Below are 52898 nucleotides of genomic sequence, written 5' to 3'. Positions count from 1 at the left end.
AAAAAGCTGAAGAACAAGCAGCAAAAGAAAAGGCAGAACAAAAAGCTCAGGAGCAAGCGGCAAAAGAAGAGGCAGAACGAAAAGCTCAAGAGCAAGCGGCGAAAGAAGAAGCGGAACGAAAAGCTGAGGAGCAAGCTGCAAAACAAGAAGCAGAGCGTAAAGCTCAACAACAAGCAGCTAGTCAACAGTCTACACCTAGCAGTTCTACTAGCAACAGTGGAAATTATAAGCCATTTGAAAATGATCCGAGTGATGATCAACAGTCTAATATGTCTTGTTCGGGACAAATCAAAGGTAACAAAAATTCGAAAATTTACCATGTACCTGGCGGAGCTTATTATGATAGAACTCAAGATAATATTGTTTGGTTCTGTTCAGAAGCGGATGCACAGGCAGCTGGGTATAGAAAATCCCAACGATAAAGATATTTATGCAACCTTTAAAAGCTCTCCTATATGTTTCTTGGAGAGCTTTTTTCTTTGTGAGAGATTATTTAATGTAGGTATTAAAGGCGCAGAACGAGTAAGTTTTAAAAGCAGAGAAGATATGAAAAAAGAATTCTTTAAATAAAACAACTTGGATAAGAAAGCTTAAAGTAGCGTTTTGTAAACGCGTCTGCAAATAAAGTTCCCTTGCTCATCTGATGCTGTCATATAATAGAATTAGCTATTATACTTACATTTATTAATACTTTTTCAAAAACGGTCTTAGCTCTAAGGTTTTAAATAGTTTTATAGATGGGAGTTAAAGCAAGCTTATGAACAGAGAAGAAGTACTTCAAAAAATAAAGAACTTAAACATCTGGAAAAAAAGGGATCAAAGAGCTCCGCACAAACCATTGTTGATACTGTATGCCCTAGGTCAGCTACAGACCAAGCAACGAATGCACCTGCCGTATAGCGAGGTGAAAATCCCTTTAAAAGAGCTGCTTATGGAGTTTGGACCTTCTCGGAATTCCTACCATCCAGAGCATCCTTTTGTTCGTTTGACAGGAGATGGAATATGGGAGCTAAGCGAAGAAGTTGATAAGCGTAGCTTTACAGATAAATATTTACTGAGTACAAATATAGTAGGCGGTTTTAGACAAGATGTTTATAACCTTTTTGCAAATGATCCTACGCTGCTTCAAGACGTCGCGCAATTTTTATTAAATGAGCATTTTCCGGATACGATCCATGAAGATATATTAAGAGCCGTAGGCTTGGATTTTGAAACACAGTTAAAGAGAAGAAGAGATCCAAAGTTTCGAGAGAAAATTCTTCAAGCTTACGGATATAGCTGCGCTGTTTGTGGGTTTAACGTTCGTCTTGGACATAATTTAGTTGGTGTAGAGGCCGCTCATATTAAGTGGCATCAAGCGGGAGGACCAGATATTGAAAGTAACGGAATCGCGTTATGTTCAATGCATCATAAATTATTTGATCGAGGAGTTTTTACTTTTTCAGATCATAATGAGCTCTTAGTGGCAACTCAAGCACACGGCACAAATGGATTTGAAGAGTGGCTTATGAAATTTCACGGACAAAAGCTTAGAGATCCGATTCATCCGGCGTATCAGCCGAATGAAGATTTTCTTGGGTGGCATGTTAGAGAAGTGTTTAGAGGACCCGCTAGATATCAAGCAAGTGATATAAATTGATTTTTGCACATGATAGATTGCTATGTTTATACTTAGGAAGTAATTTACATATAGTGGCGTCATTTAAAATACGTTAAAAATAAATTAGCACACTTATCCAGAACCCCTCCGGTAAGTTTTCTACTCTCTTTTTCCTCCCTTTAAACTGTGTGTCTTTTCTGAAGAAAATTCATAGGATATAGCATCTTATCTGTATTAAGAAAGGGGTTATATCGTGGAGGAAACAAAGCTTACTGGACGAATCGTTACACCTGATGATGTGGAATATGATCAGGCTAGAACAAATAATAATTTAGGTGTGCCTAAATTTCCGAGAATAATTGTATTTTGTCAGAATACAAACGATGTAGTAAATGCATTGAAATGGGTAAAGGAAAATCATGTCCCATTTCGAATAAGAAGCGGTAGGCATAGCTATGAAAATTTTTCATTAGTAAACGGTGGATTAGTGATTGATGTTAGTGAAATGGATAGAATCACGTTCAACTCTAAAGACATGACAGCGAAAATAGAAGCAGGAGCTAATCTAGGGAAAGTATATAATGAATTATGGAAAAAAGGAACGACTATCCCTGCAGGAACGGAAAGCAGTGTTGGTCTTGTAGGCCTTGTGCTTGGCGGAGGAATTGGGATGTTATCAAGGCTGTTTGGGCTTACCTGTGATAATTTGGTTGAAGTTGAAATGGCGATCGTAAATGAACAGAGAGAAGTTGAACTCATTAAGGCAAATAAAAATCACAACAGTGATCTCTTTTGGGCGTGTTGTGGCGGCGGGGGCGGAAACTTTGGTATTGTTACGTCTTTTACCTTTAAGGTGCAGCCTATTTCAAAGGTGTCAATCTTTTCAATTACATGGGAATGGGAAGATTTCGAAGCTGCTTTTGATGCATGGCAGCACTGGGCCACAAATACCGATAAGCGCTTAACTTCGGAGATTGAGTTAAAATCGAAAGAAGCGAATCAGATTATTGCTCAAGGTGAATTCGTTGGTTCATCATTCAAGTTAAAGGAACTTCTGCAGCCTTTAATAGATGTTGGGTGTCCTAAAAAAGTAGTAATAAAGGAAGTTTCATATATTGAAGCTGTACAATTTTTTGACGATCCGAGCGGAAACCAACCCGCCCCTCGAAAAAGGTCAGGTTCTTTTCTTAATAAACCTTTTCCAAAAGACGCTATTTTAACAATGAAGCATTTTTTAGAAAATGCTCCGAATGAAAAATCTAGTATTTGGCACCAATCTCTCGGGGGAGCAGTAGAGGAAGTTGCCTCTAATGAAACGGCCTTTTATTATAGAGATGCTGTTATCGCACAGGAGTACCTTGCTACATGGAGCCATCCTTCAGAAGAGCGAGTAAACATTCGATGGATTGAAGACTTAAGGAATGCTTTATCGAGATATACAACTGGAGATTATGTGAACTGGCCGGACCGGCTCATCAGAGATTGGCCAACGGCGTATTATGGAGAGAATTTTAAAAAGCTTCGAGAAGTGAAACGAGCATATGATCCGTGCAATCTATTTCATTTCCCTCAGAGCATTCCGCCGTTTATTAACTGGTTTTAAAAAGCGTCTTTCAAGTCGGAGAGCCAAATAATACCCACCTTAAATGAGGTGGTTTTTTGTGTATATTTCCTTTTCCTGAGAGCGTGAAAAAGGCAGCAAACAGTGGTAAGCAGTTATTTTATCAATAGATGGCTACGTTATACGGAGAAACATACATAAATATCATAAACATTGACATTCCCTTCCAAACCGCATACAATAGCTACTAATAAAAGCACACAAATTCGTTGAAGAGAATCAGTACGCTGCAAGTTTGTTCCACAGAGAGCTGGTGATAGCTGAAAGCCGGTGTTCAAGCTGCAGGGGAATATCCTCTCTGAGAAGTCAAACTGAACTATAAGTAAGTTTGAACGGTAGTCTACCGTTAAAAAGAACGCGTATGATTGTACGTTGCTGAGTGCTATTGATGAACGGATCAATAGAAGCCAGGGTGGTACCGCGGTTTAAAACCCGTCCCTAGTCATAGGGACGGGTTTCTTTGTGTGCTTTTAACTTTAAAAGGAGTGGTATCACATGAAAGAAGTGAATGTAAGGGAGTCTTCGCAAGAGCGCGAACAGCGTATCCAGCAGCAGTGGCAAAAAGGAAATGTGTTTCAGCAGTCGGTTGAAAACCGAGAGGGGCATCCTTCGTTTGTATTTTATGAAGGACCTCCAACAGCAAACGGTTTGCCTCACGTTGGGCACGCGCTAGGCCGGACGATTAAAGACGTGGTGGCTCGTTATAAAACGATGACGGGGCATCAAGTGATCCGAAAAGCAGGCTGGGATACGCACGGACTACCGGTAGAGCTCGGTGTCGAAAAGCAGCTCGGAATTTCAGGGAAGCATGACATTGAAAAATACGGCGTAGAAGCTTTTATCAACAAGTGTAAGGAAAGTGTGTTTGTGTATGAAAAGCAGTGGCGCACGTTCACGGAGCAGCTTGGCTATTGGGTTGATATGGAAGACCCTTACATCACCTTGGAGAATTCATACATTGAAAGCGTATGGAACGTGCTTGGCACGATTCATGACAAAGGACTTCTTTATAAAGGCCACCGCGTATCACCTTACTGCCCGAGCTGTCAAACGTCGCTGAGTTCGCATGAAGTAGCGCAAGGGTATAAAGATGTAAAAGATTTAACGGTAACGGTGAAATTTAAAGTGAAAAACCACGATAATGAGTATTTTTTAGGGTGGACGACAACGCCTTGGACGCTTCCGTCAAACGTGGCGCTTGCGGTGCATGAAGAGATGAACTACGTTCGCGCTGAGCAAGGCGACAGCGTGTATATAGTGGCAGAAGCGCTCGCAGACAAAGTGTTAAAAGGAGAATATAGCGTTTTATCTCATCATAAAGGAAATGAGTTAAAAGGAATGTCGTATGAGCCGCCGTTTAATTTTGTGAACGTTGAAAAAGGTCATGAAGTCGTAACGGCTGATTACGTAACGGATCAAAGCGGAACAGGAGTTGTTCATTTAGCACCTGCTTACGGCGAAGATGATTACAGAGTTGTAAAAGAAAACGGCTTTTCATTTGTGAACGTAGTGGATGAAAAAGGACAGTACACGTCTGAAGTGCCGCCTTTTCAAGGACGTTTCGTGAAAGACTGCGACGTTGATATCGTTCGTTATTTAGCAAACGAAGGCGTGCTGTATCATAAAGAAAAGCATGAGCACAGCTATCCGTTTTGCTGGCGATGCGACTCGCCGCTTCTTTATTACGCAAATGAAAGCTGGTTTATCCAAACGACGGCGTTAAAAGAACAATTTTTGAAAAATAATGAAAGCGTGAAGTGGTACCCGGATCATATCAAGCACGGTCGCTTTGGCAACTTTTTGGAAAATATGGTGGACTGGAACATCAGCAGAAAGCGCTACTGGGGAACGCCGCTGAACGTATGGGAATGCGGGGAATGTGCGCATCAAATAGCTCCGAAAAGTATCAAAGAGCTTCAAAATCATGCGTCTCATTCCGTGGATGACAGCATTGAACTTCATAAGCCATATGTAGATGACGTGCAGCTAACGTGTCCGGTCTGCAGCGGAGAAATGAAGCGAACGCCAGAAGTGATTGACGTTTGGTTTGACAGCGGCTCGATGCCGTTTGCGCAGTATCACTATCCGTTTGAAAACAGCGAGCTGTTTCAAAAGCAGTTCCCGGCGGACGTTATCGCAGAAGGAATTGATCAAACGCGCGGCTGGTTTTACAGCTTGATGGCAGTTTCAACGCTGTTTACAGGAAAAGCACCGTATAAGCGCGTTTTGTCTCTTGGTCACGTCTTAGATGAAAACGGTCAAAAGATGTCTAAAAGTAAAGGAAATGCGCTAGACCCTGTTGATCTTATTCATACATTTGGTGCTGATGCGCTTAGATGGGCGCTTTTAGCAGACAGTGCACCTTGGAATCCGAAGAAATTTTCAGAGCGTGTCGTGCAAGAAGCGAAGTCAAAAGTCATTGATACACTTGTGAACGTGTACGGCTTTTACGTGCTGTACGCTAAGCTTGACGGCTATGATCCGGAGCAAACGTATGAATTAAAAAAAACAAAATTGGATGAGTGGATTCTTTCGCGTTTGCACAGCACGGTCAAGCGCGCAACAGTACATCTTGAAGATTACGGATTTACAAGCGCGGCTCGTGAAATCGCTGTATTCATTGAAGAGCTAAGCAACTGGTATGTGCGACGTTCCCGCGATCGCTTTTGGTCAGAAGGAATGGACGGAGAAAAAGCAGCAGCTTACGATACGCTTCATGAAGTACTAGTGACATTAAGTCAACTATTAGCCCCGTTTACGCCGTTTGTTGCGGATGATGTTCATGAAAATCTAACAGGGAAAAGCGTTCATTTAGCAGACTATCCTGCATGTGATCAAACGAAAGTGAACGAAAAGCTGGAAAAAGAAATGGCAGCGGTGCTTCAAGTAGTGGAACTAGGCCGAAGCATCCGAAATACGCATTCGTTAAAAGTAAAGCAGCCTCTGCAAAGTCTTTCGCTTGTGGTAACGGAAGAAGATGTAGAGTGGGAAGCATACCATGATGTCATCAAAGATGAGCTTAATGTAAAGAACTTTAACGTGGAGCAAGACGACGACAAGCTTGTATCATACGTATTAAAACTTGATTTTAAACAGGCTGGGCCAAAGTTCGGGAAACAAGTTAATGAGGTCAACCAAGCGCTGAAAAACCTTTCAGAAGAGAAAGGGAAAGAGTTTGTTGAACAAGGCAAGCTGAGTGTTACGCTTGCTTCAGGAGAAAACCTAACGCTTGAAACGGCGGACGTACTCGTTGAAAAAGTGCCAAAAGAAGGTTTTGCAGTTGCATCCAACGGCACGTACACTGCCGTGTTGGATACGGCGTTAACCGAAGAACTCGTGCAGGAAGGAGTCGCTCGTGAAGTAATTCGAGCGGTTCAAGATTATCGCAAAAAGCTGGGTTTACCCGTGAACTTACGTATTGATTTGGAACTTAGCGGAGACGAAGAAGTGAAGGAAGCCGTTGCGAATTTTGAAACGCTGCTTCAAGAAAATCTTCTGCTGCACAGTCTCAGTGTGAAAGAAGCCATCAAAAACGGAGAGACGGTAAAAGTCGGAACAAAGCAAGTTACGCTTCGCATTTTAAATCAGAACTGATAAAGAGAGGCAGGGATAAGTTGAATTAATGTACGAACGGTTTATCGATTAACCGTTCGTTTTTTCTGTTTTTATAGTGAAGGTAGCTGCTTCTAGCTGTGGATTGGAGGGCAAGATGAAGACTCCTGCGGGAGAAGCGGAATAGGTGAGACCCCGCAGGAGCGAAAGCGACGAGGAGGCTCACCGGCCGCCCGCGGAAAGCGAAGTCTTGCACGGAAATCAACAGCGGGGTAACAAGCAATTCATACTAATCATTCACCCGATTTGTTCGTCTTTAGGTGAGATAAATTTCGGTATTTCTAAATCTCTCTTTTACCTTTAATCAAACTGTCCGAGAACATTTTTAAGACTCGGCCAAACGATTTCAAAAGGAGCCGCTAGTACATACTCTTTTCCGTTTTCATCTTTAAAGTGTTGAACAAAACGATATTTTCCTACTTTGTAGTTAGGAGTTGCGATATCTAGTTTGAGTGATTTCCCTGGCTTCAGCGTGACGGTTTTATCAGGGAACTCTAATCCGTTTAGCACAACTTTGTACCACTTGCCGTCTTTTAAGTGATCCGCCGTATTTTCATAAGGAATTGTTAAGGTATGCGTCGAATTGTTTTGAATAACAAAAAAGCCAAACTGCGTTTTATCGTACTTTTCGCTTACAGCAGATAGCTTAATAGTTCCCCCATCAGTGTTAATGGAAGAAGGAATGTTTTTTTCTTGTTTGGCTCCAAGTTCCATTTTTTGACCGTTATAATCGATATAGCCAAAGATACAAAACAAGATAATAAAAATGCCTAGTATTAGTAAAAGTGTTCGTACTATTTTCAAGAGCTTTGCACCACCTTTTTATCACTCTTCCATTATACGGAAAACTTCTTGTTTGAAATAGTATGAATTTACATTTCCTATATCACTTTTTTGAAAGGAAGAATTGAAATGAGACAAATTATAGCCATGGGCGGCGGAGGTTTTTCGATGGAGCCGGATAACTTGCTTCTGGATCAATACATACTTTCACAAGCTCATATAGATGTGCCGAAAATCTGTTTTATCCCTACAGCCAGCGGAGATGCCGATAATTATATAGAAAGGTTTTATGAAGCGTTTGAGAAGTTGGTATGTACACCGTCTCATTTATCGCTGTTTGCACGAAACTTTATAGATTTAAAAGCATATGTGATGCAGCACGATATTTTGTATGTAGGCGGCGGTAATACAAGGAATATGCTTTCTTTATGGAAAGAGTGGGGACTTGATACAATTCTAAAAGAAGCTTATAAAAAAGGAATAATCTTAGCAGGAATAAGCGCAGGTTCGATTTGCTGGTTTGAAGAAGGCGTCACCGATTCAATGAACAATAAACTGTCTAAAATCGACTGTTTAGGATTTTTAACGGGCAGCAACTGTCCTCACTACGACGGAGAAAGCAATCGAAGACCTTCGTATCATGAGTTAATGGCAAGCAGGGAAATGAAAGAAGGCTACGCTGTAGATGACGGAGTCGCGCTGCATTTTAAAGATGAGAAGCTATCCGCGTCAGTTAGCTCAAGGGCAACAGCAAAAGCGTATGCTGTTGATCGAAAAGAGGAAGAAGTAATTGAACGTGAGCTTCCGGTGACCTATTCGGGTGATCACAAGCAATAAATGGCCGCTTTCCATGTTTCTCTGTATAAAATGGAGCTTATTCGTACATACATAAGCAGAGACTCTATATAGGAGGTTACTTCAGTGAGTTATGAACGATACTGGGGAAACATACATGAACAAAGCGATAAGCTGCAGGAGTTATTATCGTCGTATTGGCATCAGTATTCAGATTTTGGAAACTGGCAGTTTTGGGTGGTGCTTGCTTCGCTCGTTCTTCCTCTTGTGTTGTTGTATTTTACCGTAGATCGGACGAGGATCTTTGAGGTGTTTTTCTTCGGTTACACAGTGCACATGCTCTGGGCATATATTGATATTGCACTTGGGCGAAGCGGTCATTTAACGCACACGTTTTTTTTAACGCCGCTGCTTCCGAACGCAACGAATATTACCGCTTCTATTTTGCCGGTAGGCTTTCTGCTGCTTTATCAATATTGTACGAATCACCAAAAGAATTTTTATCTGTATACAATTCTGCTGAGCGCTGTTTTTTCATTTGGGCTAGCCCCTCTTGAACACCATTTTAAATTTATTGATTCAGGAAAAGGAATGAGCTTGTTTTATATTTTTCTGATTGATATAGGAATAACGTTAGTAGCGTATTGGGTTACAAGGCTGCTTGTAAAAGCAAAAGCCGCAGCCTATCGTAAAGTAGAAAAAGAACGCTGAAAAAATGTTTTAAAATGAGTAGTTAAGGGTATACACACATTTAAGATAAATTGAGGTGAAGAAATTGTATTACTACCGCATTTCAGAAGGGCAAGGCGAAACGTACTCTGAAACAATTGTTATTCATGAAGAACAATTTGATCAAGGTACATTTGAAAAAATGGTGAAAGAAGCGATGGTCGATAAGCCTGGCAAAATCGATCAAGTGGATATTGTGAAATATTTAATTGGACATTATCATTTCCAAGTTGCATATATTGAAGCCGCTTTTCACAGTACATATACAGATTAATAGCGTTATGTATTCGTTAAAAAACCCCGCTGCCAGTGCAACGGGTTTTTTGCCTCTACCAGTATCGATAGTGATAAGGATTTTGAGGAGAGTAATAAGAATTTTGAGGCGGAGGATACGTATAAGTAGGCTGCTGGTGGTGTACAGGGCCTACTTGTTTTTTCTTTTTATAGTGTTCTTTTTCTCCGCATTCGTCCGTTGGTCCAATCACGATGGTTTGATTTTTTAGCGGAGCCAGCGTTTTCTTTAGCTGCTCCGGATCTAAGCAGTACGTGTGAGCAAGGACTTCAATAGGCGTTTTATTTAAAATGTCCGATCCAAAAATATATTCCGGGTAAGGGGCGTCAAAAATGGCAAGTAAATGCGTATTGTCTTCAGACGCAATTTCCCAGTGCCACCAGCCTTGAGGGATATTGGCTACTTGACCGGGAGTAATCGGAATATTTGTGACTTCGTTGTTAAACGGATTGATTAATGAAACGACGGCTGAGCCTGAAATGCAGTAGACAAGCTCAGCGGCATTTTGGTGATAGTGCGGTTCTACTACGCGGCTTTTGCTTAAGTAAATATCAAGTAATGATACATTTCCTAATGTGTTGAGCACATCCCGGCCCAATCGGTTAATGTAATTTTGATCGTTTCGCGTATTAAGTCTGTTTTTGTTCACATCAGAAAAGTATTGTACGTTTGGATTATTGTAATCCATATAGGGCGTTGACAAGGGTCTCCAGCTCCTATCCTTGAATTTTTTATGATGCTGTATCGTATGTAGAGAGTTTTATTTCGTGACAGAGGCCTAGGAGGATATGTAGGTAAGGCCTATTTTTGATAACGTGTACAAACATTTGTCCACTGATTTTCATACACTGTAACAGGTTCTTTTTTTACAGAGCCATGATCAATGTCAGACGCATAAGACGGATCATTTTAAGGAAAGTGAGTTGCAGAGCTGTTGCTTGATCAATATGAAAAGATAACTAGTACGTATGAAAAGCTGGATGAACTTCAGCTGCCGTTTGATAAGCCCGTTTTAGTAGGAATCGAGTGGAACGGAGTGCTGTTTGAGTTTTTAGTAAGGCTGAAAAAAGAGTCTTCTCATTTGCTTGTGTTTGGCTCAGGAGGAGGGGCAAGTCAGGAAATGCCTGCAGGCCCTCCATATTTTCAGCGCCATTCGTGGATGAATGAATTCCAAGATTCAATTATTTACTATAACGATCCTACGCTTTATTTAGGAAAGGTGTCGCTTGCGTGGGGACAAGGGACAAGCGATCGTTTTTATTTAAAAGACATTGCGGTTTTAATTGAAAAGTTCATGAAAAAAGTACAGGTGAGTTCGTCTAATGTGCTATTTTACGGATCTTCGGGCGGCGGCTTTATGTCAATGTTTTTAGCGGGGTACGTAAAAGGAGCAAAAGCGCTTGTCAATAATCCGCAGACTTGCTTGACCAAGTGGCTGAAAACGCCGGTTCGGCAAGTGTTTAATTTATCTTATCCGAACTTGACAGAAGATGAAGTGATCGCCTCATACGGTGAGCGAATTAACGTAGTGAAGTTTTTTCGCCATATTAACTATGTGCCAAAGGTGTATTACTTGCAAAACGGGGCGTTTGAATACGATATGAACAATCACTTGCTGCCGTTTTTAACGGATTTGCAGGACATGCCAGACGACTGTGAAATCAATAATATAAAAGTGGAGCTCTATTATGACCCAAAGCTGAAGCACGCAGCTGTTAGTAAGCAAGAAACGATTGATTATGTGAATATGGCGAAGAAGATATAAGAAAAAAGGCAAGAGTTTATCCTTTAAGGAGCTCTTGCTTTTTTATGTCGAATTTTCTACCTCAATAGATACAAGTAGGAAGTTATGTTGCTTTTTCTTTTGAATATGATAGTGAAGATGAGGTGTAAGGAGGGGAAGTATGGCCGATCAAGATGAGAGAAAAAGATACTTGATGGAAGTTCAGACCTGGCTTGAACAAGTATGTGATCCTGTATTTGAAGAAGCCATTACAGAAGTAGATATAACGTCATATATCACGCGCACGCAAGAAGACGTTCTTGAATATTTAAGCGAAGAAGATGTCAACGAATATACGTTAGAAGAAATCAATAATGCAGTGCGGCATATTGATAAAGTTTTAAAAGAGCGGCTTGGAGACGATGGCAGGGAGCGAGAATCGATAGCGCCGGGGCAGCACGAGCTGCCGCCGCTTGGCTATAGCTATTCAGCTCTTGAACCGTATATTAACCGGGAAATTATGCGTCTTCATCACAGCAAGCATCACCAAAGCTATGTCGATGGATTAAATAAAGCAGAGCTCATGCTGCAGCAAGCCCGTAACACAAACAATTTTGACCTCATAAAACATTGGGAACGGGAAGCTTCTTTTCATGGCTCCGGTCATTACTTACACACAATCTTTTGGGAGATTATGAGTCCAGAAGGAGGAGGACGACCGAGACGACAGCTGCTGCAGCAGCTTCAAAAAGACTTTGGCAGCTATGAGAAGTTTATGATGCACTTTTCTCAAGCCGCAAAAAAAGTAGAAGGTGTGGGCTGGGCTATCTTAGTATGGTCGCCGCGTTCGCGAAAGCTTGAAGTCTTGCAAGCGGAGCGTCATCAGCTTCTTACGCAGTGGGATACCATTCCGCTGCTCGTATTAGACGTATGGGAACACGCTTATTATCTGCAGTACAAAAATGAACGTGATCCCTACGTTGATAATTGGTGGAAAATCGTTTACTGGCCAAATGTAGAAAAAAGATTTGAGGCAGCCAGAATGCTTCAGTGGCAGCCGTATTAACAAGTATTGCAGGTATTTTAATTTCAAATAAAAAGGCTATGATAAAAGCATTTTAGTTGAAGGGAAATCCGAACGGTGAATTGAGATTCTTGATGGAGAATCCAACGCGTTCGGATTTTTTATTGTTATGGCGGTGATATATGTATACGCTTCTAGCAGTTGGTAGGAGAGCAAGACGAAGACTCCTGCGGAAATAGTGGAATAGATGAGACCCCGCAGGAGCGCAAGCGACGAGGAGGCTCATCGGCCACCCGCGGAAAGCGAAGTCTTGCACGGAAATCAACTGCGGTGTAAAAAGTGATTTATATTAAGATCCTTTAACGTATTTATTAATTTTAAATAAACTATGTTCTAAATAACCAATGTAAAATAAAGTCTAAGCCTCTAGAACCAGTGAAATGTTACAAATGAAATAATCCAATATAAATGTGTGTAAAAGCACCGTTATATGCCTGAATATGTATGTTTTTGAAATGTTAAGGTGATTAATTTACTAGTTTAAAAGGAAGAATTTTTATTTTTACTGTAACTAAACTATCAAACTATTGACATGCTACTGAAATATAACTGTAATATTCATGTGTTATTTTTTATGTATTGGTAGATAAAGGGGAAATCAATTACATGAAAAAGACAATGATTACGTTCAGTTTAGTTCTAATGTCACTGTTCGGAGTGGCAAGTGGTGCATCAGCTGCAACAAATACATATACAGTAAAAAGCGGAGATTCGCTATACAAAATTGCAAAGACATATAAAGTATCGGTTAGTCAGCTGAAACAGTGGAATAACTTAAAGTCAGACAGCATTCATCCGAAACAAGTATTAAAAGTATCTCAAGTAAAATCAAGCACGCCTGCTAAAGCAGCGCCTGCGAAGTCTTCAAACGTGGTGAAAGAATTTAAAGTAACAGCAACAGCGTACACAGCGAACTGCAAAGGCTGCAGCGGAAAAACGGCGATTGGAATCGATTTAAAAAAGAATCCAAATCAAAAAGTTATTTCTGTCGATCCAAAAGTGATTAAGCTTGGTTCAAAAGTATACGTAGAAGGTTATGGCACGGCAATCGCAGCTGATACAGGCGGTGCGATTAAAGGAAATAAAATTGATGTTCTTCTTCCTTCTCAAAAAGAAGCGTTAAAATGGGGAAGAAAAACAGTAAAAGTTCAAATCTTAAAATAAGTATTCCTTGAAGAAATGAGAGCCTTCGTTGAAAGGCTCTCATTTTTTTCTTCATTAAAGGGCATGCTACTTTATATATACTGATGGAAAAGTTTTACGAAAATGATCATATTTGTTGACAAATATTTCGGAAACAGATATATTTATCCGGTATATAATTAAGTTCATTAAATATTCGTGACATAAATTAATAGAATGAACACATAAACTATATTCTTAACCTGTTTGTCATCTGAAGATTTACATACAGATAATTTTAAAAGGGAAAGGTCTTGTTAAAATGAATACACAAACACAACAGTCCGATCAAGCCCGAACTCGGTCTATTTTTGGCGTAATGATAATGGGAGCGCTCGTCGCTTTTTTAAATCAAACGCTGATTAACATTGCGCTTCCGCAAATGATGGATCATTTCCATGTAACGGCGGCTACGGGCAACTGGTTAACAACCATCTTTATGTTAGTAAACGGAATTGTTATTCCAATTACAGCATTTTTAATGAATCGATTTACGACGAGGCAGCTGTATATTACAGCAATGGGGCTGTTTACAGTAGGAACACTGCTTTGCGGTATTGCACCGACATTTTCCGTTATTTTAGTGGGACGCGTCGTGCAAGCTGCAGGAGCAGGAATTTTATTTCCGTTAATTACAAACGTTATTTTCACGTTATTCCCGCCTGACCGACGCGGTTTTGCGATGGGGATTTTTGGAGTAGCGATGAACTTTGCACCGGCAGTAGGTCCGACGCTTTCTGGTTTAATCGTTGAGCACTACTCATGGCGTGTTTTATTCTTTATGATGTTTCCAATTGCACTTATCAACGTAATTGCGGCTATTATTTTAGTGAAAAACGTAACGGAAACAAGCCGACCTAAGCTAGACGTGCTTGGCGTTATTTTATCAACAATTGGATTTGGCGGCTTACTGTATGCGTTCGCTACGGGCGGTACAAAGGGGTGGACCAGCACCGAAGTGTTAGCCATGTTTATTGTAGGCGGTATTTCGATTCTGTTCTTTATTTTCCGTCAGTTAAAAATTGATCAGCCGCTTCTTGAATTCCGTATTTTCCGTTACCGCATGTTCACGCTGACAACAATTATTAACGTAATTGTGACGATGGCAATGTTTTCAGGGATGATTTTAATGCCGATTTATATGCAAAACGTACGCGGCTTTTCACCGTTTCTTTCAGGCTTGCTGCTACTTCCTGGGGGAATTGTAATGGGGATTATGTCTCCGATTACAGGAAGGCTGTTTGATAAGTTCGGCGCAAGATGGCTTGCTGTTGTTGGTTTAGCAATTACCGTTGTGACAACATATGAATTAACAAAGCTTGAAACAACCACAACATTTATGTATGTCATGATTGTCTATACTGTTCGTATGTTTGGGATGTCACTGCTCATGATGCCGATCTTTACAGCAGGATTAAATGAGCTTGCGCTTAGTCTAAATAAATACGGCACGGCAATGGTTAATACGCTTCGAATGGTTGCTGGAGCTGTAGGAATGGCGTTCTTTGTATCCATTATGATGAATCAAGGTGAAAAACACGTGAAAAACATCGTAACGAATCAGCAAATTTTGCCGACAGATAAAGGCAGTATGGCTGAAGCTGTGAACCAAGGTACAGCAATGGGTATTAACGATGCGTTTATGATCGCAACGATTTTAAGTGTGATCGCGTTTGTTTTAGCCTTCTTTATTCGCAAAACATCACCAAAAGAAGATACCATTACAAATCGTGTAAAAAAAGCAAGCTAATAAAAAATCCGTGCCTTATATGGTACGGATTTTTTTTATGAGTTAAATTTATCTTTTTTATAGTCAATATAAAGCGATCCGTCCGACTGAACCTCAGCGTAAAAGACGTCATCAATTGAGTTGACTCCCGCTTTTTCCAGCTGCTTATGCAGCCAGTTGTTATCTACATGCAGGTCCTTCAACGCATCTTCATTCGCTTTTCCGTCGTAAATAACGCCGGTTGAAGTGGGAAATAAAAGCGTTTTTGACCATGCGTTTGGCTTTTTATCTTGTTTTTGCATAACGGAAAGGTTTCCGTTGATTTCTAATATGGCGTATTCTACATCTTTTATGGAAAACACGTTTTGCTGCCTCAGCATGCCTAAAAGAGATTCAATATCTAGCCGCACTTGTTTTAACGCCTTTTCCATCACTTTTCCTTGCTTAATCACAATTTTAGGCTCACCGGTAATAAGATGCCGTGCTTTTTTCGATTTCATTCCAATATAGCCCATAGCGATTGTTAAAAATGTCCAACCTAGCAGTGAATAAACCCCTTTATCAATCTCCACTCGCTCATCGGTGGAGAGGGAAGAAGCGATATTACCAATCGTAATTGCCGTAATAAATGTAAATACATTTAACTGGCTGATTTCTGTTTTTCCCATGAGCCGCGTTAAAAGAAGCAGCACAAAAAATGAACAGGCGATTCGAAACGTCGATTCAGCATAGCCCATACATTTCACCCTTCCTTCATTTCATTGTTTTATGTTGTGAAAAAATAGAAATTTTATGCAGTTAAAAGGATAAATTCCATGCTTGTCTCCCAATCGCTTTTGCTTTTGCGCTACAATAAAGAAGCAACGTGTTTAACTAGACAAAAGAAGGTGAAAAGATGAAACCATTTAAAGCCTCAGCCCTACTAGATGTTATCAGTGAATTGTTCTCCGATGAAGCGTCGATTGCCGTTTCAGATCTAGAAACGTACGTGTATTACCGAGCAAACAAACGAATTAATTTGAAAATCAGCCCTGGAGATCAAATAAAAAAAGGAACGATTACATATAAAGCATTAGAACGAAAGCAAAAAGTATCGGAATTTATTCACCGAGACGTGTTCGGCACACCTTACTACGGCATGGCCGTGCCTTTTTTAGATGAAGGAGATGTTCAAGGATGCGTAACGGCGATTTTTCCTGCGTTAACGAGCGGAAAGTCAGTTGTGACGTTAAAGGTGAACGAAGGATGGATACCGGTTCCTTTCTCAAAAATCATCTACGTAGAAGCGCGTGACCGAAAAACCTATGTGTACGCACAGAAGTATACGGGTACGCATAAATACACGTTAAATGAATTTGATTATGTGCTTCCAAAAGAAGAGTTTGTGCGCTGTCATCGTTCCTTTATCGTCAATGTGACACAAATTCAAGAAATTTACCCTGATACACATTCAACCTTTTTATTAGTGATGAACAATGGAGAAAAAATTCCGGTCAGTCAGTCGTACGCCAGTTATTTTCGAAAGCTGCTTGGGTTTTAACCGTCATTTAGCTTCATTATCATCAAATATGCTGTTTTGTCGCTATTTTTGTCCATTTCATTCCAAAAACTCTTATGGACGCTTTCTTTACAGTAAAATGGTAAAAAAGAGCAAAAACAAGGAGTGAACAGAATGAAAAACGTTTGTAATCGAATTAAGCATGAAGCATTACAGAATCGCGTTGTCTCTGCTGAAGAAGCAGCGTCTTGGATTCAAGATGGAATGACGCTTGGTCTAAGCGGTTTTACACGCGCGGGCGATGTCAAAGCTGTACCGTTTGCGCTAGCGAAACGAGCGGAAACTGAGCCGATAAAAGTCAGCGTGTATACCGGTGCTTCACTTGGATCAGATGTGGATAAGCTATTTGCAGAAAAAGGCATGTTAAACAAACGCCTGCCGTTTCAAGCGGACCCGACGATGCGTAAAAAAATTAATGAAGGTGAATTTCAGTTTATTGACCAGCATTTATCGCATACTTCTGAATGGGTGCGTTCAGGCGTGTTAGATTCAATAGATTTCGCTATTTTGGAAGCGGTTTCTATCACGGATGACGGAATGATGATTCCAACAACGTCAATCGGCAATTCAATGGTGTTTGCCGAGCATGCAAAATCAATTATTATTGAAATAAACACAGCGCAGCCAGAGCTGTTAGAAGGTATTCACGATCTGTATGATCCGGGCGCTCAAGGAAAGCGAGATGCAATTCCTTTGAAAAAATCCGATGATCGTATTGGTTCGTTAGGCATACCAATTGATTTAGATAAAGTAAAGGGTATTGTGTTTACAAATCAGCTAGATTCACCGTCTACAATTGTAGCACCTGACGAAGAAACGGTTGTGATGGCTCAAAATTTGATTTCATTTTTACGCCAAGAAATTAAAGAAGGGCGATTAACTGAATCGCTTGCTCCTTTACAATCTGGAATTGGATCCGTGGCAAATGCCGTTTTCCACGGTTTGTTAGATTCTGAGTTTCATGATTTAGAAGTATATTCCGAAGTATTGCAGGACGCCGTGTTTGATTTATTTGACGCAGGAAAAGTTACGTTTGCTTCCTGCTGCTCAATTACGCTTTCAGCAGATAAAATGAAACAAGTTTTCTCGAATTTTGAAGCCTATCGAGGTAAACTTATTCTTCGTCCGCAGGAAATTTCCAACCATCCCGAGATCATTCGTCGTTTAGGGCTGATTTCAATTAATACCGCGCTAGAACTAGATATTTACGGAAACGTCAATTCCACACATGTGATGGGAACAAAAATGATGAACGGAATCGGAGGCTCAGGAGATTTTGCCCGAAATGCGCGCCTTGGTATTTTTGTAACAAAATCCATTGCTAAAAACGGTGATATTTCAAGCATAGTGCCGTTTGTTTCGCACGTTGATCATACGGAACACGATGTGGATGTCATTGTAACAGAGCAAGGATACGCAGACTTACGCGGACTCGCTCCAAGAGAACGAGCAAAACGCATTATTGAAAATTGTGCCCACCCAATGTATCGCGATCAGCTTATGGCGTATTACGAAGAAGCGCTCACGCGAAGCGGCCAAACACCGCACGTTCTTGAAAAAGCCTTTTCTTTTCATACGTCTTATCAAAAAAATGGAACAATGCGAGAAGTTGTAGCGCAAACAAAGTAAAAGAACGCTTTGTCTCATGAGGAGACAAAGCGTTTTTTGCTGAGTAAGAAACTTGTGTTTGTTATCTCGTTGAATTACGATGAAAGGGAATACATAAAGAAAACGAGGTAACTTATATATGAAAGCATTAGTTTTTGAAAGATTTGGAGGACCTGACGTTCTTCACTATCAAGATATACCGAATCCCTCTATTGGACCAACAGATGTACTAGTAAGAACAAAAGCAATTGGACTTAATTTTGCGGATGTTTACCGAAGAAAAGGGAACTATCACTTAACGGGTACACCTCCATATATTTTAGGATATGAAGGAGCAGGTGTGGTAGAAGAAGTAGGAGCAGAAGTAAGTCATGTTAACGTAGGAGACCGCATTGCGTTTGCTGACGTTCCTTTTGCAAATGCAGAGCTTGTTGCCGTGCCACAGGATAAAATAATTGCTGTACCTGACGATATTTCGTTTGATACAGCTGCTTCTGTGCTTTTGCAAGGGTTAACGGCCCACTATTTAACACAAGACAGCTACAGCATTCAGCCGGGTGATTATGTACTTGTTCACGCAGCTGCTGGAGGTGTAGGGCAGCTTTTAGTTCAAATTTCTAAGCTATTAGGCGGACAGGTTATTGGCTTAACGTCATCTTCTGAAAAAGCAAAAGCAGCGGCTCGAGCAGGGGCTGACTATGTCTTTTTATACGAAGATAACTGGGTAGAACAAGTGAAAGAAGTAACGAAACGAGGCGCAGATGTTGCCTACGAATCTGTAGGGGTTACGCTAGAAAAAAGCTTTGAAGCCGTAAAAACAGGCGGAACCGTGGTGTTTTACGGAATGGCAGGAGGCGATCCGGCCCCGGTCGACCCACGTATGCTGATGGATACCTCTAAAACGCTTACAGGCGGAGATCTGTGGAACGTGCTTGTATCTTATGAAGAACGCAAAGTACGCTCACAGCAGCTGTTTGAGTGGATCAGTAAAGGTCAGCTTGTGCTAACCGATCCTGTGGTATTTGACTTAAAAGACGGAGCGAAAGCACATGAGCTTCTTGAAAGCCGAAAAAGTACAGGTAAAATTTTGTTAAGACCGTAAAAGAAAAGCCCTTTCGTCAAGGGCTTTTTTCCGTTAGTAAAGGAGAAATCAAGGAGCTGTCTAATATATAGTAGAGAAGTAGAGTAAAAGAGGTGAAGGTCGATGAAACATGCATTAATTACAGCAGGTCATAAAGGTATCGGCAAAAAAGTAACAGAACAGTTTCTAAAAAAGCAGTATTCCGTTACCGTCCATTTTCGCAGTGATAAAAATAAAGTGCGAGAACTGCAAGAAGAATGGCATCAATATAGTGATAACGTACAGTTTATAGAAGGAGACATAACAAATAAAGAAGATATTGAACATGTCGTTGCGCAGGCTATGGAGCGGTTTGGACGTATTGATGTTTTAATTAATAATGCAGGTCCGTATGTATTTGAAAGAAAGAAATTAATAGAGTACACAGACAGTGAATGGTATGAAATGGTGGAAGGGAATTTAAGCTCTGTTTTTCACTTTGTCAAAGCTGTTGTTCCTATTATGAAAAACCAGCAGTTTGGACGGATTATTACATACGGCTTTCAAGATGTAGAGCATACCCCTGGATGGATGTACCGCGCGGCTTTTAGTGCCGCTAAGTCAGGGCTGGCTTCTCTGACCAAATCGCTTGCTCTAGAAGTAGCCGAATACGGGATTACGGCCAATATGGTCTGTCCCGGAGATATTGTAGGAGACATGAAAGAAAGTGATATCATAAAAGCAAGATTACTAGAAGACAAGGAAACGCCTGTGGGCCGATCAGGTACGGGAGAAGACATTGCGCGTATTATTGAGTTTCTTTGTGATGAAAACTCAGATATGATTACAGGCAGCATTATATCTGCTTCGGGTGGAGTAGACGTTGTTCATAAAAGCAAAAAACAAGCCCCTGGCAGATAATGCAGGGGCTTGTACGTTACAGCAGCGATTCTCCGCCGTCAATAAACATTTCACTTCCGGTAATATGTTTGGACGCGTCAGAAGCTAAAAAGGAAATTAAATCTGCTACTTCTTCGGGCTTAGCCGAGCGTTTAGCAAGCGGTTGATTGCCATTTGGATATTCAATTGGAATCGCGACTTCTTTTAATTTGTCTTCTTGACGGAATGTATTGCTTTCAATATTTGTATCAACTGCTCCTGGACAAATGACGTTAACCCGTATTCCGTATGTAGAAAGTTCAAGAGCTGCCATTTTGCCGAAGGCCATTTGGCCAGCCTTGGAGGAACTGTATGCGCTCATGCCGATGTTTGAAAATGTACGGTTGCCGTTAATCGAGCTAGTAATAATAACGCTTCCTCCCTGAGCTTTTAAATAAGGAATAGAATGCTTCACGGTTAAAAAAGTACTCGTTAAATTTGTATCAATTGTTTTTGTCCAATCTTCTGGTGATAGTTCTTCAATAGAAGAAAACGTACCGTTGATGCCTGCGTTAATAGAAACAATATGTAATTGACTCCATAAGCTGCTAATCGTTTCGATACTTTCTTTTATACTTTCAGAGTCAGATACGTCTGTTTTAATGGCTATACACTCTCCACCGCTCGCCATGATGGTCTCTTTTACTTCTTGTAATTTTTCTTCCTCTAAGTCTAAAAGAGCAACGCGCGCTCCTTGTTCAGCTAATGTGATGGCTGAAGCGCGTCCAATTCCAGATGCCGCTCCCGTCACAAGCGCAACTTTTCCAGTTAATGCAATCATTTGTAACCCCTCCATATAAAAATGTTGTTTCCTTTCTTTAACCTATAAGAAGGAAATAAAAACCTCTTTTAAACTATTTGTGTTTAAATTTGCTAAAAGATGCCAAAAGGAAAAGAGAAAACAGCGGCGAATTATTAATATGACGCCAGAACACGAAAAAGGCTAAGGTCAAATGAGCTTGCTTGGGTAGCTAAAGATATACTCTGTCTTTTCAGAAGAATGTTTATATAAAATTTTACATCAGAGGGACTTGCAAATCGTTCCTTGAAAGCTTACACTAGTAAAGCACAGAAAAAGGACGGTGTTTTATGAAGAAGAAAGATAATGTGATTCCATTCCCGCAAAGAAGGGAAGCAGCTGCTTATGTTCCCGCTTCTATTAGCTTAGATAAGGATATTGTGGAGTTTTTAGAAATTATGAATTTTGAAGATCGAAATGATTTTTTAAATGAAATGATTGATTCATTTTTTAAATATGTAAAAGGTGAAGAAGACGAAGTAAGATAAAAAGTAACGTAAAGACATCCAAAGAGATGTTTTTTATTTTGTGACCAATTGCTTAAAATGCATGCTTAAGCCTCGTATAGTTATTTATGGTATAGTATACATTAGATACTATCTAGCAGGTGCAAATGCGAGGAGTGATAAGATGAGTGGATTTAAAAAAGACATTCGTGCCGGATCTGAAGAACCACACTCACTAGAACAATTAAAGCATGAAATGGAGCAAAGCCTGTGGAATTTAAGAAAAGATTTGCGAAATGAAAATCGTTCGGAAACGGAAATGGAAATGATTAAAATTTCGCTGCTGTCACTATTTGAGGAGCAGGCCAATAATTTGAGCAAAACGGAGCTCTCTGATTACCTTGCAGACTATCACAAAAGAGTCGAGCAATTATTCGACAGGTATAGCTATAAATAAGACAAGCATCCTTGCGGGGATGCTTGTTTTTATTTGAGCAAAATTCGCTTGTATTCGTTGCGTTTCAGAGGTTTGGATACATATCCGTCAGCTTCTAGCTGATAAATAATGGTGGCAGCTGCATATACGCTAAAGGCATGATCAAGACCAAAGTAGTCTTGCAAGGCGGCGACGCTCACTTCCTCTTGAAAGATTTTACTGCGGTTCGATAAGACAATAGGGTAGACGTTTTTAACGATTTGCTTTGAAATTTCGAGTGTTAACATATTGAATCCCTCCTGTGTGAGTGTACATAACTAAAGGTATTCAGCGCATTGTACATTCATGAAAAAGGGAGCGATTACATTTTTAAAAGATAAAGAAAAGAGGAGTAAATGCCCATAAAATCAGATATTTTATCACTTTGTGGAACTTGTTTGAGAAGCTCAGTATTTTAGTGTATGACAAACATTTTCAAAAGTTCTATGGAATTATTAGGAGCAATTTAACTAAATCCACATATCTTAAAGTATAGCAAATGGAGGTGAAACACATGGGATACTACGGAGGTTACGGATACGGTTGTGGTTATGGCGGCGGTGGCTGCGGCGGCGGTTTCGCTTTAATCATTGTACTTTTCATCTTATTAATCATCATCGGCGCTTCTTGCTTCGGCGGCGGCTGGTGCTAATTATTAAAAAATGAGGACGACGCAACATCCACACTTTATTTCTTCAACTATTTCTTCCACAAAAGGTCTCTTCGGAATGAAGAGACTCTTTTAGTTTACTATTTATAATAACGTGTACAAACTACATGTTAAAAAAATTTATGCGTAGCTCTACATAAAAAAAAGACTCTGACTGAAATCAGAGTCTTTTTACTACTTATGCTTTTTGAACGTTAGCAGCTTGAGGTCCGCGTTGACCTTCTTCAACGTCGAATGTTACAGCTTGACCTTCGTCTAAAGATTTGAATCCTTCGCTTTGGATTGCTGAGAAATGTACGAATACATCGTCGCCGTTTTCGCGCTCGATAAATCCGAAACCTTTTTCTGCGTTAAACCATTTTACTGTACCTTTTTCCATGAATGTTGCCTCCTCGTGTGCTATGCACACATTGTATTACTATCCTTGCTCATGATCAAAATCTTTAAGACGAAAGTATTCACCTATCGATTGTTGCCGAACAAAAATAATTCTTCTTATAGAATAGCAAAAGATAATGATAATTGCAAGGAATGAAGAAAATTTAACGAAGATGTTGCCTTCTTTTAACGAAAGAAAACGAAAACTATACGGCTGAAAATAAGTAAGAAAGAGCGTATCAGGTCACACTATCTCTATATATAAGAAGAAAGGGGTAGTCATATGTTTAAACAAAAAGCTGGAGAAAAACTGATTGAACTGCTAATTGAATGGGGCGTTGATCATATTTACGGCATGCCAGGAGACTCCATTAATTCAATTATTGAACCGCTTCGCAAAGCCCAGGATAAAATTAAATTTATTCAAGTAAGGCATGAAGAAGCGGGAGCTCTCGCAGCAGCTGCATATGCGAAGCTAACGGGTAAAATCGGTGTATGCACGGCTATTGCCGGACCGGGAGCAATTCATTTACTAAATGGCTTATATGATGCCAAATTAGACAAAGCGCCCGTTTTAGCACTTACGGGGCAAGTAGAATCAGATCTCATCGGCAGCGATGCGTTTCAAGAAATTAATTTAGAGAGAATGTTCGATGATGTGGCTGTATATAACCAGAGAGTCATGTCCGCTGAGCAGCTTCCGACTGTTGTTAATCAAGCGATTCGAACAGCGTATGCTAAAAAAGGTGTGGCTGTGCTAACCATTCCCGATGATATTCCTCGTTTTGAAGTCGGATCAGAAGTACGAGAAACATCAAGCGTAATTGTCAAACAAGACATTTTTCCCCATAGAGAAGATCTTGAAAAAGCAAAAGATTTGATTCGTAAAGCGGAAAGTCCGGTTATCCTAGCCGGTCGAGGCACACATGAAATGAGAGAAGAGCTGCTTGCATTTGCAGAAAAAATCGCAGCACCGATTGTTCTTACGCTTCCTGGAAAAGGCGCAATACCGGATGAACATCCATATTGTCTCGGAGGACTTGGATTAATCGGGACAAAGCCAGCGTATGAAGCGATGCAAGAAGCGGATACGCTCATCATGATTGGGACGTCCTATCCGTTTACAGGATTTTTGCCAGACCATGCGAAAACGATTCATATTGATATTGATCCTGCACAAATTGGCAAAAGATATCCTGTAGATGCAGGGCTTGCAGGAGAAGCGAAAGCAACGGTTCAGTGGTTTTTAGAAAACGTTGGCCGCTCAGAGCATCGCCAGTTTTTAGAGCAAAGTCAAGAACGTATGAAAAAGTGGTGGAATCAGCTTGATACCCAAGAAGCCAAAGAAAGTGTACCTATCAAGCCTCAGCGAGTGATTCGAGCGCTTCAGCACGTAGCGGATGATAACGCGGTCTTGTCTGTAGATGTAGGAAACGTCACAGTATGGATGGCGCGTCATTTTCGGATGACAAATCAGCAGTTTGTGATTTCAAGCTGGTTAGCCACTCTCGGATGCGGGCTGCCGGGCGGAATTGCTGGAAAAATTGCTTATCCCGAGAAGCAGGTGTTTGCGGTGTGTGGAGACGGCGGCTTTGCGATGACAATGGCTGACTTTATTACAGCTGTTAAATACAATCTTCCGCTAGTCGTAGTGCTATTTAATAATCATAAAATCGGCATGATTAAATTTGAACAAGAAGTAATGGGAAATGCTGAATTTGGGACAGATTTAACAAACCCGAATTTTGCTAGGTATGCAGATATCTGCGGAGGTGTTGGCTACCGAGTAGAAAAGGAAGACGAGCTGTTGCCGGCTTTTGAAAGTGCAGTTAGACAGAATAAACCGTGTATTATCGATGTAATCGTTGATGCAAACGAAGCGCCTATGCCAGCAAAAATAACGCTTGGGCAAGCAACAGGGTATGCCAAGCACATGGTGAAAGAATTGTTTCAAGAAGGCAAGCTAGATTTACCGCCTTTATAAAAAAATAGGCTGTGACGAAAGTAATTTAGTTGAAGAAAGATCCGAACGATGAATCGAGATTCTTGATAGAGAATCAACTTCGTTTGGGTTTTTTTATTGGCATGGTGAATGTAGTTTTCATGTATCCCATTTGTTCGTCTTCAGATTGGACTGGTGTGGTTATGTCTCAATCTCTTTTTCATGGTGAAATTCATTCAATATGATTAACTATAAAATTATTATGTAAACTAAAATACCTAAAAATAAAAAATAGCTACTATTATAATTTTTGATAAAGTGGATGAGCAAAAAAACGCCGAATTGGATGGTCTTTTTTTATAAAACTGCTTTAAGATAAGAGAGATAAAGGATAAACTACTAATTAAGAAAGTTTAAATGTAAGGACTGACGCCGCATGAACTGGAGACCAGATCGCGCTAGCAAAAAAGCGATTTATAAACAAATTGCAGAATATATTGAAAGCTGTATTTCATCGGGAGCTTTTCCACCGGATTCTATGCTGCCATCAGAACGAACGCTTGCCGCTGAGCTCAACGTGAACAGAAGCACGGTAGTAGCTGCTTATGAAGAGCTGCAGGCACTTGGAATCGTAGAACGTAAAAAAGGAAGCGGCACGCGAGTGAGTTCGAGCATCTGGGGAATTTCCCGAAAACGTATTCCAAACTGGGGGAGATATGTAGAAGACGGTTCATTTTTGCCTAATTTACCGCTCGTACAGCGAATCAGAAGCGAGGCTTTGCGAACAGATTTTGTGAACTTAGCCAGCGGAGAGTTAGCTCCTAGCTTATTTCCAAGCGAAGATTTTCAGCAAATATTAGCGGGCATGCCTTTTAATGAACATTTAGGCTATGATCATCCCCACGGCAATGAACGTTTGCGCGATGCTATTGCTGCTCATGTTTATGAGTACCGGAAAATCTCCACTGACTCCAATTCTATTCTAATTACATCAGGTGCACAGCAAGCACTTCATTTGATTGTGCAGTGTTTGTTAAAACCAGGGGATGCAGTAGCGATTGAAGATCCATCCTATAGCTATTCACTGCCGCTCTTTCAATCAGCAGGTCTACGAACGTTTTTACTGCCTGTAGATAAAAATGGAGCCAACCCGGACGACTTAGTAGAATTACATAAAAAGCATCGCATTCGAATGATTTTTTTAAATCCGTACTATCAAAACCCGACCGGTATTGTGTTATCAGAAGCGCGTCGAAAGCGGTTTTTAGAGCTTTCTTCAGAATACGGCATTCCGCTTATTGAAGATGATCCTTATTCACTCACGGCATTTGACGGAAATGTACATCAAACGCTGAAATCGATGGACGAGAATGGAAATGTCCTCTATATCAGCTCGCTTTCTAAAATTGTTGCATCAGGCCTTCGAATTGGATGGATAGTGGGGCCGGAGCAAGTAATTCAGCGCCTGGCAGACGCTAAGCAGCAAATTGATTTTGGTCACAGCATCTTTCCGCAGTGGATTGCTTATCAATTCTTAGATTCTCCTACGTTTTCTTCTCATATTGAAAAGCTTAGACAAGAGCTCAAAAAGCAAGAGTATGCCCTGTCGTCGAGTCTGAACGAATTGCTTGGATCAAAAGTATCTTTCGATTCGCCTCAAGGCGGGATTCACTTATGGTGCAAAGTGAATCAGCCGGTCGATGACTATCGTCTATTGGAAGAATCGCTTAAAAAAGGAGTGGCCTTTGTCCCAGGAAGCGTGCTGAGTTCTCAAAGCGGAGCTATTCGCTTTACGTTTGGCAGAGGGGAAGAAGAGGTTATTCGAGAAGGAATTAAACGATTTGCGAGCGCCCTAGAGAGTCTGGAATAGCTATAAACATAGGTAAACGTGCCGGATGAAAGTTTTATTTTATTATTTCGTATAGATTGTTATGATCTTGTGCTATACTAAGAGTACCATTAACTTTACTTCTGTATTTGTACCGACTGGCCCTGTTGAAAAACAGGGCTTTTTTATGTTTGTACACAAAAAAACAGATCCCTTAAAGGATCTGTTTCTGATATGTTGTGTTTCTTATGCTTTTTGAACGTTAGCAGCTTGAGGTCCGCGTTGACCTTGTTCTACGTCAAATGTTACAGCTTGACCTTCGTCTAAAGATTTGAAGCCTTCGCTTTGGATGGCTGAGAAGTGTACGAATACATCGTCTCCACCTTCGCGCTCGATGAATCCAAAACCTTTTTCTGCGTTAAACCATTTTACTTTACCTTGTTCCATAATTGTTGCCTCCTCGTGCGGACTCGCACATTGTGGTACTATTCTTGCTCAAATCTAAAGACGAAAAGTGACAATACTCATACATCCCCACCGAACAAAAATAATTCTCTTATATCTTAGCAGAAATTTCCTATGCTTGCAAGCGCTTTATTTAAAAACTATCCGTATTTTTTTGACAAGTTTTTCATAAGACACGTCTAAAAAATGTCACATTTTGAACATTTTAGAAAGGCTATTCTTTGTATTCGCTTTTACTGTAGTTATATAATAATGAAAATATGATTTTTCTAAAGGTAGAAAACAAGTATAAATGTACATACTGAGCGCTGAAATGGAGTGGTAAAGATGAAAGTGGGTTTAATTGGTTTAGGAAATATGGGATTACCGATGGCGGAAAATATGATAAAAGCGGGTCATGAACTTGTGATTTATAACCGAACTGCTTCAAAGGCGGAAAGTCTTGTGAAAAAAGGAGCAAAGGTTGTAGAGACACCTGCCCAAGCAGCACAAGAAGCGAATCTTGTCTTTACGATTCTTTCCAATGACGAGGCTTTAGAAGAAGTAACGATGTCACAAGACGGTATACTTGCAGGCCTCCAAGAAGGCGGTATTCACGTTTCTGTGAGTACTATTAGCGTAGATTTGTCCGAAAAATTAACAAGCGCACATGCTGCATCAGGACAGCATTTTGTTGCAGCGACCGTTTTAGGGCGCCCCGACGCAGCAGCTGCTGCGGCTCTCAAAGTAATAGTTGCAGGTAATAAAGAACCAAGAGAGCACGTTTGGCCGCTGTTTGAAGCGATTGGTCAAACTATTTTTACTGTAGGAGACGAGCCTTACTTATCAAATGTAGCTAAGCTTGGCAATAATTTTTTACTAGTATCGATGTTAGAAGCCATTTCTGAAGCAGTAGTCATGGTAGAGCAGTACGGGATGCAAGCGGAGCAGTTTCTTGAAGTGGTTAACAGCTTATTTGCATCTCCTGTGTATAAAAATTACGGCAATTTAATTGCTAAAAGAGACTTTGATCCAGCCGGATTTAAGCTGGAGCTTGGATTAAAAGATGTAAACTTGGCTATTGATGCAGCCAAAAAAGTGTCCGCGCCGCTTCCGTTAGGAGAGCTTGTGAAAGGTCATTATGAACAAGGAATTGAAAATGGCTGGGGTCATTTAGACTGGTCGGCGTTACTAAAAACAGTTGAAGCTCTAAAAAAAGATAACTAAAAAGACGAAAAGGAGTGCAGCCAGTGAAAGCGAAAGGAAAGTGGGTATGGATCGTATCCTTTATTTCAATTATTTCGTGTCTGCTGTTTGCAGCAGGGCTTGGAATGTCTATTTATGATTATGTTAGCGCCTCAAAAGCTACTGTAAAAGAAATGCCAAAGCCGAAGCAAGAAACAAGCAGCAGTAACAAAAGTACCAAAAATTATACGATTGTTGCTTTAGGAGATTCACTGACAAGAGGAACAGGAGACGCAGCGGGAAAAGGATACGTTGGGTATTTAAAAGATAATCTTGAAGAAAAAACGAAGAAAAAAATCCTCTTAAGTAACTTTGGAATAAAAGGTCAAACGTCTTCGCAGCTGGCAAGTCAAGTAAAGCAGCAGCAAATTCAGCGGCAGATTAAGTCTGCAGATACCGTGCTGATTACGATTGGCGGAAATGACTTATTTCAAGGTGGACAAACGCTGCAAAACTTAAATAAAAACAATATTCAAAAGCTAGAAAATGACTATTTAAAAAACGTAGACAGCATCTTAAAAAGCATCCGTTCGGCAAATAAAGACGCAACGATTTTTTTAATTGGTTTATATAATCCGTTTAGTAACCTGCAAGATGCAAAAACGACAACGGCTATTGTACGAGAATGGAATTATAAAAGCAGTGAATTAAGCGCTAATTATAAGCAAACTGTTTTTGTTCCGACCTTTGATTTGTTTCAGCTAAAGGTAGATGACTACTTATATACTGATAAGTTTCATCCGAATGCAAAAGGCTACAAGCTGATCGCAGAACGTGTAGCATCGCTTATTACGTGGTAAGGGAGGGAATGATATGAGTGAAGTAACACTTTCAGTAAAAGGCCTGAGAAAAGTAATAGGAAAACGTGAAATCATCAAAAATATTGATTTTGAATTAAAAAGAGGCGAAGTGTTCGGTTTTTTAGGACCCAATGGAGCCGGTAAAACGACAACGATTCGAATGCTTGTCGGCTTGATTCGCCCGACGGCTGGTTCCATTTCTATCTGTGGATACAGCGTATCGAAGCAGTTTACAAAAGCGATGGAGCATATCGGCTGTATTGTTGAAAATCCTGAGCTGTATCCATACTTAAGCGGCTGGGAAAATCTGCAGCATTTTTCACGTATGATTCCTTCTATGACGGAAGAACGCATTCATGAAGTTGTGGCATTAGTTGGCTTGCAAGAGCGCATCCACGACTTAGTTCGCACGTATTCGTTAGGCATGAGGCAGCGTTTAGGAATTGCGCAAGCGCTTCTCGGAAAACCAAAAGTGCTCATTTTAGATGAGCCAACGAACGGACTCGACCCATCTGGGATTCGGGACATGCGTAAATTTATTCGCTTTTTAGCTGAAAGTGAAGGTCTAAGCGTCTTAGTATCGAGTCATTTGCTGAGCGAGATTCAGCTGATGTGTGACCGAGTAGCGATTATTGCAAAAGGAGAAGTTATTCACACAGAATCGGTGAAGACCCTGTTAACTCAGCAGGAGCGCTTACTGTGGAAGCTAGATCCGCAGCCAGCGGGAATAGACGTCTTAAAACAAGTGACGGACTTTGTGCAAGTGCAGGGAGAATATGTCACGACGTTTTATGAGGAAGCTGAAGTGGGAGAGTGGAACAAACAGCTCATTCAAGCAGGAGTAACGGTAAAAGAAATGAACCGAAAGCTTCCGACTCTTGAAGATTTATTTATCGAAATGACAGGAGGCGAATCGATTGATTAGTTTGGTTCAAAATGAAATGATCAAGCTCGTTCGAAAAAAGCGCCTGTTAATCGTTACCCTTATTATGGGCGTTTTGATTTCCATGTTCACCTATGCTCAGCTTCGCGAAACGCAGCGCCTTCAAGAAAAGCTAGGAACGACCGATTGGCGCAGTACGCTGCAGCAAGAAATTATCGATACGCAAAACCGGCTGAGCGGAAGCCAAATTTCAGATGATTGGCGCAAGCAGCTTGAAATTCGCGTGGCGCAGCAGCAGTATTACTTAGATAACGATATTAATCCTTCGGAACCAGGAGCCCCAACGTTTGTGCGAGGGTTCATTGAAAACGCCATTCAGCTTTTGCTGCCGCTGATGATTATGATTATTGCAGCGGATTTAGTGTCTTCAGAATACAGCTTGGGATCCATCAAGGTACTGTTGACGAGGCCTGTGAAACGGTGGAAAATCCTGCTTAGTAAATACATCACGCTCGTCATGTCCGTCTCGTTTTTAATTTTAATGTTTGGCGTTTTGTCGTATCTCATTTCTGGCGTTGTATTTGGATTTAAAGGCTGGACAGCGCCTATTCTTACGGGATTTAGCGTGCAGGGCAATGATTTGAATACAGCGGACGTTCATTTAATTTCGCAGTGGAGATATATTTTAATGGAATTTGGCCTTGCTTGGTTTGTATCCCTGGTGGTTGGAACGCTTGCTTTTATGCTGTCCGTTTTAATTAAAAGTACGGCTGCTGGTATGGGTGTGATGCTTGCTTGTTTGATTGCAGGTACGATTTTAAGCAGTATGGTTTCTTCGTGGAATTCAGCTAAGTACTTGTTTATGGTCAATTTAAATTTAACTTCTTACCTGCAAGGCACAGCTCCTCCGACTGAAGGAATGACACTAGGATTTTCCTTAGGTGTTTTAACCATTTGGGGACTTGCCGGGCTGCTCGTGTCGTTTCTGGTATTTACCAAAAAAGATGTGTATTAATTCCATATAAGTTGACGATAATCAGGAACATACGTTATGATTGTGTTAACAAAAAATGCTGTTTTGCTCAAAGGGGAGTAGCTCTTGCAGTAAAGTCGTCATTTCGAGATTATTATCTCCGGCTTTATTGACAATGCAAATTGTTAGCGAGACCTTTGCCAATGTTGCCATTGGTAAAGGTCTGGATACAAACACCTTTACCACATATGGTAAAGGTGTTTTTTGTTATTTCAAAAGAAGAGAGGAGCTTAAAAATGTCAAAACTATCGAGACTGTTAAAAAGCCCCGCTGTGAAAAAAGGAATAAAAAAAGCTGTACCCATTATTATGAAAGAGTTAAAGAAACGAAAATCGAAAAGAAGATAGCAGAAAAGAAAATAAGAAAGGTTGAGTGCTAAGTGAAAAAGTGGATGCTGGTCATGTCAACTGCTGTTCTCTTTATGGTCGGCGGCTGTTCTTTTCTTGAAGATACAAGCAGTACGTTGAACTACGCAAACGATGCGAAAGATTACGTGAGTGAAGCTCAAAAGTTTGCTGAAGAAATACCGGCTCTAGCGGAAAAAGCTGTTAATGACGATGAGGCAATAAAAAAGCTCGAGCAAAAGCTGCAGGAAATGAAAGGGAAAGCCGAAGAATTTAATCAAACCAAAGCTCCTGACATCGCTTCTGATGTGCACGATCAGCTTGTGCAGCAAAACGAAAAAATCATTAGTGGAATTGAAGCGTATGAAGCCAATATAAAGGATGGCAGCTTCAATCCAGAAGCGCTAAAAAACAGTGAATTGTTTCAATCAATTCAAGATGTATCAAGTATTATGAAACAAATTAAAGAATTAGGTCAGTAAAAAAACAAACCTGGGACAAAAGTGTGCTAATTGAAGAAAATCCGAACGATGAATCACGATTCTTGATGGAGAATCAACTTCGTTCGGATTTTTTTATTTGTAGGATGAACGTAGGTTTCATGTGTATAGATGCTTTAGATTGGATTGATATAGTAGGTATGCCTTATAATTCAATCTCGTTTCCATGTTATAAATGTAAAATTATATAAATATATCTATTTATTAGAAGACAAAACCTTCTCTTTCTTTTTTATATCTACGAAATTTTGTTAGAAGCTGTGACAAACTTAATGTCTGCTTTTCATATCCTATGTATAGTACATATATACACACCGCTTGAAATAAATTTTTTTTGAATGAAAAGAGAACGTGGGAACGTTGATGTATTAGGTAATAAGACTCATTTAAAAAGGAGGGTTCATCCAATTAATAAAAACTATAGTCCTTTGTTTTAAAGAGAGAAACTAAAAAAATTTTTTCGGTTTACAAAAAGTTAATAAAACGCATACAAATGGTTTACTAAAAAATCAAAAAATTTACATCCTTTATAAATCTTTTCTGCTATACTATTTTTGAACAGTTGCTAGATTTATAGCGATGATAACTTACTTGAAAGGTGAATGGTAGATGAAAAAGAACAAACGCAGCAAAACGAAGAAAATACTAACTACATCACTGGCACTTTCTTTATTATCAATGCCGCTTCTAACTACACAGGCAGGAGCAGAAGAACGTCACCCTGGACAAAGCTCACAGCAAAGCAAGCATCAAGGCCACAATAAAAAAGATGCGCTTGTGAATATACGCCTGATGGAAACAACTGATGTTCATACGAATCTATTAAACTATGATTATTTCAAAGACGCCCCTTATGAAAAAGTAGGTTTAGCTAAAACCGCTACCTTAATCAAAAATGCTCGAAAAGAAGTAAAAAACAGCTTATTAGTAGATAACGGAGACCTCATTCAAGGAACGCCTCTAGGCACGTATAAAGCCAAGATTAACCCGCTGAAAAAAGGTGAAGTTCATCCTGTATTTAAAGCCATGAATCAGCTGGATTACGATATTGCAACACTTGGAAATCATGAGTTCAACTATGGATTAGACTTCTTAACAGAAGCGTATAACGACGCGAACTTTCCTTACATAAATGCCAATGTTTACGTTGATGATCATGACAACAACCCGAAAAACGACAAAAATAAATTTACGCCGTATAAAATTATGAATAAAAAAGTCGTCGATGAAAATGGAAAGAAACGAACGATTAAAGTTGGTTTCATTGGCTTTGTGCCTCCTCAAATTAACGATTGGGATAAAGCAAACCTTGATGGAAAAGTCATTACAAAAGGCATTGTGGAAACAGCCAACAAGTACATTCCAGAAATGAAGAAAAAAGGCGCGGACGTAGTTGTCGCGATGGCTCACTCCGGGTTTAGCAGCAACAAGCAAAACACGGAAGATGTCATTTACTCATTAAGTGAAGTAAAAGGCATTGATGCTATTACGTTTTCGCATACGCATAAAGTCTTCCCTGCTAAAACGGAAGCTTCGCTAGACGGTTTGTTCCTTGGAGCAGATAAAAAGCCTCTTCCTGGCGTTGATAATGCAAAAGGAACAATCAACGGCGTTCCCGCTGTCCAAGCAGGTTACGGCGGAGGGTCACTTGGTTTAATTGACTTAACGTTAAAAGAAGAAAAAGGAAAATGGAAAGTAGTAAGCTCTCAATCGTCTACGCGTGAAACGTATAAAGATGTAAAAGACGCGTCAGGGAAAACGGTTACGCAAAGTACGGTAGAACCGGATAAAGGTGTTGTTAAAGCGGTTCAAAAAGATCACGATGCAACAGTTAAATATGTGAACACACCAATTGGTAAAACGACGGATGATATTCACAGCTATTTTTCTCTTGTAAAAGATGATCCATCTATTCAAGTGGTAACAAATGCACAAAAAGACTACGTGGAAAAATACGTTTCTCAAAACAAGCCGGAATATAAAGACCTTCCGATTTTATCAGTGGGAGCCCCTTTTAAAGCAGGAAGAAACGGCGTTGATGAATATACGGAAATTAAAAAAGGTGACTTAACGATTCGAAGCGCAGGCGACCTGTATCTATATGACAACACGTTAAAAGCGGTTAAAGTAAAAGGTTCTGTTGTAAAAGACTGGATTGATATGTCTGCCGGTAAGTTTAATCAAATTACACCGAACAAAACAGAAGAGCAGGAATTATTAAACCCAAGCTTCCCTGTTTATAATTTTGACGTCATTGATGGCGTTCAATACCAAATCGACGTAACAAAACCAGCAAAATACGATGTGAATGGAAACGTGATTCACGGAGATTCAAGCCGCGTTGTTAACTTAACGTATAACGGCAAGCCTGTTGATCCGAATCAAGAGTTTATTGTTGTAACAAATAACTACCGAGCTGGCGGAGGCGGAAACTTCCCTGGTCTAAAAGGAAGCGAGCTTGTGGTGGATTCAGCGGATGAAAACCGTCAAATTCTAATGGACTACATCACCGAACAAAAAGAAATTACGCCGACAGCTGATGATAACTGGTCCATTGCACCAATTAACGGAACGGCTAATGTGACGTTCACAAGCTCACCGCGCGGAGAAAGCTATTTAACTGAAGGAAGTAACATTACGTATACAAATAAAACGGACGACAAAGGATTCGGCATTTACAAAATTAATTTAAACGGCGAATCAAAAGATAATACAAAGATTCAGCTGTTAGGCATGAACGACCTTCACGGTCAGCTTGATACAGATACAAAAATCAATTCAAATGGCCAATCGCTGTTAGCTGGAAATATGAAATATACAGCAGCAGCTATTCGTAAACAAGAAGCTGAAAATCCGAATACGCTTTTAGTTCATGCAGGAGACATGATTGGCGGAAGTCCGCTAGTTTCAGCGCTGTTTCAAGACGAGCCAACGGTTGAAGTGATGGAATCGCTTGGATTTGATGTAGGGACGCTTGGAAACCATGAGTTTGATGAAGGTATTGCTGAGCTTCACCGTATGATTGAAGGCGGAGACCATCCAAAAGGAACAAAAGGATACGACGGCATGAATTTCCCAGTAGTAGCGGCAAATGCTTATGACACTTCAACGAATAAATTAATTACAGAACCTTATGCGATAAAAGAAGTAGGCGGCAAGAAAATCGGCTTCATCGGCGTTGTAACACAAGAAACGCCAAGCATGATTGTTCGTAAAGGAAATGAAAACTTAAAAATTACGGACGAAGCAGAAGCAATTGATAAATATACGGCAGAGCTGAAAAAGAAGGGTATTAAAGCAATCGTTGTACTTGCTCATAATCCATCTAATCAAAATGGAACGTCTACCGAGTTTGATGCAGCAGATATCGCTAAAAAAGTTGACGATGAAGTTGACGTGATCTTTTCAGCTCACAATCACGTATACAACAACAAAGTAGTAGATAACAAACTAATCGTTCAAGCTTATTCATACGGCTCAGCGTTTTCTGACGTAGACGTTGAAATCGATAACACGGGTGACATCGTGAAAAAAGATGCAAAAATTGTGACCGTATACCAAAAAGACTATACGCCAGATCCTGAAGTTTCAAGCATTATGAAAAAGTACGAAGATTTAGCAGCGCCTATTAAAGCACAAGTGGTTGGGAATTCATCTACAGATTTGGCAAAAGGCTATCCGTCTAGCGGGCCAACAGGTGATATCGCGCTTGGAAACTTAATTGCTGACGGTATGAAAGCAGAAATGAACGCTGACTTTGCTTTAATGAATGGCGGAGGCGTTCGTTCACAGCTTGATGCTGGTGATGTGACATACGGTGATTTGTTTGCGATTCAGCCGTTTGGCAACGTCTTAAATAAAGTAAAGCTAAGCGGAGCGGATTTAGAAACGGTGTTAAACAATCAAATTACATCATCTGGACTAGATTTCCATATTGCAGGCTTTAACTATACGTGGGATGGAAGCACAAATAAAGTAGTCGATATTACGCTACCAGATGGAAGTAAAATCGACAAAGAAAAAGAATATACGGTAGTAGTGAATAACTACATGTACGGAAATGAAAAATACGGGATTGGCGCACTTTCTTCAGATATGGAAGTGGGACCAGAAGATTTACAAGCAACGGTAAACTATATTAAAACACTTCAGAGCCCGTTTGAATACAAAGCTGAAGGTCGTATTCAAAACGTGGCAGCAGCTAAAACAGCTGAACAGCAAGAACCGACTTTAAAAATAGCTCAATAAGCCAAAAAAGGCTGTCTCATAACTCGGATTTCCGGTTTAGAGACAGCCTTTTTTTAATAGTTTAACTTAAATTTTAAACTCTCAGTCAATGAATTTACGTTATAAAACATAGCTTAATTTTTGAAACAATCACCAAATTGTGGTATTCTCTCCATAAGAAGACTTACGTAAACGTTAAAAATAGTATCAAAGATTTCACTATTTTTTCATTTATCTACGCTATTATGTAAAGTTATATAGAACCTGTAAAAGAACGTGTTCGCTATAGTAAAGGAGTAAATAAACGTGGCTATTAATCTACAAAAAGGGCAGAAAATTGATTTAACAAAGGGAAGAGAAGGGTTATCTTCTATTACGGTTGGATTAGGATGGGATCCTGTAAAAAAACGCAGCTTTTTTGGTTTTGGAGGAAGCGGCCCAGAGATTGACTGCGATGCATCTGTTCTTATGCTCAATTCGAATGATAAGCTTGTAAGTAACTCAGCCGTTGTGTATTTTGGGAATCGTCATAGTAACTGTGGAAGCGTCAAGCATTCAGGCGATAATCTTACCGGAGCAGGTGAAGGGGACGATGAACAAATTTTTGTTAATTTAAAAAATGTTCCTGGAAACGTACATAAACTTGTGTTTGTAGTCAACATCTATCAGTGTGTTGAGCGAAACCAAGATTTCGGTATGATTAAAAATGCTTTTATCCGTGTTGTGGACAGTGCTAAAAACGAAGAGCTTGTACACTTTAATCTATCTGAAGATCATTCAGGAGCAACAGCTTTATTTGCAGGTGAAATTTATCGAGACGGAAAAGAGTGGAAGTTTTCAGCAACTGGAGATGCAACGAGAGATACTGGATTGGCTGAAATTGCAAACAAATATACAAAATAAACAACTAGAAAAGAGGGAAACGAAATGGCTATTAATCTTTCAAAAGGACAAAAAGTAGATTTAACAAAAACGAATCCAGGATTAACAAACGTAGTAGTAGGTCTTGGGTGGGATGTAAATAAGTATGACGGTGGAAACGATTTTGATTTAGATTCATCTGTCTTTTTATTAAACGGAGCGGGAAAATGCGCTTCAGAATCTGATTTTATTTTTTACAATAATACGACGGGTGCAAACGGAGCGGTCGAGCATACCGGAGATAACCGTACAGGCGTAGGTGAAGGAGACGATGAGCAGGTTCAAGTAGATTTGAAAAATGTGCCTCAATCTATTGAACGTATTGCGTTTACCATTACGATCCATGAAGGGGAAGCACGCGGTCAAAACTTTGGCCAAGTAAGCAACGCCTACGTTCGTATTTTAAATGCAACAAATGACGAAGAGTTAATTCGTTATGATTTAGGTGAAGACTTCTCGATCGAAACAGCGGTCGTGGTAGGCGAGCTGTATCGACACGGTGGAGAATGGAAGTTTAATGCTATTGGCAGCGGCTATCAAGGCGGCTTAGCGGCACTTGTAAACGACTTTGGTTTAAACGCCTAATCATTAAAGTAAGAAAATGTACGGAGGATGTTTTTATGTCAATTTCTTTATCAAAAGGTCAGCGCATTGACCTAACCAAAACGAACCCAGGCTTAACAAAAGTAATAGTAGGTCTTGGGTGGGATACAAATAAATATGCTGGATCTCAAGATTTCGATTTAGATGCATGTGCATTTTTAGCCAATAAATCAAGCCAAGTTGTAAATGACGAAGAATTTGTTTTTTACAACAATTTAAAAAGTCCAAACGGAGCTGTGGAGCATACCGGTGACAACCGTACAGGTGCAGGAGATGGAGACGATGAGCAAATCGCCGTTGATTTTTCTCTTCTTCCTGACCACGTTGAAAAAATCGGAATTAGCGTCACGATTCACGACGCAGATGCTCGCGGACAAAACTTTGGACAAGTATCCAACGCGTTTGTTCGTCTCATTGACGCCCAAACAAATGAAGAAGTGCTTCGTTATGATTTAGGCGAAGATTTTTCAATCGAAACAGCTGTTGTGGTGTGTGAGCTATACAAGCACGGAAACGACTGGAAATTTAATGCCATTGGCAGCGGTTTTTCTGGCGGATTGGCCGATCTTTGCCGCAACTACGGACTATCCGTATAAAAAAGGCATGCGATAAATGAAAAAGAAAGGGTGCTTTAACGAGTACCCTTTCTTTTTAGCATGTATATGTCTGAAAAGAAAGGAGCTGTAAGGTGTGAGTAAATTAATTGATCCTCATATGATTAATCTTAACGAGGAGGATGGAACTTCCCTTTTTTCTAAAGATGTTTCTCTGCGAGGTGACTTTATACAAAATGAGCAGCAAACTACCTATAAACAAGTGGCAGGCAGATATGTAGGCACTCATCTTGATGCGGACGAGTACGCAGATTTTCTTTATGAACTTGCGCATTCATCACCATCGATCCTTGTCCTGCACGATAAGCTTGATAAGTCCATTTCTAATAATAGATTAAAAGAAGTACAAACGATCCTTAAAATTAATCAAGAAGAACGCGGCCTTTCTGTCAATCGGCTATTTGCTTTTTTAGAAGGGAAAAAGCTGATCGTGAAGTCAGAAAATCCCGCTATACATAGAAGAGTACGTGAAAAATTTATTGAAACGTTAACGTGTTTTAAAGAACAGCACGCAGAGGGCTTTACGGACGGGCATTTTCAACGTGTATTAATCGATTTAATAAAGTGGCAGTGGAATCATGTAAAACCTTGGATGGTCGATAAAGCATTTCCTGAGCACGCGCCTCGCATCATGTGGTATGGGGATGCAAATAAAAGCGAGCAGTATTTTCTCCATTATTTAATTTTACTAGGTTTTGACGTCCTTACCTTTCATCCAGAAGGAAAGGATCATTTAAAAGAAGTAGATAAGAATCAGCATTTAACAACGGTTTATACGTTTCCTTCTACTAGCTCGCTTGTACCTTTTCCAACGGATAAACCGGTTCGAAAAGGTACGGTAGCATTTCGAGCTTCTCAAGAAATTGAGCAAGTGCTTCATTCAGAGGAGTCCATGCTGTATAAACCTTGGCAATTTCGTTCGTATTTTCCAACTTCAGTTACTCTTAAAACGACGTATGATGAAATCTTTTTATTAATGAGAGAACGGGCGTTTATTCGTCCTAATTTTCAAGTGTCCAAGCCATATGTACACGTGCCGGTCTTGTTTTCAAAAGTACTTGGTATCTCTAAAAACCGAAAAGAGTACTGGAGTAAAGTTCATGAGCTCATGCAAACGGAAGATGAGTTAGCTCTGACGATTGATTCTGTTCCTTTTGCTAAAAAAATAGAAGGAAATAATCACTTTCACTATCAAGGAGCTCTCGGAAGTGATGGCACGCTCAGTCCTGATAGAATGATTGAAAGCAACTGGTGGCGCTATAAAGAGCTGCCTATCGGGCTTCAGCAAGGGCTCGCTGTAGCTATTTCTAGGTACTGTGCACATTCAAAGCTTCTTCGGTTAGATCATGAAGATGCGTATCAGCATCAAATGTACTTGTTTAATCAGTCGTTGAAGCTTCCAAACAACGTGCTTCGCATGCTTCAAAAGTTTGATTATACGCAGCATGTACCCCGTCTCATTATTTATCATGGAAATGAACGAGAAGCGTTTACGCGTGAAGATGCAGCTTTACTGCTTCTATTAAATGAATTCGGCGTTGATATTGTTCTCTTTAATCCGACGGGTCAACTGGATATAGAAGCGTTCGTCGAAGAAAAGTATTTCGATATGCACTGGCTAGAAGATATTAGCTTTAATGAAGAATTCAAAGAGCCGTCGCTCATTCAAAAATGGTTAAAACGAATCTTTTAAAGAAAGAAGGGTTTTTAAATGGCAACAAACGAATTACAGCCTTTAGATGTAAACGAAGCCGAAGAAGTTTTAGAAACAAAGCCTAACGAAGTAAAAGCAAAACTGCGAGAAGAGCCGGAAGTACGTCGCTTAGCAGAACAAATTGATTATAAAAATCAGCTGGCTTTACTTGAGTATGGTAAAGAAACAGCCAATGAAATTTCCTCTTTTTCCGGAAAAGTGCTCAGTACAATTAAATCGTCTAGCATGGAAGAGTCAAGTCAATTATTAAAGCAGCTTGGAAAGATTATGGATAAATTTGACGCAAAGGATTTTGTTGAAGATAAAGGGTTTTTCTCTAAGCTTTTTAAACGCGGTCAAAAAATAGTGGACAAGCTCTTTCAAAAATATGAGACGATGGGCTCTGAAATTGATAAAGTATATGTTGAAATCACAAAATATGAAACCGAAATGAAGCATTCAACCACAACGCTTGAACAGCTTTACGAGCAAAACTATCAGTATTATATGGAGCTTGAAAAATACATTGTAGCGGGCGAAGTGAAAGTAGAAGAGTTAAAACAAGAGCTAAAGGTGCTTGAAGAAAGAGCGTCGAGTGGAAATCAGCTGGCGGCAATGGAGCTTCAAACCTTAAAAAATGCAGTTGAGCTGATGGAGCAGCGATTATATGATTTAGAAATGGCAAAACAAGTATCTTATCAATCCGCTCCTCAAATTCGCATGCTGCAGCGAGGAAATACAAAGCTAATCGGAAAAATCAATTCGGCGTTTATTACAACGATTCCTATTTTTAAAAATGGACTCATTAACGCAATCGCAGCAAAACGTCAAAATTTAGTAGCGGAGTCTATGAACGAATTAGACAAACGCACAAATGAACTGCTCATTCGCAATGCAGAAAACATTTCACAGCAAAGCGTTAAAATCGCCAAAATGTCCGGTGCCCCTAGCGTAAAAGTAGAAACGATGGAACAAACGTGGAATATTATTATGAAAGGAATGCAGGAAACAAAAGCAATTGAAGAAGAAAATAAACGCCTTCGTGAAGAAGGACTTGTTCGCTTGGAGCAATTTCAAGAAAACTTCAAGGCGCTTGAACATAAGATGTAACGAAAAAGCGGGAATCTTTACGATTCCCGCTTTTTTTGCATATACGTTTGCTAGAAGTCTGATCTACAAGCGATTAGTGAAAAGCCTGAAAGGGTATCAGATATAAAAGAAGTATTATCCAAAATAAGATAGTTATTTCCAAAAGGCGTTCGTGTACGTTAATAATTTAAGTTAAAAATGCAAAAAACTTAATTATTTTAAGTTTTTTTGCTGGTTTTTAACTTTTCTTTGCGCTACAATTAGTTCATATCAAAGTAAAAAAGGAGGGTATTCGGGTGTATCAAGAGCAGCGCATGAGTGTGATTATTGAATACCTTCACACACACCGCACGATTACATTAGACGAAATTTGCGATATGTTCACCGTTTCAAAAGATACGGCGAGGCGTGATTTAGTCAAGCTTGAAGAAAACGGCGAGGTTATGAGAGTTAAAGGCGGAGCAACGCTATCGTCAAGTCATATCATTGATTACAGTGAACGGACGCCTACCAAAGCGAAAGAACAAATTGCTAAAGAAGCAGCTGCGTTAATGTCGGAGGGGTATGACGTGCTTTTAGATACGTCTTCTACCATCGCACTGATGGCGAAGTACATGGATGTAAAGCATGTAAACGTTATTACAAATTCCATTGATAATGTGGATTTGCTCGATCAATATACCCCGTGTGATACGTTTTTGCTGCCGGGCAAGTTTAACGGGAAAAACCGTAACGTCACCGGGCCAAGAACGATTTCTACGTTGCAGGAATACAAAGTAGATCAGCTGTTTTTAGGTACGTGCGGCGTTGGTGCAGATGGTATTACGTCTCCAAGTGAAGAAGAAGCGTTTTTAAAAAGACAGATGATTCAATGTGCAAGACAAGTGATTATGCTTGCGGATCATACGAAGTTTGAACGTGAATTTTTACATCGAGTATGTGATATGAGCGACATTGATATCTTAATTACAAATAAAGACCCAGAAGCGGATGTAAAAGAAAAAATAGAACAAAATCAAGTGCGGCTTATCGTCACAGATTTTGATAAAGGAGAGGAAAAACGATGAAAAAAATAAAAGTAGGATTAGTAGGATACGGATTTTCAGCAACGGTCTTTCACACGCCGCTTTTAAGCGTGTTAGACGAATTTCATATTTCAAAGGTAATGAGTTCAAATCCTGAAAAAGTAAAGAGCGACTTAGAAGATGTTGAAGTAGTGAGCACTCTGTCTGAACTTCTAGAAGATGACAGCATTGATTTAGTGATTATTACAACGCCTAGCGGCATGCACTATGAAATGGTGAAAGACGCACTACGCGCAGGTAAGCACGTAATTGTTGAAAAGCCGATGGTGGTATCGGAAAAAGAAGCAAATGAATTAATTCAATTAGCAAAAGAACAAGGTGTTCAACTAAGCGTCTATCATAACCGTAGATGGGACAATGATTATTTGACAGTGAAACAGCTGATTGAAGAAGGGAAATTAGGCGACGTAAAAATGTATGAAGCTCATTTTGATCGCTATCGTCCAGTTGTTCGAGACCGCTGGAGAGAAAATGAAGGACCTGGGTCAGGAGCGCTTTACGATTTAGGATCTCATTTAATTGACCAAGCTTTACATCTTTTTGGAATGCCTGACTTTGTTCAAGCTGATGTGTTTGGGCAGCGAGATCATGCACGCACGGATGATTACTTCCACTTAGTGCTTGGATACGGTTCTCTTCGTGTTATTTTACATTCAAGTGCCATTGTGCCAAGCAACGGGCCTCGCTTTCAAGTTCACGGAACAAAAGCAAGCTATATTAAATACGGCATTGACGGCCAAGAAGATATGTTAAGAGCCGGCAAGAAGCCTGTGGATGATACGTGGGGAGCTGACAGCCCTGAACACTACGGTAAGCTAACAACTGGCGAAGGAGAAACGGAAGAAATTGAAACGCTGCACGGTTCTTACGTAATGTATTATCAAAAAATCGCCGACAGCCTGCTTCGAGGAGAAAAACTTCCGGTTTCAGCAGAAGAAGCTCGTGACGTGGTTAAAGTCATTGAAGCGGCATTTGAAAGCAGCAAAGAAAAACGAGCGGTTTATTTTAACTAAGGAGCGAGAAACAGTGAGTAATCATTCGGTAGAGACGCTGCTTGAAAAAGTAGTTCAACAGGAAAAAGAACTAATCTTTCATCAATTTACAAATGACCAAGCTTTGCAGATGGGAACAGCAATTATTAATGAAGCAAAAAGTAAGGGTAAGGCAGTAACTGTAAGTATTAAACGAAATGGTCAAACTCTCTTTCACCATGCGATGGAAGGGGCCATTCCCGATCACGAAGAATGGATTAAACGAAAATCAAACACCGTTCTTCGCCATCATCACAGCTCATATTATATGAAGCTGTACTGCGAGTTAAAAGATCGTTCTTACGCGCAGTTTTATGCAGCGAACCCTCAGGAATTCGAAGCGGTAGGCGGGTCATTTCCGATTTCGGTTAAAAACGTCGGTGTAATTGGAACCATCACCGTATCAGGCATGTCACAAGAAGAAGATCATGCACTGGTGACCGATACGATTCGTAGCTTTTTGCAATAAAAATAAGCGGACTTCGTTGGAAGTCCGCTTATTTAATTAAAAGATGAGTGGCGATAAGGCGTGTGTTTTTTCTACATAAATAAAAGCATCATATCGTTTTGACAAGCGAGAAGGAACATAATTTCCGTATTGTTCAATCTCTGGGTCATATACAACACCAATGGCACGGTGGCCTATCGTTGAATGAAAAAAATTTCGGTTTTCCTCTGTGAACATGAGATATTGATCAAAAGCACCTGCTCGGTGAATGGTATCTTCCCAGCTTCCTTCTATAGCTGGAGGAACGGTTAACCCCTGCTGAGGATTACCCCAGCTATCAGAAGCAATGACCGTGCCGTGATGAGTCCCGAATCCGACGGCGTAAACATGCTTCGGTCCGTATTCTTCACGGGTAAGCTGACCTACATTCACCATGCCGCTGCTTTTCATGTCCGTTGCTCTTGCATCTCCGATGTGAGTGTTATGCTCCCATACAATTCCTTTAGCGCTATCTTTGTAGTAAGCTTGAATATATTTTAAAGCTTCTACCATATGACGATCGCGAATATTCCACGATTCATTGTCGTTAGTAATCATCGTATGATAATAAGCTTCAGCATTGCTTGCTACCAGCGCATTTACCTGCATACTAAGCGCAGCCTCAGGCTCATGAGTATAGGTATCTTTCTTTTGCTGAATGGTTTGTAAAAGCTCTAAGATTTCTACCATGCAGTTCTTTCCGTAAAGGGCAGAAGAAATTCCGTACATCTGTGCTTCGCGATGAAAAGGTTCAAAGCATTCAAAGGCTTTTTTCGCTTTCTTTGCATCAGGAGCGTGATTGTTTTCTAAGTACTCAATAATAGCTTCCATCGATTCCCACAGGCTGTATACATCTAAGCCGTAAAAACCTACTTTCGGCTGATGTGCTGGTAAGTTGTTGTTATAATCCCGAAGCCATTCAATTAATTCTTTGATTTCTTGATTAGCCCACATCCATGAAGGCCAGCGGTTAAAAGTTTTTAAGACATCTTCGGCATTCGCGTATTGATTTGTATATCCTTTAATATAGCGATTAACTTCAAAACACGAAGGCCAGTCTCCTTCCACTGCTATAAAAGAAAAATCATGATGCTGAATTAATTCTTTCGTAATAGCTGCTCGAATTTTGTAAAATTCAGATGTACCGTGAGATGCTTCACCGAGAAGTACGTATTGAGCGCGGCTTGACTTGTTAATAAGCGGCAGTAAGTCATCGAAATTAGCAAAAGGCATAGAATGTTTTTTAATGGCTTCTATCATTTGAATGGTTTTTAGCATATGATCACCTTGTTTTTAAGAAATGGATAGCAAGAGCTTGAGAAAGCAAGTCTTGCTACCAGTTAACGGGTTTTTATTTTTATGAATTACCTGCTAAAGTGCTTAATGGCAGAATCATTTAAAGAAAAATCTTCTTTAGTAAGCGCCGTTTGATTCTGTGTTTCGCATTCTTTAGTAGGGTGCTCTTCTTTTTTAGAAACAGTAGAAACTTCTTCGTTATTTTCATACGTGTAGTTTGTTGACATTATGTTTCACCTCTTGTATCTAGTGTTTGAGGTACAGAAAATAAAATAAGAAGAAATATCAGGAATACCTTAAAAAGAAGGGTGCTCTTTAAATTATTTGAACTCGTGCAAAAAATTGTCTACACTAAACACTGATACATAAATCAAGTGAGGAGAACGTGGACAGTTTATGAAGTTGATTTCCTGGAACGTAAATGGCATTCGCGCGTGTGTGCGAAAAGGTTTTTTAGATTATTTTCAAGAAGTGGATGCAGATGTATTTTGTATTCAAGAGACGAAGCTGCAGGAAGGCCAAATTGATTTGCAGCTAGAAGGGTATTATCAGTATTGGAATTACGCCGTGAAAAAAGGCTATTCTGGAACGGCTGTTTTTACAAAGCAGAAGCCTTTATCGGTTTCATACGGTGTGGATAAAGAATCGGAAGACGAAGGACGTATCATTACGCTTGAATTTGAACAATGCTATGTAGTAAATGTGTATACGCCAAATTCTAAAAGAGATTTAGCAAGGCTTGAAGAAAGGCTTCAATGGGAAGACGATTTGCTCGTGTACTTAAACAAATTGAATAGCCGTAAAGCGGTGATTTTGTGCGGAGACTTAAACGTAGCACACGCAGAGATTGATTTGCGTAATCCAAAGCCAAACCGAGGAAATTCTGGTTTTACAATAGAAGAGCGAGGGAAAATGACGACGCTTCTTGCTAGCGGATTTCTTGATACATTTCGTTATTTGTATCCGAATCAAGAAGAAGCCTATACGTGGTGGTCGTATATGAACAAAGTGAGAGAACGAAATATCGGATGGCGCATTGATTATTTTATCGTATCGGAGAGAATCAAATCCGTTATTCAAGAAGCTATTATTCATCCGCATGTAATGGGAAGCGACCACTGTCCTGTGATGTTGGAATTAAATGTACCTCATCTATGATATCTTTCTATATAATAGAAGAAAAACGGAAAAAAGGTTGGTTCACGCGAACGGTTGCGGTATAGTAAACATATCGAAAAGTACAGAATGTTTCATGAGATAAAGGGGGAGACAGAGGTGAAGCGAGACTCGCTGCAAACCATTGAACACGAAATTGCGCTGCTTGTTCGTCTAACAACGACGCACAGCCCTAAGCTTGGAAGCTTGGACCGTTCTGAGTATTTACTGTTAAGCGAGCTAGATCAGCGCAGTCCGCTCGGGATTAATGCATTAGCTGAAAATTTAAAGCTGAGCTTATCGACAGCTAGCCGGCAAGTATCTGCGCTTGAGACTAAACAGTTTGTTCGTCGCTTTCCGAGTCCAGAAAATGGGCGGATTAGTTTAATTGAAATGACGGATGCAGGGAAAGATATTTTGCAGCATGTACAAAGCAAGCGTAAACAAGCCTATGCTGAAGTGTTAGAAAATTGGTCGGAAGAAGAGGTTTTGGCACTGGAAAAAAGTTTATCACGCTTGAATCTTGATTTTAAAAGATGGCGCAGTAATGGATGTTAAAGCGAATACATATAGATGAACAAAAGGCTATTGAAAAATAGTCTTTTTAAGTTGAAACAAAGAAGTTGATTTCTTCATTAAAAGATGTATAATATGTAGTGCTGCTATAACTTGCATGATACAACTTGTACAATAAAATATGTAAGGAATTGTTAGTCATATGAAAAGAATTTAACAAAAGGAGGAATAAATATGAGTCAGAATAATCCAGCAGTAGCCTCCGACAAACAAGGTTTAAGCGTACCTAAATACTTAATTATGGCGATTTTAACGCTATTTTCAATTGGCCCTCAGTATTTTTTGAATTTATCTTACACGGTCAATCAAGTATTGATTCAAAATCGATTTGATGCGAGTACACAAAGCTTACTATTGCCATCTATTATTTCTAACTTGGCATTTGGACTTGGGGTACCAATTGGTCCGATGCTTGCGAAAAAATATGGTGTACGTAAAGCATACTTAACGTTCGTTTTAGTCTTTTTAGCAGGTTCGATTATCAACGTTTTTTCTGAAAATGTGGCGTTTTTATCCCTTGGTCGTCTGATTCAAGGCTTAAGCTCAGGAATGCTGTTTTTAACCATTATTCCAGCTGCGCTGATTTCGTTTCCGAATAAAATCCGAAACTTCTTTTTAGTATTAGCGATCGGCGGACTGTTCGGTTCAACGGCGATTGGAGCTTTTTTAGGCGCTGTATCTCTTAGCATGGATAATTGGCGCTGGGTTTTTGTTTTAGGAATAATAGCTTCTCTTGTCTCTCTGTTTATCGGATATAAGGTATTACCTGCTCATGATCCAACTCAGCAAGAAGATCGACCAGTGGATAAGAAAAGTATCTTTATTCTTAGTCTTATTATGATTTTATTAGTGTATCCACTGTATGAACTGAGATACGAAGGATTTGCTTCTATTCAAGTGTGGCCGTTCTTACTAGCTGCAGCAGGATTAGTTGTCATTTTTGTCTTAGTTGATTTAGCGGCTGAAAATCCGTTAGTACCATTAAAATCGCTGCTAGCCGTAAAACCAGTTGCAGGTACAATTATGGCAATTGGCGGTCATATGGCGTATATTCTAGCCATTGCAGGTATTAATGGCGTCATGCAAAATGTGCAAAATGCATCGTACACCACGCTTTCTTATTTTTATTTATACTTTTTTGTTGGGGTACTGATTTCAGCATTTGCAACGACATTCTTATATGACAAATTTGGTCCAGGTTACCTTGGAGCAATTGGATCACTTCTTATTGTCATTGTAGGATTTAGCTGGGTGAACGTATCAGCTGATACATCACTAGTAAGTTTATATGTTCACATTATGCTCTTTGGTATGGGTGTTAGTATGGCACTGGTATCCGGTGCACTAGGAGCGGCACTAGCCGGAGATTTACATCAAGCTTCGATGCGTTCTATTTCACTGCACTCCATTCGAAATTTATTAGGAGCCATCGTAGCACCTGTGATTGGGTGGTTTGTTGTTCGACAAAACGCGATTTATTATGAAGATTTCCGAGGTCAAATTAGCTCAGTAGATCCTCAGGTGAAGCTGCAGCTATCTGAAATGATCAAACGCTATATGGGTATGGGAATGAGTCAAGCAGACGCAAAAACATCGGCCGTGACGGCTGTTGTAGCAGGTGCTAAAAAAGCATCGATTTTACATGCGTATCACAACTTATTTTTCATGCTTGGTATTTTAGGTGTAATTATGCTCATTGCTTCACTAAGTAAAGCGTGGAGCGGTGAAAATAGAATTCTTGTTCAAAAAGAAGAGGTGCAAGAAAAAGCTGAGCCGCAAGAAGAAAGAAAAATGCTGCCGGCACCTCAAACAGAAGAAACATCTGTATAATATACTAACTATAGAAAGAAGGAATTCCGATGAGTAAAAGTCGTTTATTGGTTACTAACATTGTTGGAATCATTGTGATTTTATTACTAGTAGGTTTTGGTGGATATTATTTCTACGAAAAAGCAAATTACGTTAAAACCGATGAAGCGCAGGTAGAAGCACCGCTTTCACAAGTCATCGCTTCAGCTAACGGTCAGTTAAGCGAATGGGATGTAAAAGAAGGAGATAGCGTTTCTCAAGGTGATTCTGTTGGAAGCTTAAAAGAAGGCGAAAAATCAACAGACGTAACGTCTATGATTGACGGAACAATCATTAAAAACAACGCATCTCAAAATCAATTAGTAAAAGCTGGCGATGTGTTAGCACAAACAGCTGATTTATCTAAAATCTATATCAATGCAAACATTAAAGAAACAGACCTAGGTGATATCGAAGAAGGAGATAGCGTCGATATTACAGTGGACGGAGATTCAGGTAAAGTCTTTAAAGGTCATGTTGAAGCAATCGGCCGCGCAACAAACTCAGTGTCTTCTATGCTTCCTGCTCAAAATACAGGAAACTACACAAAAGTAACGCAAAAAGTACCGGTGAAAATTTCAATTGATGATGCATCAGATAAAGTTCTTCCAGGTATGAATGCAGAAGTGAAAATTTCAATTTAATAACGGAAAAAAGCTGCTTCCTCTAAGGGAGCGGCTTTTTTTATGCCTAAACAAATAAAATAAAAAATGTGCTAAAAAGGGGATGTATACAAAGGAAATGTGTGGTAAGATACTTCTTGTTTGAAATTGGATATCGGTAAAGAAGGTGATGGGATGACCGCGGTCAAAACAAAAAAAGGGCCAAAAGAAAAGCTGAATTTGTTTTTCTTAACGTGGCCGATCTTTTTAGAAGTGTTTCTTTTTATGTTAATGGGGATTGCTGATACCTTTATGCTAAGTGCGCTGTCGGATGATGCCGTATCAGGAGTCGGAGCAGCCAATCAATACCTTCACATTGCGATTTTGGTGTTAGAGGTCATTGGTAACGGAGCGGCAATTGTTGTCTCTCAGTATTTAGGATCAAAACGGTATATGGAAGCGTCAAAGATTTCTGCTTTGGCCGTTACGTTAAATTTAGGAGTCGGGCTAGTTATTAGCGCGGGTTTTCTTTTGTTTTCAAGGCATATGATGGAAGCGATGAACTTACAAGGTGACGTGCTGATGTATGCACAAAGCTATTTATCCATCGTCGGAGGAGCTATTTTTCTTCAAGCGATTATTAACTCTCTTGCAGCGATTATTCGCGTACATGGCTTTACGAAGCAGGCAATGTTTGTTTCACTTGGAATGAACATTTTTCATATTGCAGGAAACTATGCTTTAATCTTCGGGAAGTTCGGCTTTCCGGAAATGGGCGTGCAAGGAGCAGCGATTTCATCTGCGTTCAGCCGATTCGTTGCCCTTATTGTGTTCTTTTGGCTGCTGTATCAAGTGATGGAATATAGAGTGAAATTTCAATACTACATTACGCTTTCAAAAGAATATATCGGTAAAATTTTAAAAATCGGTATTCCGTCGGCTTTCGAACAAGTGATGTATCAAGGCTGTCAAATTGTCTTTTTATACTATGCAACCTACCTAGGAGCAGAATCACTTGCTGCGAGACAGTACGCGATGAATATTTCAATGTTCATTTACTTATTTGCCATTGCAATTGGAATGGGTACAGCGATTATTGTCGGCCGTTTAGTAGGCGGAAACGAAAAAGATGAAGCGTACCATCGCGTATGGAAAAGCGTCAAATGGGCCAGTGCCGTAACGATGATGATGGTTGTTCTTGTGATGACATTCAGAACACAGCTGATCAGCGTGTTTACAGACAATCCGCATATCATTGAGCTTGGGGCGACGGTGCTGCTTCTGAGCATTGTGCTTGAAACGGGAAGAACGATGAACATTGTGCTGATTAACTCGCTGCGGGCAGCGGGAGATGCCAAATATCCGGTGTTAATTGGTGCGATGTCGATGGTCATGATGAGCTTGCCGCTCGGTTATTTCTTCGTTTTCCATTTAGACATGGGGCTCGCTGGCATTTGGCTTGCCATCGCAGCCGATGAATGGACGCGCGCAGTTATTATGTTTTTTCGCTGGAAAAGCCGAGCATGGGAAAACTACGGACTTATACAGCACGAACAAACAGCTGAAGAACCAACGCCGGTTCAAGTATAAAACAAAACCTCTGCAGAATGTGCAGAGGTTTTTTGCTGTGTAAAAAAACGAAGTGAAGCTGGTCTTTTTACGCAAAAAGCTTTAATTTGTGGGAAAAAACGGGTATGGGTACAAAGGAATGGTTTTATTCTACTTATTCTTTGTTTTAGATAACGGTATATGGTTGGATAACGTATTTAGACATGAGTCTTTTTTCTCTTATTTTTCATTTTTATCTCAATTCATGAAACTAGAAGCATAAAAAAGAGAGTTTTTTCCTATTTAGCTATAATGAGACAAATTTTATACTTATAATTATTGGATTAAACTCGAAATGTGCGGAACAGGAGGAACGATATGGGGTTAGGAAGCGTATTAGACGGACTGCTGGGTGAAGTATCTGGAAGAGTCTCAGATGTAGAAGGGAAAATTTCTAAGCTAAGAACGGCTAAAAGTAAAATTGAGCATGAACAAGCTGTTTCATTAAAAGAAATTGAACACATCAAAAAGCCTGAGCTGGGAGACAAATGGACGGGTACGTTATCGGATGATTTTGACGAAAAACGTACGGCAGCCTACGACAACATAAAAGGCATTTTAGACGGTGATTACGATGGATACATTCGTGAAATTGAAACAAAGATATGGGCGCTAGAAGCTGAAAAAGGAGCTTTGAGTGGCTTGAACGCCGTTATTGGAGAAGCGGATTCTTTATTAGCTAAAGGTGAAGAAGCCTATGACGCAGTAGAAAACAAGATTAGTGAAATTAGAAGGGGGCTGTTTTCATGACAATTAAGCTTGATCACGCTGACGTTATCAAAAAGCTTGAAGCAGTCAGCACAGCGATTGGAAATTTATCCATTAGCAAAATGCCTGACCTTGGAAAAAACAGCCTTGATACTACAGAGAAATGGGAAGCGCGCGAAGAAGAAATTCAAACGCTTATTTCTACTTATATAAAAGCACTAAACAAAAACGTAAAAGATACAAAATCTAATGTAGACTTACTAAAAGAACAAGACGAATCTATTATCCATTCGTAGCAGCAAAGGGGGATGACTGTGGGAAAGGTATACGATGCAAAAGCGCTGTTTGATGTAGCAAAAGACAGGGAAAAAGCCTACGATGAGTTACTAAGCCAGCTGGGTGAACTGAAAAAAGCGCTGCAGGGCGTAGCGGACTTAGATGGCAGCTTAGAAGGAAAAGGCGCTGACAATATAAAATCTTTTTATAAGCAGCACGCCGATACGGCCGGACAGTGGGAAAACTTAATTAAAATGCAGCAAAGCTATTTTTCAACGCTTCACGTTAAAGCTGAAAAAGCAAAGCTATCAGGAAGCACGATTGTAGATGAATCATTTTTAGAAACAGAGCTAAAAAACGCCAATAGCAATGCTAAAGAAATGGTTGCGCAGCAGCACGACGATCTGCAGAGTATTTTAAATGGCATTGACGATATCGTCTCTATTTCAGCGTTTTCAACGAGTGAGTTTAACGATAAAATAGAAGAAGCAGAGAAAAAACGCACCGATACAATTGAAGCAGTGAACCAGCTTGACGCTGAATGGTCAAAAGAATACAGCGAAATGGACGATTTCTATGCGGTAGTGGATACGCTAGTAAGCGGCTTAGAGCTTGCTACGAGTCAAGGAGGAAGTGTCTATCAGCTTGCCTTTGACGAAAAAGCCTATCACGACAGCGAGCTGTATAAAGTTCAAACAAAGCTAAACGACTATGCCACTTCATATGTTGATTACAACAAGCAGCAAGAAGAAGTATACGAGCTGGAAAAAAAGCAAGAAGAAGAAGCAAACAAGCCGTGGTATGAAAAAACGTGGGACGCGGTTTCTACCTTTACAGGAGAGGTCAGCGGATATTATGATTATAAACGAGCAGCAGAAGGCGTGGACCCTGTTACGGGTGAAAAACTTTCTACCTCACAGCGCGTCGCAGCAGGAGCCATGGCAGCAGCCGGCTTCATTCCGGTTGTCGGCTGGGTA

General features: G+C 40.0%; 54 protein-coding genes and 1 other annotated feature. Of the genes, 45 read left to right on the top strand and 9 right to left on the bottom strand.

Annotation, left to right across the window (positions count from 1 at the left end):
* From WKH56_RS18440 to WKH56_RS18420, 5 genes are all read left to right on the top strand, one after another.
* The coding region (locus tag WKH56_RS18440; protein ID WP_481861965.1) for a sunset domain-containing protein at nt 1-422 on the top strand (422 nt) is incomplete at its 5' end.
* Between the two features lie 335 nt (nt 423-757).
* Nucleotides 758-1639 carry a phosphorothioated DNA-binding restriction endonuclease gene (locus WKH56_RS18435; protein ID WP_310883881.1) on the top strand — a complete coding sequence of 294 codons (882 nt, stop codon included), beginning with the start codon at nt 758-760 and terminating at the stop codon, nt 1637-1639.
* 214 nt (nt 1640-1853) lie between these two features.
* On the top strand, nt 1854-3203 hold the full coding sequence (locus WKH56_RS18430) for an FAD-binding oxidoreductase (protein WP_115654132.1): 1350 nt from the start codon (nt 1854-1856) through the stop codon (nt 3201-3203).
* Between the two features lie 218 nt (nt 3204-3421).
* Nucleotides 3422-3664: a binding site (T-box leader), on the top strand.
* 52 nt (nt 3665-3716) lie between these two features.
* Entirely contained in the window at nt 3717-6815 is a 3099-nt protein-coding gene (ileS, locus tag WKH56_RS18425) for an isoleucine--tRNA ligase (RefSeq protein WP_342836162.1), read from the top strand.
* Between the two features lie 145 nt (nt 6816-6960).
* On the top strand, nt 6961-7137 hold the full coding sequence (locus WKH56_RS18420; protein WP_342836161.1) for a hypothetical protein: 177 nt from the start codon (nt 6961-6963) through the stop codon (nt 7135-7137).
* Here WKH56_RS18420 and WKH56_RS18415 read toward each other — a convergent pair.
* Entirely contained in the window at nt 7134-7637 is a 504-nt protein-coding gene (locus tag WKH56_RS18415; protein WP_257042375.1) for an immunoglobulin-like domain-containing protein, read from the bottom strand. The genes WKH56_RS18420 and WKH56_RS18415 overlap by 4 nt on opposite strands.
* A 108-nt stretch (nt 7638-7745) precedes the next feature.
* Here WKH56_RS18415 and WKH56_RS18410 point away from each other — a divergent pair, with 108 nt between their 5' ends.
* The 3 genes from WKH56_RS18410 to WKH56_RS18400 all read left to right on the top strand — a co-directional run bounded on the left by WKH56_RS18410 (nt 7746) and on the right by WKH56_RS18400 (nt 9414).
* Nucleotides 7746-8453 (top strand): Type 1 glutamine amidotransferase-like domain-containing protein, encoded by a 708-nt coding sequence (locus WKH56_RS18410; protein WP_310883879.1) that lies wholly within the window; start codon nt 7746-7748, stop codon nt 8451-8453.
* An 84-nt stretch (nt 8454-8537) separates the two neighbouring features.
* On the top strand, nt 8538-9122 hold the full coding sequence (locus WKH56_RS18405) for a hypothetical protein (RefSeq protein WP_047750788.1): 585 nt from the start codon (nt 8538-8540) through the stop codon (nt 9120-9122).
* Between the two features lie 55 nt (nt 9123-9177).
* Entirely contained in the window at nt 9178-9414 is a 237-nt protein-coding gene (locus WKH56_RS18400) for a hypothetical protein (RefSeq protein WP_226313298.1), read from the top strand.
* Between the two features lie 55 nt (nt 9415-9469).
* On the opposite strand, the gene WKH56_RS18395 is transcribed toward WKH56_RS18400, so the two are convergent.
* Complete coding sequence (locus WKH56_RS18395; protein WP_243494753.1) at nt 9470-10135, bottom strand: cupin domain-containing protein; 666 nt, start codon at nt 10133-10135, stop codon at nt 9470-9472.
* A gap of 231 nt (nt 10136-10366) precedes the next feature.
* On the opposite strand from WKH56_RS18395, the gene WKH56_RS18390 reads away from it, so the two are divergent.
* From WKH56_RS18390 to WKH56_RS18370, 5 genes are all read left to right on the top strand, one after another.
* Entirely contained in the window at nt 10367-11197 is an 831-nt protein-coding gene (locus WKH56_RS18390) for a glycosyl transferase family 2 (protein ID WP_310883878.1), read from the top strand.
* A 139-nt stretch (nt 11198-11336) separates the two neighbouring features.
* Complete coding sequence (locus WKH56_RS18385; RefSeq protein WP_016764472.1) at nt 11337-12221, top strand: superoxide dismutase; 885 nt, start codon at nt 11337-11339, stop codon at nt 12219-12221.
* Between the two features lie 159 nt (nt 12222-12380).
* The gene (locus tag WKH56_RS18380; protein WP_255219802.1) at nt 12381-12515 is read left to right on the top strand and encodes a hypothetical protein; all 135 of its coding nucleotides are present in this window, start codon (nt 12381-12383) and stop codon (nt 12513-12515) included.
* 330 nt (nt 12516-12845) lie between these two features.
* On the top strand, nt 12846-13403 hold the full coding sequence (locus WKH56_RS18375) for a 3D domain-containing protein (protein ID WP_014459735.1): 558 nt from the start codon (nt 12846-12848) through the stop codon (nt 13401-13403).
* A gap of 280 nt (nt 13404-13683) precedes the next feature.
* Nucleotides 13684-15171 carry a DHA2 family efflux MFS transporter permease subunit gene (locus WKH56_RS18370; RefSeq protein ID WP_063247828.1) on the top strand — a complete coding sequence of 496 codons (1488 nt, stop codon included), beginning with the start codon at nt 13684-13686 and terminating at the stop codon, nt 15169-15171.
* Nucleotides 15172-15206: 35 nt separating this feature from the next.
* Here the strand turns inward: WKH56_RS18370 and WKH56_RS18365 are convergent, their stop codons facing one another.
* Nucleotides 15207-15887: a DUF421 domain-containing protein gene (locus WKH56_RS18365; protein WP_048019143.1), complete on the bottom strand. Its 681-nt coding sequence runs from the start codon at nt 15885-15887 to the stop codon at nt 15207-15209.
* A 158-nt stretch (nt 15888-16045) separates the two neighbouring features.
* Here WKH56_RS18365 and WKH56_RS18360 point away from each other — a divergent pair, with 158 nt between their 5' ends.
* From WKH56_RS18360 to WKH56_RS18345, 4 genes are all read left to right on the top strand, one after another.
* Nucleotides 16046-16690 carry a LytTR family DNA-binding domain-containing protein gene (locus WKH56_RS18360; protein ID WP_310883877.1) on the top strand — a complete coding sequence of 215 codons (645 nt, stop codon included), beginning with the start codon at nt 16046-16048 and terminating at the stop codon, nt 16688-16690.
* Between the two features lie 132 nt (nt 16691-16822).
* Entirely contained in the window at nt 16823-18337 is a 1515-nt protein-coding gene (locus WKH56_RS18355; RefSeq protein ID WP_115654125.1) for an acetyl-CoA hydrolase/transferase family protein, read from the top strand.
* 118 nt (nt 18338-18455) lie between these two features.
* Nucleotides 18456-19418, top strand: a complete 963-nt coding sequence (locus WKH56_RS18350) for a quinone oxidoreductase family protein (protein WP_063247831.1) — start codon at nt 18456-18458, stop codon at nt 19416-19418.
* A gap of 102 nt (nt 19419-19520) precedes the next feature.
* Nucleotides 19521-20297: an SDR family oxidoreductase gene (locus WKH56_RS18345; protein WP_221833873.1), complete on the top strand. Its 777-nt coding sequence runs from the start codon at nt 19521-19523 to the stop codon at nt 20295-20297.
* 16 nt (nt 20298-20313) lie between these two features.
* Here the strand turns inward: WKH56_RS18345 and WKH56_RS18340 are convergent, their stop codons facing one another.
* Nucleotides 20314-21096, bottom strand: coding sequence for an SDR family oxidoreductase (locus WKH56_RS18340; RefSeq protein ID WP_048019146.1), 783 nt, complete (start codon nt 21094-21096; stop codon nt 20314-20316).
* 308 nt (nt 21097-21404) lie between these two features.
* On the opposite strand from WKH56_RS18340, the gene WKH56_RS18335 reads away from it, so the two are divergent.
* On the top strand, nt 21405-21602 hold the full coding sequence (locus WKH56_RS18335; RefSeq protein ID WP_014459743.1) for a hypothetical protein: 198 nt from the start codon (nt 21405-21407) through the stop codon (nt 21600-21602).
* A 142-nt stretch (nt 21603-21744) separates the two neighbouring features.
* Entirely contained in the window at nt 21745-22017 is a 273-nt protein-coding gene (locus WKH56_RS18330) for a hypothetical protein (protein ID WP_033579235.1), read from the top strand.
* A 29-nt stretch (nt 22018-22046) separates the two neighbouring features.
* Here WKH56_RS18330 and WKH56_RS18325 read toward each other — a convergent pair whose 3' ends face one another.
* Nucleotides 22047-22283 carry a hypothetical protein gene (locus tag WKH56_RS18325; RefSeq protein WP_013057410.1) on the bottom strand — a complete coding sequence of 79 codons (237 nt, stop codon included), beginning with the start codon at nt 22281-22283 and terminating at the stop codon, nt 22047-22049.
* A gap of 266 nt (nt 22284-22549) precedes the next feature.
* Between WKH56_RS18325 and yjcZ the strand changes: the two genes are divergently transcribed.
* Nucleotides 22550-22687 (top strand): sporulation protein YjcZ, encoded by a 138-nt coding sequence (yjcZ, locus tag WKH56_RS18320; protein WP_013057409.1) that lies wholly within the window; start codon nt 22550-22552, stop codon nt 22685-22687.
* 196 nt (nt 22688-22883) lie between these two features.
* Here yjcZ and WKH56_RS18315 read toward each other — a convergent pair whose 3' ends face one another.
* Nucleotides 22884-23084 (bottom strand): cold-shock protein, encoded by a 201-nt coding sequence (locus tag WKH56_RS18315; RefSeq protein ID WP_013057408.1) that lies wholly within the window; start codon nt 23082-23084, stop codon nt 22884-22886.
* Between the two features lie 282 nt (nt 23085-23366).
* Between WKH56_RS18315 and WKH56_RS18310 the strand changes: the two genes are divergently transcribed.
* Nucleotides 23367-25067 carry a pyruvate oxidase gene (locus tag WKH56_RS18310; protein ID WP_047750795.1) on the top strand — a complete coding sequence of 567 codons (1701 nt, stop codon included), beginning with the start codon at nt 23367-23369 and terminating at the stop codon, nt 25065-25067.
* Between the two features lie 394 nt (nt 25068-25461).
* Nucleotides 25462-26895 (top strand): MocR-like pyridoxine biosynthesis transcription factor PdxR, encoded by a 1434-nt coding sequence (pdxR, locus tag WKH56_RS18305; protein ID WP_028413044.1) that lies wholly within the window; start codon nt 25462-25464, stop codon nt 26893-26895.
* 204 nt (nt 26896-27099) lie between these two features.
* Here pdxR and WKH56_RS18300 read toward each other — a convergent pair whose 3' ends face one another.
* Nucleotides 27100-27300 (bottom strand): cold-shock protein, encoded by a 201-nt coding sequence (locus tag WKH56_RS18300; protein WP_013057405.1) that lies wholly within the window; start codon nt 27298-27300, stop codon nt 27100-27102.
* Nucleotides 27301-27645: 345 nt separating this feature from the next.
* On the opposite strand from WKH56_RS18300, the gene WKH56_RS18295 reads away from it, so the two are divergent.
* The 15 genes from WKH56_RS18295 to WKH56_RS18225 all read left to right on the top strand — a co-directional run bounded on the left by WKH56_RS18295 (nt 27646) and on the right by WKH56_RS18225 (nt 43834).
* The gene (locus WKH56_RS18295) at nt 27646-28524 is read left to right on the top strand and encodes an NAD(P)-dependent oxidoreductase (protein ID WP_168760887.1); all 879 of its coding nucleotides are present in this window, start codon (nt 27646-27648) and stop codon (nt 28522-28524) included.
* A gap of 23 nt (nt 28525-28547) precedes the next feature.
* Nucleotides 28548-29342 carry a GDSL-type esterase/lipase family protein gene (locus tag WKH56_RS18290; RefSeq protein WP_033579231.1) on the top strand — a complete coding sequence of 265 codons (795 nt, stop codon included), beginning with the start codon at nt 28548-28550 and terminating at the stop codon, nt 29340-29342.
* Nucleotides 29343-29355: 13 nt separating this feature from the next.
* Nucleotides 29356-30267: an ABC transporter ATP-binding protein gene (locus WKH56_RS18285; RefSeq protein ID WP_014459750.1), complete on the top strand. Its 912-nt coding sequence runs from the start codon at nt 29356-29358 to the stop codon at nt 30265-30267.
* A complete protein-coding gene (locus WKH56_RS18280; protein WP_014459751.1) occupies nt 30260-31240 on the top strand; it encodes an ABC transporter permease in 981 nt (326 codons plus the stop codon). Before WKH56_RS18285 ends, WKH56_RS18280 begins: the two co-directional genes overlap by 8 nt.
* A 127-nt stretch (nt 31241-31367) precedes the next feature.
* Nucleotides 31368-31637: a hypothetical protein gene (locus WKH56_RS18275; protein WP_342836153.1), complete on the top strand. Its 270-nt coding sequence runs from the start codon at nt 31368-31370 to the stop codon at nt 31635-31637.
* Nucleotides 31638-32084, top strand: coding sequence for a DUF6376 family protein (locus WKH56_RS18270; protein WP_275211049.1), 447 nt, complete (start codon nt 31638-31640; stop codon nt 32082-32084). It begins immediately after the preceding gene.
* 627 nt (nt 32085-32711) lie between these two features.
* Nucleotides 32712-36350 (top strand): multifunctional 2',3'-cyclic-nucleotide 2'-phosphodiesterase/3'-nucleotidase/5'-nucleotidase, encoded by a 3639-nt coding sequence (locus WKH56_RS18265; protein ID WP_168760884.1) that lies wholly within the window; start codon nt 32712-32714, stop codon nt 36348-36350.
* Between the two features lie 285 nt (nt 36351-36635).
* Nucleotides 36636-37232 (top strand): TerD family protein, encoded by a 597-nt coding sequence (locus WKH56_RS18260; protein WP_028408239.1) that lies wholly within the window; start codon nt 36636-36638, stop codon nt 37230-37232.
* Nucleotides 37233-37256: 24 nt separating this feature from the next.
* The gene (locus tag WKH56_RS18255; protein ID WP_025751616.1) at nt 37257-37835 is read left to right on the top strand and encodes a TerD family protein; all 579 of its coding nucleotides are present in this window, start codon (nt 37257-37259) and stop codon (nt 37833-37835) included.
* A gap of 35 nt (nt 37836-37870) precedes the next feature.
* Nucleotides 37871-38449 carry a TerD family protein gene (locus WKH56_RS18250; protein ID WP_028408240.1) on the top strand — a complete coding sequence of 193 codons (579 nt, stop codon included), beginning with the start codon at nt 37871-37873 and terminating at the stop codon, nt 38447-38449.
* Between the two features lie 94 nt (nt 38450-38543).
* The gene (locus WKH56_RS18245) at nt 38544-40160 is read left to right on the top strand and encodes a YceG family protein (protein WP_310883876.1); all 1617 of its coding nucleotides are present in this window, start codon (nt 38544-38546) and stop codon (nt 40158-40160) included.
* An 18-nt stretch (nt 40161-40178) separates the two neighbouring features.
* Entirely contained in the window at nt 40179-41270 is a 1092-nt protein-coding gene (locus WKH56_RS18240; RefSeq protein WP_028413052.1) for a toxic anion resistance protein, read from the top strand.
* Between the two features lie 275 nt (nt 41271-41545).
* Complete coding sequence (locus WKH56_RS18235) at nt 41546-42316, top strand: DeoR/GlpR family DNA-binding transcription regulator (protein ID WP_168760882.1); 771 nt, start codon at nt 41546-41548, stop codon at nt 42314-42316.
* Nucleotides 42313-43347, top strand: a complete 1035-nt coding sequence (locus WKH56_RS18230) for an oxidoreductase (RefSeq protein ID WP_063247841.1) — start codon at nt 42313-42315, stop codon at nt 43345-43347. Before WKH56_RS18235 ends, WKH56_RS18230 begins: the two co-directional genes overlap by 4 nt.
* 13 nt (nt 43348-43360) lie before the next feature.
* Nucleotides 43361-43834, top strand: a complete 474-nt coding sequence (locus tag WKH56_RS18225) for a heme-degrading domain-containing protein (protein WP_045291802.1) — start codon at nt 43361-43363, stop codon at nt 43832-43834.
* 36 nt (nt 43835-43870) lie between these two features.
* Here the strand turns inward: WKH56_RS18225 and WKH56_RS18220 are convergent, their stop codons facing one another.
* The gene (locus tag WKH56_RS18220; protein ID WP_310883875.1) at nt 43871-45130 is read right to left on the bottom strand and encodes an erythromycin esterase family protein; all 1260 of its coding nucleotides are present in this window, start codon (nt 45128-45130) and stop codon (nt 43871-43873) included.
* A gap of 86 nt (nt 45131-45216) precedes the next feature.
* Complete coding sequence (locus WKH56_RS18215; RefSeq protein ID WP_014459762.1) at nt 45217-45375, bottom strand: hypothetical protein; 159 nt, start codon at nt 45373-45375, stop codon at nt 45217-45219.
* 169 nt (nt 45376-45544) lie between these two features.
* Here WKH56_RS18215 and WKH56_RS18210 point away from each other — a divergent pair, with 169 nt between their 5' ends.
* From WKH56_RS18210 to WKH56_RS18175, 8 genes are all read left to right on the top strand, one after another.
* Nucleotides 45545-46306 (top strand): exodeoxyribonuclease III, encoded by a 762-nt coding sequence (locus tag WKH56_RS18210; protein WP_048019159.1) that lies wholly within the window; start codon nt 45545-45547, stop codon nt 46304-46306.
* Between the two features lie 117 nt (nt 46307-46423).
* Nucleotides 46424-46861 (top strand): MarR family winged helix-turn-helix transcriptional regulator, encoded by a 438-nt coding sequence (locus tag WKH56_RS18205; protein ID WP_014459764.1) that lies wholly within the window; start codon nt 46424-46426, stop codon nt 46859-46861.
* A 192-nt stretch (nt 46862-47053) separates the two neighbouring features.
* Nucleotides 47054-48709 carry an MFS transporter gene (locus WKH56_RS18200; RefSeq protein WP_063247843.1) on the top strand — a complete coding sequence of 552 codons (1656 nt, stop codon included), beginning with the start codon at nt 47054-47056 and terminating at the stop codon, nt 48707-48709.
* Nucleotides 48710-48738: 29 nt separating this feature from the next.
* On the top strand, nt 48739-49371 hold the full coding sequence (locus WKH56_RS18195; protein ID WP_048019161.1) for an HlyD family secretion protein: 633 nt from the start codon (nt 48739-48741) through the stop codon (nt 49369-49371).
* Nucleotides 49372-49524: 153 nt separating this feature from the next.
* A complete protein-coding gene (locus WKH56_RS18190) occupies nt 49525-50919 on the top strand; it encodes an MATE family efflux transporter (RefSeq protein ID WP_063247844.1) in 1395 nt (464 codons plus the stop codon).
* A 336-nt stretch (nt 50920-51255) separates the two neighbouring features.
* Entirely contained in the window at nt 51256-51687 is a 432-nt protein-coding gene (locus WKH56_RS18185; protein ID WP_013057382.1) for a YwqH-like family protein, read from the top strand.
* The gene (locus WKH56_RS18180) at nt 51684-51941 is read left to right on the top strand and encodes a YwqI/YxiC family protein (RefSeq protein WP_013083474.1); all 258 of its coding nucleotides are present in this window, start codon (nt 51684-51686) and stop codon (nt 51939-51941) included. The genes WKH56_RS18185 and WKH56_RS18180 overlap by 4 nt, the downstream gene beginning before the upstream one ends.
* 12 nt (nt 51942-51953) lie before the next feature.
* Nucleotides 51954-52898: T7SS effector LXG polymorphic toxin (locus WKH56_RS18175; protein WP_342836149.1), on the top strand; the 945-nt coding region annotated here is incomplete at its 3' end.

The organism is Priestia sp. SB1 (assembly GCF_038898415.1).
The sequence above is the reverse complement of the archived record's forward strand: the minus strand, read 5'-3'. Positions and strand labels throughout refer to the sequence as shown.

Coding starts and splice junctions, on each gene's coding strand:
- WKH56_RS18435 (WP_310883881.1), top strand. CDS start 758: ATGAACAGAGAAGAAGTACTTCAAAAAATAAAGAACTTAAACATCTGG.
- ileS (WP_342836162.1), top strand. CDS start 3,717: ATGAAAGAAGTGAATGTAAGGGAGTCTTCGCAAGAGCGCGAACAGCGT.
- WKH56_RS18410 (WP_310883879.1), top strand. CDS start 7,746: ATGAGACAAATTATAGCCATGGGCGGCGGAGGTTTTTCGATGGAGCCG.
- WKH56_RS18385 (WP_016764472.1), top strand. CDS start 11,337: ATGGCCGATCAAGATGAGAGAAAAAGATACTTGATGGAAGTTCAGACC.
- WKH56_RS18375 (WP_014459735.1), top strand. CDS start 12,846: ATGAAAAAGACAATGATTACGTTCAGTTTAGTTCTAATGTCACTGTTC.
- WKH56_RS18370 (WP_063247828.1), top strand. CDS start 13,684: ATGAATACACAAACACAACAGTCCGATCAAGCCCGAACTCGGTCTATT.
- WKH56_RS18365 (WP_048019143.1), bottom strand. CDS start 15,887: ATGGGCTATGCTGAATCGACGTTTCGAATCGCCTGTTCATTTTTTGTG.
- WKH56_RS18360 (WP_310883877.1), top strand. CDS start 16,046: ATGAAACCATTTAAAGCCTCAGCCCTACTAGATGTTATCAGTGAATTG.
- WKH56_RS18355 (WP_115654125.1), top strand. CDS start 16,823: ATGAAAAACGTTTGTAATCGAATTAAGCATGAAGCATTACAGAATCGC.
- WKH56_RS18350 (WP_063247831.1), top strand. CDS start 18,456: ATGAAAGCATTAGTTTTTGAAAGATTTGGAGGACCTGACGTTCTTCAC.
- WKH56_RS18345 (WP_221833873.1), top strand. CDS start 19,521: ATGAAACATGCATTAATTACAGCAGGTCATAAAGGTATCGGCAAAAAA.
- WKH56_RS18340 (WP_048019146.1), bottom strand. CDS start 21,096: ATGATTGCATTAACTGGAAAAGTTGCGCTTGTGACGGGAGCGGCATCT.
- WKH56_RS18335 (WP_014459743.1), top strand. CDS start 21,405: ATGAAGAAGAAAGATAATGTGATTCCATTCCCGCAAAGAAGGGAAGCA.
- WKH56_RS18330 (WP_033579235.1), top strand. CDS start 21,745: ATGAGTGGATTTAAAAAAGACATTCGTGCCGGATCTGAAGAACCACAC.
- WKH56_RS18325 (WP_013057410.1), bottom strand. CDS start 22,283: ATGTTAACACTCGAAATTTCAAAGCAAATCGTTAAAAACGTCTACCCT.
- yjcZ (WP_013057409.1), top strand. CDS start 22,550: ATGGGATACTACGGAGGTTACGGATACGGTTGTGGTTATGGCGGCGGT.
- WKH56_RS18315 (WP_013057408.1), bottom strand. CDS start 23,084: ATGGAAAAAGGTACAGTAAAATGGTTTAACGCAGAAAAAGGTTTCGGA.
- WKH56_RS18310 (WP_047750795.1), top strand. CDS start 23,367: ATGTTTAAACAAAAAGCTGGAGAAAAACTGATTGAACTGCTAATTGAA.
- pdxR (WP_028413044.1), top strand. CDS start 25,462: ATGAACTGGAGACCAGATCGCGCTAGCAAAAAAGCGATTTATAAACAA.
- WKH56_RS18300 (WP_013057405.1), bottom strand. CDS start 27,300: ATGGAACAAGGTAAAGTAAAATGGTTTAACGCAGAAAAAGGTTTTGGA.
- WKH56_RS18295 (WP_168760887.1), top strand. CDS start 27,646: ATGAAAGTGGGTTTAATTGGTTTAGGAAATATGGGATTACCGATGGCG.
- WKH56_RS18285 (WP_014459750.1), top strand. CDS start 29,356: ATGAGTGAAGTAACACTTTCAGTAAAAGGCCTGAGAAAAGTAATAGGA.
- WKH56_RS18265 (WP_168760884.1), top strand. CDS start 32,712: ATGAAAAAGAACAAACGCAGCAAAACGAAGAAAATACTAACTACATCA.
- WKH56_RS18255 (WP_025751616.1), top strand. CDS start 37,257: ATGGCTATTAATCTTTCAAAAGGACAAAAAGTAGATTTAACAAAAACG.
- WKH56_RS18250 (WP_028408240.1), top strand. CDS start 37,871: ATGTCAATTTCTTTATCAAAAGGTCAGCGCATTGACCTAACCAAAACG.
- WKH56_RS18240 (WP_028413052.1), top strand. CDS start 40,179: ATGGCAACAAACGAATTACAGCCTTTAGATGTAAACGAAGCCGAAGAA.
- WKH56_RS18230 (WP_063247841.1), top strand. CDS start 42,313: ATGAAAAAAATAAAAGTAGGATTAGTAGGATACGGATTTTCAGCAACG.
- WKH56_RS18220 (WP_310883875.1), bottom strand. CDS start 45,130: ATGCTAAAAACCATTCAAATGATAGAAGCCATTAAAAAACATTCTATG.
- WKH56_RS18215 (WP_014459762.1), bottom strand. CDS start 45,375: ATGTCAACAAACTACACGTATGAAAATAACGAAGAAGTTTCTACTGTT.
- WKH56_RS18210 (WP_048019159.1), top strand. CDS start 45,545: ATGAAGTTGATTTCCTGGAACGTAAATGGCATTCGCGCGTGTGTGCGA.
- WKH56_RS18200 (WP_063247843.1), top strand. CDS start 47,054: ATGAGTCAGAATAATCCAGCAGTAGCCTCCGACAAACAAGGTTTAAGC.
- WKH56_RS18195 (WP_048019161.1), top strand. CDS start 48,739: ATGAGTAAAAGTCGTTTATTGGTTACTAACATTGTTGGAATCATTGTG.
- WKH56_RS18190 (WP_063247844.1), top strand. CDS start 49,525: ATGACCGCGGTCAAAACAAAAAAAGGGCCAAAAGAAAAGCTGAATTTG.
- WKH56_RS18185 (WP_013057382.1), top strand. CDS start 51,256: ATGGGGTTAGGAAGCGTATTAGACGGACTGCTGGGTGAAGTATCTGGA.
- WKH56_RS18180 (WP_013083474.1), top strand. CDS start 51,684: ATGACAATTAAGCTTGATCACGCTGACGTTATCAAAAAGCTTGAAGCA.